The sequence below is a fragment of the Labrys neptuniae genome (assembly GCF_040797145.1).
Taxonomy (GTDB): domain Bacteria; phylum Pseudomonadota; class Alphaproteobacteria; order Rhizobiales; family Labraceae; genus Labrys; species Labrys neptuniae.
On record NZ_JBFNQD010000001.1, the window covers coordinates 606,841 to 660,699 of the forward strand.

Sequence of the window (53,859 nt, forward strand, 5' to 3'; positions counted from 1 at the left end):
TGATGATGCGTTCGGCCGCCAAGCTCTCCTACCAGCAGGCCCAGCGCGCCATCAACGGCGATACCGACGAAGTCACGGGCCCGTTGCTCGCTCCTGTGCTCCAGCCCTTGTGGGCCGCCTATGCCTGCCTCCGGACGGAGCGTGACGGCCGCGGGCCGCTTGATCTCGATCTGCCGGAGCGCAAGATCCTCTTGAAGCCCAACGGCATGGTCGACCGGGTCGTCGTTCCCGAGCGCCTCGACGCCCACCGGCTGATCGAGGAGTTCATGATCCTTGCCAATGTGGCGGCCGCCGAGACGCTGGAAGCCAAGAAGACGCCGCTGGTCTACCGCGTGCATGACGAGCCTTCGATGGAGAAGATCATCGCCCTGCGCGAGTTCCTCCACACGCTCGACATCCCGCTCTCCAAGCAGGGAGCGCTCAGGCCGAGCCAGTTCAACACCATCCTGGGAAGAGTCGCAGGCACCGATAACGCTCATCTCGTCAACGACGTGGTGCTGCGCTCGCAGAGCCAGGCCGAATATTCAGCCGACAATATCGGGCATTTCGGCCTGAACCTGCGCCGATATGCGCATTTCACCTCGCCGATCCGCCGCTATTCGGACCTGATCGTGCATCGCGCCCTGATCCGGGCCCTGCATCTGGGCGATGACGGCCTGCCGACGGAAATGACGCCTGCCATGCTGAGCGAGATCGCCGGCAGGATCTCGGCCTGCGAGCGACGCGCCATGACGGCCGAGCGCGAGACCATCGACCGCCTGATCGCCCATTTCCTTGCCGACCATGTCGGCGAGATCTTCCAGGGACGTGTCTCCGGGGTGATCAAGTCGGGCCTGTTCGTCAAGCTCGCCGAAACCGGCGCCGACGGCTTCGTGCCCGCCGCGACGATCGGTCACGACTATTATCGCTTCGAAGAGAACGCGCATCAGCTTATCGGTGCAGCCACGGGTGAATCCTTCCAGCTTGGCGACACGGTGTCGGTGAAGCTGGTGGAGGCAGCGCCCTTTGCCGGTGCGCTACGCTTCGAGATCGTCTCGGATGGCCAGCGGCGCCGCGCGCCCGGCCGAAAGGTCGGCGTGGTCAAGCGGCCGCGGATCACCGATCGCAAGGGCAATGCGGCCAAACGCAAGGCCAAGGCGCTCAAAGGCAAGCGCGCCGGGAAGGGAAGTCGGCGATGAACGAATATCGGCCCGAGCAGCGCGATGCGGCCCTCGCCATGCGGCGGGGCGCCTTCGGGCGTTGCCCCAATTGCGGCAAGGGCAAGATCTTCACCTCCTATCTCAAGGTCGCTCCTCGCTGCAGTGTCTGCGGGGAGGATCTGTCGCATCACCGTGCCGACGACGCTCCGCCCTATTTCACCATGCTGATCGTCGGCCACATCGTGGTTGCAGGCATCCTCACCTGCGTGATCGAGACGGAGATGCCGCTCTGGTCGCTCGGCGTGATCTTCGGTACGCTGACCATCGTGCTGTCGCTGGTCCTGCTGCCGATGATCAAGGGCGCCATCATCGGGCTGCAATGGGCGAATCGCATGCATGGTTTTTCCGGCAAGCCGGATCCCGATACGCTTTCTCCGTACTGAGCCATTTCCTTCTTGCTGAACCGATGTCCGAAATCCCGTCCTCGCCCTCCAAACCCCGTCCCGTCCACCCCCGCGATGCCGCTTCGCTGATCCTGCTCGATCGCACCGGCAAGACGCCGCGCGTCCTGATGGGAAGGCGGCATGCCGGTCATGCCTTCATGCCCGGCGTGATGGTGTTTCCCGGCGGGCGCGTCGAACCGGCCGATCGCAGCATGAGCGCCTATGGCACGCTGGCCGCCCATACCGAACGCGGCTTGCTCACGCGTGTCGTCAGCCCTTCCCCGGCCAAGGCCAGGGCACTGGCCCTGTGCGCGATCCGGGAAACCTTCGAGGAAACCGGCATCCTGCTCGGCGAAAAAGGGCTCGGTGCTCCCGCCACCAGCAGCGAGCACTGGCGCGCCTTTGCCGAACACGAGGTGTTCCCCTCGCCCGAAAGCCTGCATTTCGTCGCCCGCGCCATCACGCCGCCGGCGATGAAGCGCCGATTCGACACGCGCTTCTTCGTGGCCGATGCGAACTCCATCGCGCACCGGACCGAAGGCGTCGTGGGGCCCGACTCGGAGCTGATCGAGACGAAATGGCTCTCCTTCGACGAAGCCCGGGCGGAAGATCTGGTCTGGATCACCCGCACCATTCTCGAGGAAGTCGCCAAGAGACTGGAAATCGGCCTGGAGAAGGATGTCCCCGTGCCCTTCTATCGTGAGCAACGGGGGGTGCGGAGCCGGGAGGAGATCTAGGAGAGGCACGAATGGCCATCATGGCCGCACAATTCCAGCCGGCATGCGCTTCTTTTGGTTGACTTCGGCTCTTCCATGAGTAGTGTGCGCCAAGATTCAAAAGGGCCGCGCCATTGCGCGGCTTTGCTGCCTTAGCCGATACGGTCCGGTAGCAATATTCGGAGCATCACCATGGCCAAGGCCGCCACCATCAAGATCAAGCTGCTTTCGACGGCAGACACGGGCTACTTCTATGTCACCAAGAAGAACACCCGTACCAAGACCGAAAAGCTCGCAATGAAGAAGTACGACCCCGTCGCGCGCAAGCACGTCGAGTTCAAGGAAACCAAGATCAAGTAAGATCGGTTTCCGGATCGGAATCAAGGGCGCCTTCGGGGCGCCCTTTGTTTTTGCAAGGTTCGTGGGAGGCTACAGATGTCGATATCCGGCGAAACTCGCGGGCCCTCGCGCGGTTTGCAGTTCTTCATCCTCGCCTGCACCCTCCTGGTCGTCGGCTTCGGTTCCGGCGCCGCCACGGTCAGCCTCTCGGCCATCCTTCAGGAATTCGCGCTCTCCTACGCGCTCATAGGCGCCGTCACCTCCGGCGTTTTCCTGTTCCTCATCGTATTCCTCGCACTGGGCGGACGCCTGCGGGCGGTGGTCGGTGACAAACCCTTCTTGTTGACCGCAACGTCCGTCTTCGTGATTGGCGAAACGCTGGGGGGACTTGCTCCCGATTTTTCCGTCTGGACCATCGGCCGCCTGCTTCAGGGAGCCGCGACCGGCAGCCTTCTTTCCGTCAGCCTTGCTTTTGCGGCCGACAATGCGCGACGCCAGTGGCGGAGCGATGCCATAAGCATCTTGCTCGCCCTCTATTTCCTCGGCGCCGCCGTGGGTCCCGGCGTGGCAGGCTATGTCACGGCGTTCTATAGCTGGCGCGACATTGCCTTCGCTTCGGCAGCTCTCGGCGTGATCGTGCTCATCCTGCAGGCTGCGTTCGTCACCACGCCCAGGCGGGCGGAAATCGAGACCGTTTTTGACTGAGCCGCATCCTGCCGCTACGCCGCCTTGCGGACATGGTCTTCCGCTGCTTCGCGGATGGCCGCGATATTGCCGGCATAATTTGCAGCCCCGCCCCGGAACACGGCCGATCCCGCCACGAGGGTATCGGCGCCGGCCGCGGCTACCAGGGCTGCCGTCTCGGGGTTGACGCCGCCATCGACCTCGAGACGGATCGGCCTGGTCCCGATCATCGCCCGGATGCGCCGGATCTTGTCGAGCTGCGAGGTGATGAAGGCCTGCCCTCCAAAACCCGGATTGACCGTCATCACCAGGATGAGGTCGAGACGGTCGAGCACATAATCCAGCACGCTTTCCGGCGTCGCCGGGCAGATCGTCGCCCCCGCCTTGCAGCCCAGCGAGCGGATCGCCTGCAGCGAGCGATCGAGATGAGGGCCGGATTCGGCATGCACGGTGATGATGTCGGCACCAGCCTTGGCAAAGGCTTCCAGATAGGGATCGGCCGGCTTGATCATCAGATGCACGTCGAAGGGCTTCTTCGTGTAGGGCCTGACGGCCTTGATGACATCGGGCCCGAAGGTGATGTTGGGCACGAAATGCCCGTCCATCACATCGCAATGGATCCAGTCCGCCCCGCTCTCGTCGATAGCCTTGATCTCCTCGCCCAGCCGCGCGAAATCGGCCGAGAGGATGGAGGGCGCGATCACGATCGGTTCTGCCATGATGATCTTCCTTTCCCTTGCAATCTTGGTCAGGCGCCTCCGCCATCGGGCTGTGCGCCCTTGGCGAAGACGCGGCTCGCCAGAACATCGGCCGCTTCGATGGTCATGATGTCGTCCGCGGTCAGCCTGCGGTCGAGGTCGTCGACAAGCCGGCTCGCCTGGCGCAGGCGGATGCGGTCGAGGGCATTGCGGATGGAGCGCGCATTGGAGAACAAGGGCTGGGTCTTGCGCAACTCGATGTAGCGGATGAACGCCGCCCGCGCCTGCGCATCGAAGCGGTAATTGCGCTCCTGCAGCATCAGCTCGGCAATCGACAGCAGTTCGCCTTCCTCATAATCGGGAAAATCGATGTGATGGGCGACCCGCGAGCGGAAGCCGGGATTGCTGGCGAAGAATTTCTGCATCCGATCTTCGTAACCGGCCAGGATCACCACCAGATCGTCGCGCTGCGTCTCCATCACCTGCAGCAGGATCTCGATGGATTCCTGGCCGTAGTCGCGCTCATTCTCGGGGCGGTAGAGGTAATAGGCCTCATCGATGAACAGCACGCCGCCCATCGCCTTCTTGAGGATCTCCTTGGTCTTCGGTGCGGTGTGACCGATATACTGGCCGACGAGATCGTCCCGCGTCACCGAAACCAGATGTCCACGCCGCACGAAGCCGAGGCGATGCAGGATGTCGGCCATGCGCAGGGCTACCGTGGTCTTGCCGGTACCGGGATTGCCGGTGAAGGACATGTGCAGGGTCGGCGGATCATTCGCCAGGCCGATCTTCTGCCGGATGCGCTCGATCATGAGAAGCGAAGCGATCTCGCGGATGCGCGTCTTCACCGGCTTGAGGCCGACCAGTTCGCGATCGAGCTGGGCGAAGACATCGGCAATGCCGACCGCCTCGAACTCCTGCCTGAGATCGATGGCCTGCGCCACCGGCGTTCCGGCTTGGCCGGCCTCTTTCGCGCTGTTTGCATCAAGCATGGTGCTTCTCCCGAAAGGCTCCGCCGCCCGGCCGGCGGCGGAGCAAGTTGTCCAGTTGGTCGCCAGGGACGGGAGGCACTGCCGTCACCAACCGGACCAAAGCGTTTTGCGATGGGGCGGAATCACGCAGAATCGCAAAGACGCGTCGAAAACAGGAGCTCGAGCGAACAAGCGTTCAGCCATGAAAGCGCTTTGCTCGAGGACATGTTAGCCGTAGCGCTGGCCTTCCGGCCGGTCCGCGGCATAGCTGTGGGTGGTGTAGCGGATGTTGCGTCCGACGCTTTCCTGACGTTCGAGGCGGAAGCCGGGCTCGTCCTTCGGGCGATTGACGATGAAGGAGATACGCACCGACTCCCAGCCATGCGTGGAATCGAAGCCCGAGATGCGGATATAACGATCGCCATAGACGCGCCGGCATTCGGCCAGTTCCATCATCACGCCCGCCGCATCGCGCAAGTCGAACATCGGCAGGCCCCACATCTCCCAATAGGTGTTGCGGGGATGGGGATCGTCGGTGAACTCGATGTTCACCGCCCAACCCTGCTCCAGGCAATATTGCACTTGCCGGCCGATCTGCTCGTCGGTGAGATCGGGCAGGAAGGAAAAACACCCTTGTGTGATACGCATCGTCTTTCTCCCTTCAGGCGGTGACGGCGACGGTGGGCACGAAGTCCGGCGTGTCGGTGGATTCGTAGTTGAAGGTGACGTCCTTCCACACCTCGAGCGCCTGCTTGAGCGGGGTACAGCTATTGGCCGCCCTGGCCAGGATTTCCGGGCCCTCATGCAGGTAGTCGCGCCCTTCGTTGCGGGCGAGGATCATTGCTTCCAGCGCCACGCGGTTGGCCGTGGCGCCGGCGGCGATCCCCTGAGGGTGGCCGATGGTGCCGCCGCCGAATTGCAGCACCACGTCTTCGCCGAGCAGGTGCAGAAGCTGGTGCATCTGACCGGCATGGATGCCGCCGGACGCCACCGGCATCAGCTTGTTGAGGCTGGCCCAATGCTGATCGAAGAAGACACCATGTTCGAGGTTGGTCGGATTGAAGTCCTCGCGGCAGATATCGTAATAGCCGCGCGTGGTATTCGGGTCGCCTTCGAGCTTGCCGACCACGGTGCCGGCATGGATGTGGTCGACACCGGCGAGCCGCATCCATTTGGCGATGACGCGGAACGACACACCATGGCTCTTCTGGCGTGTATAGGTGCTGTGGCCGGCCCGGTGCAGATGCAGGATCATGTCGTTGCGGCGCGCCCAGGCCGCCATCGACTGGATCGCGGTATAGCCGATCACCAGGTCGATCATCACGATGTTGGAGCCGATCTCCCGGGCGAAATCGGCCCGCTCATACATCTGCTCCATCGTGCCGGCGGTGACGTTGAGATAGGTCCCCTTGATCTCGCCGGACGCAGCCTGTGCCTTGTTCACGGCCTCCATGCAATAGAGGAAGCGCTCGCGCCAATGCATGAAGGGCTGCGAGTTGATGTTCTCGTCATCCTTGGTGAAATCGAGCCCCCCCTTCAGCGCCTCGTAGACGACGCGTCCATAGTTGCGGCCCGACAGGCCGAGCTTGGGCTTGACGGTGGCCCCGAGCAGCGGCCGGCCGAACTTGTCGAGCCGCTCGCGCTCGACCACGATGCCGGTCGCCGGTCCCTGGAAGGTCTTCACATAGGCCACGGGGAAGCGCATGTCCTCCAGGCGCAGCGCCTTCAAGGGCTTGAAGCCGAAGACATTGCCGATGATCGAGGCCGAGAGATTGGCGATCGAACCCGGCTCGAACAAATCGAGGTCGTAGGCGATATAGGCGAAGTACTGGCCGGGCGCGTTCGGCACCGGATCGACCCTGTAGCACTTGGCCCGGTATTTTTCCGCTGCCGTCAGCCGGTCCGTCCACACCACCGTCCAGGTGGCGGTGGAGGATTCACCTGCCACGGCCGCCGAGGCCTCGATGGGATCGACACCGTCCTGGGGGGTTACCCGAAACAGTGCGATGACGTCCGTGTCCTTGGGTTCGTAGTCAGGCTCCCAATAGCCCATCTTCTTGTATTCCATCGTGCCGGACCGGTAGCGATCCTTGCCGCGGACGGTTTGCGTATTCACATTCATCTCGTCCTCCTTGATTGGATGGATTGCGCCAGTTCCTGGTCTCGACGCGTCCTTGCGAGCTTGATGAGCCCTTGCATCGCAAAGCGCCTCAGGCCGCGGCCGCCAGGCCTTCAACTTTCGGTTCCAGGCTGCCGGCGCGATAGCGCCGGGCCATTTCGGGCAGCGGAACGACCTTGATCCGCGAGGCGTGTCCCGCCGTGCCAAACGCCTCGAAACGTTCGCGGCAGAGGGTTTTCAGCCCTTCCATGGCAGGCTTGAGGAATTTGCGTGGATCGAACTCGCTGCGGTTCTCGCTGGCGACCTTGCGGAAGGCTGCGGTCATGGCGAGCCGGCAATCGGTATCGATATTGACCTTGCGCACGCCATGCCGAATGCCCCGGACGATCTCCTCGACCGGCACGCCCCAGGTCTGCGGCATCTCCCCGCCAAAGGCGTTGAACATGTCCTGCAACTCCTGCGGCACCGAGGAGGAACCGTGCATGACCAGATGCACACCGGGCATGCGACGATGGATTTCCTCGATCACATGCATGGCCAGGATGTCGCCATCGGGCTTGCGGCTGAATTTGTAGGCACCATGCGAGGTACCCATCGCGATAGCCAGGGCATCGACCCTGGTGGCCCGCACGAAATCCACCGCCTGATCGGGATCGGTGAGCAACTGGTCGTGGCTGACTTCGCCGATGACGCCGTGGCCATCCTCCTGCTCACCTCCGCCCTGCTCGAGCGAACCGAGCACACCGAGTTCCCCCTCGACGGAAGCACCGACCCAATGGGCGAGATCGACGACACGGCGGGTGATCGCGACATTGTAGTCGTAACTTGCCGGTGTCTTGGCGTCGGCCTCGAGCGAGCCATCCATCATCACGGAGGTGAAACCGTAGCGCAGCGCCGTCGCGCAGGTCGCCTCCTCATTGCCGTGGTCGAGATGCAGGCAAAGGGGAATCTGCGGATACATCTCCTCCAGGGCCTCGACCATCTTCGCCAGCATGATGTCGTTGGCATAGGAGCGCGCACCTCGAGAGGCCTGCAGGATCACGGGCGCATCGACGGCTGCCGCAGCCTCCATGATGCCCAGGGCCTGCTCCATATTGTTGATGTTGAAGGCTGGCACGCCATAGCCATGCTCGGCGGCGTCATCCAGCAATTGCCTGAGGGTGATACGGGCCATGCTGCCCTCCGTTTCAAATGCGACTTTTGAAATTTACAGACTGACAAACTATTCGGCTGGCTTGGATACGAGCCGGCGCGCGACCTCTGTGATGACGGTGGCGGTGATGCCGAACTCCCGGTAGAGGTCGCCGGCCGGCGCCGAGGCGCCGAAGCCTGTCATGCCGATGAAGACGCCGTCCGCCCCGAGCAGGCGCGGCCAATCACCTTCGACCGCCGCCTCCACGCCGATGCGCGGAGCCGTTCCCAAGACCGCCTGGCGATAGATCGGCCCCTGCCGTCGGAAGAGCTCGAAGCAGGGTGCCGACACCACGGCGGCTCGAATGCCCTCCTTCGCCAGGAGTTCGGCCGCCTCCACGGCGATCGAAACCTCCGAGCCCGTGGCGATCAAGGTAACGTCACGCACCCCTGGCGGCTCGACCAGGACATAGGCGCCGAGCGCGACCCCATTCACGCCGCAGTCGGAACGCAGCGTCGGCAGCGCCTGGCGCGACAGGCAGAGCACGGAAGGCTGCCTTTCGGCCGTCAACGCGCACTCCCAGGCCTCGGCGGTCTCGACGGCATCTGCCGGCCGGAACACCAGAAGGTTGGGAATGGCCCGCAGCGCCGCCAGATGCTCCACGGGCTGGTGGGTCGGGCCGTCCTCGCCGAGACCGATGGAATCATGCGTCATCACGTGGATCACGCGCAGCCCCATCAGGGCCGCCAGCCGGATCGCCGGTCGCGAATAGTCGGCAAAGGCCAGGAAGGTACCGCCAAAGGGGATGAAGCCGCCATGCAGGGCGATGCCGTTCATCGCCGCGGCCATGCCGAACTCGCGCACGCCGTAATGGATGTAGCCGCCGGAGAAATCCTCGGCCTGGACCGGTTGCAATCCCTTTGCCTGGGTGAGGTTGGAATGGGTGAGGTCGGCTGAGCCTCCCAGGAGATTGGGCTGAGCGGCAACGATCGCATTGATGACCTGCTGGGAAGCCTGCCGCGTGGCGATCGTCGGGCATTCGCTGGCAAAGCGCTGACGGATATCGGCCAAGGCACGCTTCAGTTCAGCACCCACTTTGCCTTTGAGGGCTTCGTCGAACTGCCGCCTCTCGGCCTCGCCGACATCGTGCAGCCTCTGCTGCCAGGCTTCGTGCTCAGCCTTGCCGCGGGCACCCACGGCCAGCCAGGCCTCGCGGATCTCGGACGGAACCTCGAAGGGCTCGTATGGCCAGCCGAGGGCCTCGCGCGCCGCCTGGTTCTCCTCGGCACCGAGCGGCGCACCATGCACCTTTTCGGTGCCCTGCCGGTTGGGCGCACCGAAGCCGATGATGGTCCGGCAGGCGATGAGCGAGGGCCGTTCCGTCGCCCGTTCCTCAGCGATCGCCTTGGCCACGGCCTCGCGGTCATGGCCGTCGACCCGGCGCGCCGACCAGCCGGAAGCCGCAAAGCGCGCGAGTTGGTCGTCCGAGCAGGAGAGCGAGGTGGCCCCGTCGATCGAGATCTCGTTGTCGTCGAACAGCACGATCAGCTTGCCGAGCTTGAGATGGCCGGCCAGCGAAATCGCCTCGTGACTGATCCCTTCCATCAGGCAGCCATCGCCGGCGATGACATAGGTATGGTGGTCGACGAGATCGTCTCCGAAGCGGGCGTTGGCGAGGCGCTCGGCCAAGGCCATGCCGACGGCCGTCGCCAATCCCTGCCCGAGCGGGCCCGTCGTGGTCTCCACGCCTTGCGTGTGGCCATATTCGGGATGTCCCGGCGTCCTGGAGCCCCATTGCCGGAAGGACTTCAGCTCCTCCAGCGTGAGTTCGGGGTAGCCGGTGAGATGCAGGAGGCCATAGAGCAACATCGAGCCATGTCCAGCCGAGAGCACGAAGCGGTCCCGATCCGGCCAGGCCGCGTCCGACGGATCGAACTTCAGGAAGCGGGAGAACAGCACGGTGGCGACGTCGGCCATGCCCATGGGCATGCCGGGATGGCCGGACTTGGCCTTCTCCACGGCATCAATGGCCAGGAAGCGCAGGGCATTGGCCATGTCGCGATGCGGCACCGAGGTCTCGAAAGTGGCTGATGGCGTCGAGATATTCACGGGCATGTCCTCCCATTCCGCTGCCCTGGGCAGACGGTGGTGTGGTTCACGGAAAGGCTCTGTGTCTTGTGGGCGCGCTGTCAGGCAGCGCGTTTCTTGCGTTCGACCAGCTGCAGGATCAGCGGCGTCAGGATGAGCTGCATGGCCAGATCCAGCTTGGAGCCGTGGATGACGATGGAGTTGGCCCGCGACATGAAACTGTTGGGGATCATCGACAGCAGATAGGGAAAATCGATCCCCCGCGGCACCTGAAAGCGGATCACCACCATCGACTCATCCGGCGTCGGGATCCAGCGCGCGATGAAGGGGTTGGAGGTATCCACCGTCGGCACGCGCTGGAAATTGATGTCGGTATGGGTGAATTGCGGGCAGATATAATTCACATAGTCCGGCATGCGCCGCAGGATGGTGTCGGTCACCGCTTCGGTCGAATAACCCCGCGTGCTGCGGTCGCGATGCAGCTTCTGGATCCACTCGAGATTGATCACCGGCACGACGCCGATCTTGAGATCGGCATATTTGGCAACGTCGACCTCGTCGGTCACCACCGCTCCATGCAGCCCTTCATAGAAGAGCAGGTCGGTGCCTGAGGGCAGCGGCTTCCAGGGCGTGAACGTGCCGGGCGGGGCCCCGTAGAGAATCTCCTCCTCGTCATCATGGACATAGTGGCGCGTGGTGCCGGTTCCATGGTTGCCATAGTCGCGGAACAGTGCCTCCAGCTCCGCGAACAGATTGGTTTCCGGGCTGAAATGGCTGAAATGCTTGTTACCCTTGGCCGCCTCATCCGCCATGTGGGCCCGCATCTCTGCCCTGTCATAGCGATGAAAGGAATCGCCCTCGACATAGGCCGCCTCGATGTTCTCCCGGCGGAAGATCTGCTCGAAGGTCCGCTTGACCGAGGTCGTGCCGGCGCCGGACGAGCCGGTAATGGAAATGATCGGATGCTTGATCGACATGGTATTCCCCGAGCTCAAACGCGGAAGAGGCCGCGATTGGCGAACAAGGGCGCCGAGGTCGGCGGCCACAAGCCCGGCCTGTTATGCAGCGTTTCCAAACGGGCGACCTTGTTGGTGGCCCCGAGGATCAGCGGTACACGCTGATGCAGCGAGGTCGCGCGAATATCGAGAATACGGATACGGCCATTCGACCCCGCCCCTCCCGCCCTCTCCATCAGGAAAGCCATGGGATAGGCTTCGTAGATCAGTCGCAGGCGCCCCTGCCCGTAGCCGCTCCTGGCGTCGGCCGGGTAGAGATAGATGCCGCCTCGGGTGAGAGCCCGGAACGTGTCGGCCACCAGTGCCCCGTGCCAGCGCATGTTGTGGTCGCGCCCTGACGGACCATCGGCGCCAGCCTGGCATTCGTCGATGAAAGCCCGCACCGGCTCCTCCCAATGCCGGTAATTGGAGGCATTGATCGAATATTCCGGCTGGTCCTGGTCCGGCAGGCGGACATTGGCCTGGGTCAGGCGGAAGTGGCCGCTGCGGCGGTCGAGCGTGAAAATGTCCACCTCCTCGCCGAGCGAAAGCACCAAGGTCGTCTGCGGGCCGTAGATGACGAAGCCCGCGGCAAGCTGGCTGGTGCCTGCCGGCCAGACCAGGGTGCGGTCGGCCGCCGACGCCAGCACGAATTCATCCGGTGTCGGCATGATGGAAAAGATCGTGCCCACGGGCATGTTGAGATCGAGATTGCCGGAGCCATCGACCGGATCGATGGCGACACAGAGAGGCTGGCTCGCATCCCAGATCTCAAGTTCGTCGACCTCCTCCGAGGCGAAGGCCGCAATCGCGCAAGCCTTCAGCGCTTCCCGGAACTGGCGGTCGGCCCAGACATCCATATCCTTCTGTTCGTCTCCGCCGGCGTTGTGGCCACGGGCCTCCTCGACGATCTCGGCAAGGGCACCCAGCGACACGGCCTCCGACACGCGGATGGCCGCCGCGGCGAGGCTGGCGACGACTTCGGCAACCGCAACCCTGAGCATGTCACTGCCAGCGTGGCGGGTGAGATAGGCGTCCAGAGTCGGCTTGTCGGTCATCGGCATTCTCCCCCGGATGACGCCTCCTGCGAGGCATCGTCATTTCGCGATCTTTCGAGGAGCTTGACCGAAAATAGAAAATAATCGAAATTTTGTTTTCTTCGCCTTTGCAAAAGTTTTCCTTATATGGCCGTTCGCCTGCGAGACATCACCCGTCGGCAGCTGCGTGCCCTCGCCGCCATCGCGTCGAGCGGTTCGGTGACGTCGGCCGCCAAGGCCCTGCACCTCACCCAACCGGCGGTGACATTGCAGCTGCGCAATCTGCAGGACCTTGCCGACCTGCCCTTGCTGCAACGGACCGGCGACGGCATGATCCTCACCGATGCCGGCGTCGAGATGCTGCAATTGCACAGCCGTATCGAGGCAGCCATTGCCGATTGCGAAGCGACACTGGGCATCATCTCCGGGAAAACTGCCGGACGTGTCTCGATCGGGGCCGTCAGTACCGCCAAGTACTTCGTCCCCTTCATCATCGCGGCCTTCTCGCGCGCGCATCCTCGGATCGAAGTGACATTGTCGATCGGCAATCGCGCTGAAATCATGCAGGCCTTACGCGACTACAAGCTCGACGTCGCCATCACCGGCCGCCCGCCGCCCGACATCGAGGTCGAGAAGCATCTGATCGGCCAGAACCCGCATGTCATCATCGCATCGCACACTCACTGGCTGGCCAAGGAGAGAGGCCTTGCCGCAGTCGATTTGTCGCATGAGACCTTCCTCACACGCGAGCCCGGATCGGGCACGCGCATGCTGATGGAACGCCTGTTCGAGCAGACGGAACTTGCGCCCCATATCGGCATGGAGTTCGATTCGAACGAGACGATCAAGCAAAGCGTGATCGCCGATCTCGGCATCGCCTTCCTTTCGGCCCATACGGTCGCGACCGAACTGGAAGACGGACGCCTGGTGACCTTGGACGTGGCAGGCCTGCCGGTGACGCGGCAATGGTTCGTGGTACGCCGGGTCGACAAGGTGCTGCTCCCCCCGGCCCAGGAAGCGCTCGATTTCATTGCCAGGGAGGCGTCTCAATACCTGCCGCGCCCGCCCCTCAGCCACGACTGACACAACGAGAACTTCTGGGATCCAGGCATCCCTCGATGCCCCTCAAGATCGCTACTCTCCCAGGAAACCGCGCACCGTTTCCAGGAACTTCGCCACCGAGATCGGCTTCGACAGATAGGCCTCGCACCCGCCCTGGCGGATGCGTTCCTCGTCGCCCTTCATGGCGAAAGCGGTGATGGCGACCACCGGGATCGATTTCAGCTCATCGTCATCCTTGAGCCATCGTGTCACCTCGAGGCCCGAAACCTCCGGCAGCTGGATATCCATCAGAATCAGGTCGGGACGATGCTCGCGCGCCAGGTTCATCACATTGATGCCACTGCGGGTTTCCACGATGTCGTAGCCGTTGGCTTCCAACAGATCATGGAAGAGCTTCATGTTGAGCTCGTTATCTTCCACGATCAGGACTTTCTTGGCCATGAAGACCCTCGTCTGCGCCAAAGCATCCTTCGATCCGGCACAATCGCCGGGAATCGCAAAGACGCGTCAATACAAAGAGTTAGAACAAGGAAGCGTTTTCAGCAAAACGCACTTTGCTCTAGAATGAACCGCGGATATCGGGGCTGCGAATCTGTTTTCAACCACGCCCGCTTACCGGCATGTTGTTAGCAGTCAGTCCTTACCAAACGGGAAATCAAATGTTCAGGCAAACCGCCGGGCAGGCAGCTCAAAAGCAACGTGCCGAAGAAATCGCGACGGCGGCTCTCGGCTTCATTGCTGCCAATGAAGATCGACTCAATGGTTTCTTCATGGCAACCGGCCTGTCACCCGATGAGATTCGCAGTGCCGCAGCCAAGCCCGGATTTCTAGCTTCGGTGCTGCAGCACGTCCTCTCGGATGAAGAGAGTGCTGCCGGCTTTGCCGCGGAAAATGGCCTCTCCCCCGAAGACCTGCAACGGGCGGCGTTCCAGCTCGGCATTCGTTGGGATTGATGAGCGCGCTCTGCCGAGACTGTCTTGGCGAGGCTGGCGAGGCGGATCGCTGCCCTGCCTGCCGCTCGCCCCGCATCATCCGGCATCGGCAACTCGAGCGCCTCACGATCGCCCATGTCGACTGCGATGCCTTCTACGCCACCATCGAGAAGCGCGACGATCCTTCGCTGGCCGACAAGCCGGTCATCGTCGGCGGCGCCAAGCGCGGCGTAGTCTCAACCGCCTGCTACATCGCCCGCACCTATGGGGTCCGTTCGGCCATGCCGATGTTCCAGGCACTCAAGCTCTGCCCGGACGCGGTGGTCGTCAGGCCTAATATGGAGAAATATGTCGAGGTCGGCCGCCAGGTCCGCGACATGATGCTGGCGCTGACGCCGCTGGTCGAGCCGCTTTCGATCGACGAAGCCTTTCTCGACCTCAGCGGCACTGACCGCCTGCACCATGCCAGCCCGGCTCGCACGCTGCTGCGCTTTGCCAACCAGGTCGAGAAGGAACTGAGGATCACCGTCTCCATCGGGCTCTCCGCCAACAAATTCCTGGCCAAGACGGCCTCCGATCTGGAAAAGCCTCGCGGCTTTGCCGTGCTCTCGCCCGAGGAGGCACCGGACTTTCTCGCCCCGCGCCCGATCTCCTTCATCTGGGGCGTCGGCAAGGCCGGGGCGGCCCGTTACGAAAAGGACGGGCTTCGCACGATCGCCGATCTGCAGAAGGCCGGAGAACTGCCTCTGATGCGGCGCTATGGCGTCGAAGGACAGCGGCTTGCCCGCCTCGCCTTTGGCCGCGATGCCCGCAGGGTCGACCCAGAGGGCGACCGCAAATCCGTCTCGGCCGAGACCACCTTCGAGCATGATCTTGCCAGCGGTGAAAGCCTGCTGCCGATTCTCTGGCAATTGTCGGAAAAGGTGTCGTCCCGGCTGAAGAAATCCGCCATTGCCGGCTCGACCGTAACGTTGAAGCTGAAATCGGCCGATTTTCGTCTCCGCACTCGCGCCCAGAGCCTGCATGAACCGACACGCCTGGCTACCCGCATCTTCGAAACCGGCAAGAAACTGTTGGCGAAGGAGACCGATGGCACCCAATATCGCCTGATCGGCATCGGGGTCACCGGCCTCGCCGATCTGGCCGATGCCGATCACGGCGATCTCGCCGACCCCAACGCCAAACGCCTGGTCGCGACCGAAAACGCCATCGATGCCGTCCGGGCCAAGTTCGGCAAGACCGCCATGCAAAAGGGCATCGCCTTCAAGCCCGACAAAAGCGAGACCTAGAGCATCGTACCGAAAAGTGGGCGCCGCCTTTCGGCAAAAGCGATGCGACAACAATGACCTACAGCCGCAGGCAACGCTATGGGCTGCGATAGACGCCGATATCCAGCTTCTTGCCGCCGTTGATGTTGATTCCCGCAACCCTGGAAACCAGGTCGGTCTTGATCCCGTTCGCGGCGAGGCGGGCCAGAAACGCCGGCTCGAAACGCTTGTCGACAAAGGCGACCCGGCAGGCGCCCTGCCCCAGGAAATCCGCTGCGCCTTCCGGGCTGGGCATATCCAGATCCGTCCCGGCCAGGAAGACTAGGCTGGGCTCGCGGAAGCCCACGCTCGCGGCTGCGACATGCGGGCATTGCGACGTCTGTGCCGCCGCGGCCAGGCGCGGGCTGATGGCCATGGCCTGCAGTTTGGGAATGGCACCGGCATAGATGCCCCAATAGAGCAACAGGCTGGTGGCGAGACAGGCCAGAACGGCCTCGGCGCCTCTGTCCTCTCCCAGCCGCCGCCAGGCCAACCATGCCGCCACTATCGCCAGGATGGCAAAGGGCAGTGTCAGCCAGGCAATCTCCCGCTGATAGAACCACACCGCGCCGACCGCGACGACGGCCAACACCAGCGCCAGGAAGGGAATGAGCCCCGCCACGATGCGAGCCCACAGGCTTCGCGAAAGTCCATCGTCGCAAACAGCCGCAGCGATCAGGATGGCGATCGCCGGATAGACCGGCAGGACGTAGTGCGGCAGCTTGGTGGGGAAGAATTCGAAGACGAGCCAGAACGGCACCAACCAGGCCAGCAGGAAGATCACCGATGCGGTTCGGCGCTGCCGCCAGACCCATGGCGCTGCCAGAGCGGCCAGCGGCGCGAAGGGCCAGAACGTGCCCCAGAAGACGGCGAGATAGGTCCCGGGCCAGCCGCCATGGGATTCCTGGGCACCCGCCACCTTGTTCAGCATGTCCTTCCCGACCGATTCCTGCAGGAAGGCACCCTTGGTCTGGATCATGATGGCGATGAACCAGGGCGACACCAGGACGAGAGTGAAGAGGATGCCCCAAAGCCAGCGCAGGTTTCCGAGCCAGCGCCAGTCACGCGTGGCAGCCACCGTACCGGCAATGGTCAAGGCCACGAGAAGGGCTCCGATCGGCCCCTTGATCAGAATGGACGCCGCCATGCCGATCCAGAACACGGCCGGCAGGCTCAAGCCCACCGGCAAGGGATCGCCACGCCGGGAGGCCATGAAGAAGCGGGCCAGCACGCCCACCATCGCCATCACCGTCAAAAGCTGGGTCGCATCCGTCTTGGCTAGGCGCGCTTCGACGCCAAGCAGCAGGCAGCCGGCCATCATCAGTCCTGCCAGCAGGGCCGCTCGGCGGCCCACGAGCGGAATGGCGGTCCACCAGGTCAGCAGCACCGCACCGATCGCGGCAATCAGCGAGGGAATGCGATAGAGCCAGATCGTGGTGCGCGCCTCGGGAACTCCAAGGCTCTCCCCCAGGCTGACGGCAGCCGTCTGCAGCCAGTAAATGCCGACCGGCTTCTTGAGCCTGGCCTCGTCCTGGAAGCGGATACTGACGAAATCGCCGCTCTCCAGCATCTGCTTGGAGGCCTGTGCGAAGCGAGGCTCGTCCCGATCCATCGGCGGCAGACCGGTGAAGCCGGGTGCGAGGGCCAGGAAGGTTACGAGCAGGAGCGTTGCAAGCGCGAGCAGGTTGGAACCAGCCAGCCGATCGACCATACGAACCGGCCCGTGGGCGGCGGCAGGTGCTTCGGATAAGGCGGCCATGCTAACCTCCACCGGTCTCGCCGGTCTTCGATAAGGAACGAAGACCGCCGTGCGCTGCCTATTGCCCAGGCCCATGGCCGGTTGTCCAGCGGGATGGCGACCCCAGCAGGGCTCGAACCTGCGACCTAGCGCTTAGAAGGCGCTCGCTCTATCCAGCTGAGCTATGGGGCCAGTCCAAAGCCGGACGCAAACGCTCAATGGGTCCACTGACCGATGCGCGAAACCTTGAAGTTGTCCGAATAGGATACGATCTTCGTCGTCGCCTCTTGCGGCTCGAAGATCTGATAGGCGATGCCGTTGCGGGTGGCGTAGGCGATGGCCTCTTCCTTGGTCGCGAAACGCAGCTTGACCTGCTGCTTCATGTCGCCCGAGGAGGTCCAGCCCATCAGCGGCTCGACCGAGCGCGGCTCCTCCGGCTCGAACTCCAAGAGCCAGTCCTTCGTCTTCGCCGAACCGGACTGCATGGCCGTACGTGCCGGCTTGTAGATTCTCGCTGTCATCGTTCGCCGTCCGCCTTTCGTCTCATCCGTCGCTGGTCGGGGCAGCAGGATTCGAACCTGCGACCTATAGTACCCAAAACTATCGCGCTACCAGGCTGCGCCATACCCCGTTCAGGACGAATGTGAGCTTACTAAGGGGCCTCGCAGAGAACCGCAAGGGTCTGGGCGCTCCGATTTCAAAAAGTTGTATGACCGCGTCAGCTCGTCAAGGCTTGAAGATCGGATAGCTCACCTTGTCGCCGGGCTTGATGCCCAGCTTGTCCGCCGTTCCGGCCACCACTTCCAAAACCGCCAGCACCGGTGCGCCGGACATGATCGTCCGCGTCGACAAGGGCTCGGCACGTTTCTCGATGCGCTGGATCGTACCGTCCCCGCGAATGAAGATCATGTCGAGCGAGACATAGGTATTCTCCATCCAGAACGAAGCGATGCGCTCCGCCGTGAATGGAAAGAGCATGCCCTTGTCCGGCTCCAGGCTGCGCCTGAACATCATGCCGCGCCGCTGCTCGTCCTCGGTCCGCATGACTTCGACCTGGAAGTCGCGCTGACCACCCGCGGTGGCAATCGACAAGGGTTCGAACACGCCGTCCTCGGCCGGTGAGGCCGAAAGACCGGCAACGCTCACAAACAACGCGAGGACAGCAGTATAAACTATTGAAAGAAGAGGGTTCTTGCGCATTCTCGTCAATGGGACTGAGGACCAGACGGACCATCCGCAAGCTTGAGCTCGGCAGCCATCAGCCCTTTGGGTCCCGTGCCGAAGCGTACCATCAGGATCTGACCGGGCTTGAGGTCCATGATGCCGAACCGCCGCAAGGTCTCCATATGGACGAAGATATCCGGCGTGCCGTCTCCCCGCGAGACGAAACCGAAACCGCGCAGGCGGTTGAACCATTTCACCGTCGTCGGCTCGAAACCGCCGGTCGGCGTTACCTGCACATGGGTGCGCGCTGGCGGGAGCTGGGCGGGATGGACAGCGGTGGATTCGTCCATCGACAGGATGCGGAACACCTGCAGGCCCTTGGCGCGCTGCGTGGCCTCGACGACGACACGCGAGCCTTCAAAGGCCGCCTGGTAGCCGTCCCGACGCAAGACACTGACATGAAGCAGGATATCCTGGCCGCCATTGTCCGGAACGATGAACCCATAGCCCTTGGCAATGTCGAACCACTTGATGGTGCCGGCGACCTCCAGCAAGCCTGCCGGCCTCTCGTCCGGATGTCCCCCGGAGTCGCGAACTGGCTCGAACCTCGCTTCAAAATCGTTCGTACCCATCTACGCCATCCAACACATTGCCCACGGACTGGGCCGCCGCACGATTCTTGATGCTGCTACGATAACACCCCCAGGCTCAACGGAAAGCCCGAATTAACATTTTTGTGCCTCATCTTCATACAATCGCAAAACGTCCCTAAAATCGACGAACTCTCGATAAACCGGCCACATTTACAGGGTGAACCCCTCGAGCAAATCGCCGATCTCTCCCCGCAGCAGCAACTGGGCATAAGGGTCGCTCGGCGTCTCCTCCCGGTTGACGATCACCACGCGTGCGCCCTGGCGATGGGCAAGACGCGGCAGATTGGCAGCCGGATAGACGACCAAGGACGAGCCTACGACCACGAAAAGATCGCAGGTCTTGGCGAGTTCCGTAGCCCGTCGCATCGCCGCCTCCGGCATGGGCTGCCCGAAAGATATCGTCGCCGTCTTGATGAAACCGCCGCAATCATCGCAGCGCGGCGCCTGCCCGCTCGCCAGGAACGGTCCCCGCAAGGCTGCAATCTCATAGCGCCTGGCGCAGTCGAGGCATGTCGCATAGGTGGTGTTGCCGTGCACTTCCACCACGGCATCGGCAGGAATGCCCGAATCCTGGTGCAGATTGTCGATATTCTGCGTGATCACCGCCGGGCATTTGCCCGCCTGCACCCAGGAAGCGATCGTCTGATGGCCCCGCGTCGGTCGTGCCAGGCGGATCTCGTCATCCATGTCGAAACGCCGGCGCCAACTCTCGCGCCGGGCCTCGTCGTCGGCCAGGAACTCAGCGAAGGGAATCGGCTTCATCCGGCTCCAGCGGCCGCCGGGCGAACGGAAGTCCGGAATGCCGGCCTCGGTCGACAGCCCGGCGCCGGTAAAGGCGACGACGCGATCGGCTCGCGCCAGCATCTGCGCAAAGCGAAGAAGTTTTTCGCGATGCACGGCGTCCTTGTCGGCGGCGGCAATCGGCATTAGGCCTTACCTCCCCAATTGCGATGAGGATCCAATGAAATATTTGCACACCATGGTTCGCGTGCGCGACCTCGATGCCTCGCTCAAATTCTACGTCGACATCTTCGGCCTGGTCGAGGGCCGTCGCTATGAAAACGAGAAGGGTCGCTTCACCCTGGTCTTCCTGGTCGCCTCCGAGGATCTCGAAGCCTTCAGGGCCGGCAAGGCCCCTGCCCTCGAGCTGACCTACAACTGGGATACCGAAGACTACGGCAGCGCGCGCAATTTCGGCCACCTCGCCTATGAGGTCGACGACATCTATGCCTTCTGCGCCAAGCTGCAGCAGGCCGGCATCACCATCAATCGCCCGCCTCGTGACGGCCACATGGCCTTCGTGCGCTCCCCGGATCTGATCTCGATCGAGATCCTGCAGAAGGGCGATTCTCTGCCGCCGGCCGAGCCCTGGTCCTCGATGGCCAACACCGGCGTGTGGTGAAACGGGGCATTTTTGCCCCAAGACCGGCACCTAAAGCGCTCGGCACAACTAATTTCACAAAGGCGGCATATTCCTCTTGCCGCCTGCGATTCCCCCCTCTATATGTCCGCCCCGCCGCGCCCTTCGTCTATCGGTCAGGACGCCACCCTTTCACGGTGGAGAGAGGGGTTCGATTCCCCTAGGGCGCGCCACATTTTCGAACCCAAGCATCGATATCAACCAAATATCTCGCGAATTCGATGCTTTGGTTTCCGCACGTCTCCCATGACAATCGCTGACATCTCCCAGCCCATCATCGCCTTCGTTCGCGCGCATGAAGGCTGGGGTACTCTCGTCGTGCTGCTGCTGGCCTTCGGGGAATCGCTCGCCTTCGTCTCACTCCTGCTGCCGGCAACCGTCATCCTGCTCGGGATCGGCTTCCTGATCGGCGAAAGCGGCATGTCGCTCTGGCCCTTCTGGGCGGCGGCGGCGCTAGGAGCCTTTCTCGGCGATTGGCTGTCCTATTGGATCGGCCTGAAGCTCGAGCATCGCGTGGCCCATTATTGGCCGCTCACACGCTATCCGGACCTGCTGCCGCGCGGCCATCGCTTCTTCGAGAAATGGGGGGCGCTCGGCGTCTTCTTCGGCCGCTTCCTCGGGCCGCTCAGGGCCTCGGTGCCGCTGGTGGCCGGCATCTGCGAAATGCCGGCGCTGAGCTTCCAGCTCGTGAATGCCGCCTCGGCCGTGATCTGGGCCTTCGGCGTGCTGGCGCCCGGTGCCTTGGGGCTCAACTGGCTGCAAACGCTGTTCTGATCGGGTTCGGATGCTCCGACATCTTCGGAACCCGATCTGGAAAGCTCACACCATCAGCCGAACCGGCGCCTCCAATTCTCCCTTCACCGTCTTGATGAAGGCGGCGGCATCGAAGCCGTCGACGATGCGGTGATCGAAGGAGGACGACAGGTTCATCAGCTTGGCGACGACGATCTGCCCGTCCTTCACCACGGGTCGCTCGACGATCTTGTTGACGCCGACGATGGCGACCTCGGGCGGATTGATGATCGGCGTCGCGGCGATGCCGCCGAGCGCTCCGAGGCTCGACACCGTGATGGTCGAGCCGGTCAGCACCTCGCGGCTCGCCTTGCCGGCCCTGGCGAGTTCGCTGAGCTTGGCGATCTCGGCGGCGAGTTGGTGCAGGGTCAGCAATTCGGCATGGCGGATCACCGGCACCACCAGGCCACGCGGCGTCTGCGTCGCCACGCCGATATGCACGGCATTGTAGCGGTGGATTACCGCGGCGTCGGCATCGTAGCGGGCATTGACGATGGGATGCTGGGCGATGCCGCGCACCATGGCCTTGATCAGGAAGGGCAGCAGGGTCAGCTTCGGCCAGCCGACGGCTGCGGTGTTGATCTCGGCGCGCGCCGCTTCGAGGGCGGTGACGTCGATCTCCTCCACATAGGTGAAATGCGGCACGCTGCGCTTGGCTTCCAGCATGCGTTCGGCGATCTGGCGGCGCAGGCCGATCACCTTGATATCCTCGATGCCCTCATCGCCGGCCGCGGGCGGGGGCGGCACAGGCGGGCGGGCCGTCGGAGCCGGGGGCACAGCCTGGGACTGGGGCTGGCTGCGGGTCAGATAGTCGTCGAGATCGGCATGCTCGATGCGCCCCTCGGGACCACTGCCGCGGATCGTGCTGCCGTCAAGCCCTAGGGCGGCCAATCGGGCGCGCACGGCGGGCGCCGCCAGCACCTTGCCCGACCCAACCGGGGCGGCCGCCGAGGGCGACACGACAACCGGAGCGGCGACCCGCGCCGGAGCCGGAGCAGCCTTGGCCGGCGCCTTGGCTGGCTTGGCCGGCGCTGATGTTGGAACAGGTGCCGGTTCGGCGGCGGGAGCCTCGGGCTTGCCGCCGGTATCGATCACCACCAATTCGCTGCCGATCGACGCCATCACGCCGACCTCGGCATGACGCGAGAGGATGCGCCCCGAAACGGGCGAGGTGATCTCAACCGTCGCCTTGTCGGTCATCACATCGACGAGCGGATCGTCCTCCTGGATCTCCTGGCCGATCTCCGCGTGCCAGGCGACGATCTCGGCCTGGGCGATGCCTTCGCCGACGTCCGGCAATTTGAACACGAAATTGCTCATGATCGTTTCCCTCAGCCTGCCATCACTTTGCGCATGCCTTCCCCGACCCGCTTCGGCCCCGGGAAATATTGCCATTCGAACGTATGCGGATAGGGCGTGTCCCAGCCGGTGACGCGCTCGATCGGCGCTTCGAGATGGTGGAAGCAGCGTTCCTGCACCAGTGCCGACAATTCTGCACCGAAACCGCCCGTCCGTGTCGCCTCATGCACGATCAGGCAGCGGCCGGTCTTCTTCACCGATTCCTCGATCGTCTCGATGTCGACAGGCAGGATCGTCCTGAGATCGATGATCTCGGCATCGATGCCGGTCTCCTGCGTCGCCGTGAGCGCGACATGCACCATGGTGCCATAGGCCAGGATGGTAAGTTCGCTGCCCTCCCGTGCGATCGCAGCCTTGCCGAGCGGTACCTTGTAGTGTCCCGCCGGCACGTCGGCCCCGGCCTGGTCGGTCCAGGGCTTCAGCGGGCGGTCGTGATGGCCATCGAAGGGACCGTTGTAGAGGCGCTTGGGCTCGAAGAACAAGACCGGGTCGTCATCCTCGACCGCGCTGATCAAGAGCCCCTTGGCGTCATAGGGGTTGGACGGGATCACCGTCTTGATGCCGCAGACATGGCTGAACAGGCCTTCCGGGCTCTGGCTATGGGTCTGGCCGCCGAAAATGCCGCCGCCATAGGGCGAGCGGATGGTGATCGGCGAGGTGAACTCTCCGCCCGAGCGGTAGCGCAGGCGCGCCGCTTCCGAGACGATCTGGTCGAAGCCGGGATAGATGTAATCGGCGAACTGGCACTCGACGATCGGCCTGAGGCCATAGGCGCCCATGCCGATGGCGATGGCGATCAAGCCCCCCTCGGCGATGGGGGCATCGAAGACGCGCTGCGAACTGTAGCGCTGCTGCAGGCCGTCGGTGCAGCGGAACACGCCGCCGAAGAAGCCGACATCCTCGCCGAAGATCAGCACGTTGGGATCGTTCCTGAGCAGGACGTCCATGGCCGAATTCAGGGCCTGCACCATATTCATGGCGGGCATTATTCGCCCTCCTTCTTATGAGCGGCGTCTTTGGTGGCTTCGAAACGGTTGAGTTCCGCCAGCTGTTCCTTGAGATGCCAGGGCATTTCCTTGAAGACGTCCTCGAACATGGTTTCGGTGCCGTGATGCGGCCCGTCGCTGAGAATGCCGTGGCGCTGGGCCTCGGCATTGGCGGCCTTGACTTCGGCCTGCAATTCCTTGGCCTGCGCCTGGTGGCGCTCCTCGTTCCATTCGCCCAGCCCGATGAGATGACGCTTCAATCGCTCGACCGGATCGCCGAAGGGCCAGTATTTCTCCTCGTCGCCCGGGCGGTAGCGGCCGGGATCGTCGCTGGTGGAATGGGCGGCGACGCGATAGGTGAAGAGCTCGATCAGGGTTGGGCCATGGTTGGAGCGGGCCCGTTCGGCAGCCCAGCGCGTAACGGCATAGACGGCGAGCAGATCGTTGCCGTCGACCCGGATGCCCGGCATGCCGAAACCGATGGCACGCGAGGCGAAAGTCGCCTCCTCGCCGCCGGCGACACCCTGGCTGGACGAGATCGCCCATTGATTGTTGACGAGATTGATCAGCACCGGCGCGTGATAGACGGAGGCGAACACCATGCCGTGATGGAAATCGCCCTCGGCGGAGGAGCCGTCGCCGATCCAGGCCGCGGCGATGCGGCGATCGCGCTTATAGGCCGAAGCCATGGCCCAGCCGACGGCCTGCGGCACCTGGGTGGCGAGATTGCCGGAGATGGAGAAGAAGCCGGCCTCCTTGGCCGAATAGAGTACCGGCAATTGACGGCCCTTCAACCGGTCCTGCCCATTGGAATAGATCTGGGACATCATGTCGGTCAACGGCCAGTTGCGCGCCACCAGGAGGCCCTGCTGGCGGTAGGTCGGGAAGCACATGTCGCCGGCTTCCAGCGCCAACGCCTGGCCGACCGCCACCGCCTCCTCGCCCGTGCATTTCATGTAGAAGGAGGTCTTGCCCTGGCGCTGGGCCTTGAACATCTGATCGTCGAAATAGCGCGTCAGCATCATGGCACGCAGGGCCCTGCGCAAGGTGTCGGCGTCGAGCTTGGGGTCCCAGGGGCCGACAGCCTTGCCCTCGTCGTCGAGCACCCGGACAAGGCCGAAGGCGAGGTCCCGGGTTTCGGAGGCGACCGCAGTCACCGGCGGGCGCTGGGCCTCGCCCGCCCCCGGCAGGTTGAGATAGCTGAAATCAGGCGTATCGCCCGGCCGGAAGCGGGCTTCCGGAATGTGCAGGCTAAGCGTGGTCTTCTTGGTCATCGAGCGGGCGCTCCCAGGACTTGTTGCTGTCCGGCTGGCGTGAGGTTGCGTCTGGTCGGGTCAAAACTCGGCGATGGCTGGCTTCCTGGTCATTCCGTGCGCGATGCGGCATGAAATGCTGCCTCGCAGACCCGGGATCGCTCTGAGAATGAGCCAAAATCGGCTTGCGATCCCCGGACCAAACCTTTGGTTTGGTCTGACTGCAGCGCATCATTGCGTGCTGCGATGCGTCCGGGATGACCCCGTGTCCGGCGCTGTCAGCTCGTCTCGCGGAATATCTCGCGGCCGATCAGCATGCGCCGGATCTCGGAGGTGCCGGCGCCAATCTCGTAGAGCTTGGCGTCACGAAGAAGGCGTCCGGCCGGAAAATCATTGATGTAGCCATTGCCGCCCAGGGCCTGGATCGCCTCGAGCGCGACCTTGGTGGCATTTTCGGCCGAATAGAGGATGCAGCCGGCGGCATCCTTACGCGCGACCTCGCCGCGGTCGCAGGCGGCGGCCACCGCATAGGTATAGGCACGCGAGGCATTGTAGAGGGTGTACATGTCCGCGAGCTTGCCCTGCATCAGCTGGAAGGTGCCGATGGCTTCGCCGAACTGCTTGCGCTCATGCACATAAGGCACGACGAGGTCGAGAGAGGCGGCCATCAGCCCGATCGGTCCGCCCGACAATACCACCCTCTCGAAATCGAGGCCGGACATCAGGATGCGCACGCCATCGCCGACCTTGCCGAGCAGGTTGGCTGCAGGCACGAAGCAATCCTCGAACACCAGCTCGCAGGTACTGGAGCCGCGCATGCCGAGCTTGTCGAGCTTGGGCGAGGTGCGGAAGCCGGCAAAACCGCGTTCGACGATGAAGGTGGAGATACCCTTCGGCCCGGCGGCCGGATCGGTCTTGGCATAGACGACCAGCACGTCGGCGTCCGGGCCATTGGTGATCCACATCTTGGTACCGTTGAGGACAAAACCGCCTTCACGGGCCTCGGCCTTGAGGCTCATCGACACCACATCCGAGCCGGAACCGGCCTCCGACATCGCCAGCGAGCCGACATGCTCGCCCGAGATCAGCTTGGGCAGATAGCGCTGCTTCTGGTTCCGATTGGCATGGCGGGTGAGCTGGTTGACGCACAGATTGGAATGGGCGCCGTAGGAAAGTCCCACCGAGCCCGAGGCCCGGCTGATTTCCTCCATGGCGACGCAATGGGCGAGATAGCCCATGCCCGAGCCGCCATAGTCGGATTCGGCGGTGATGCCGAGCAGGCCGAGGGCACCGAGTTCGGGCCACAAATCGCGCGGAAAGGCATTGTCGCGATCGATGGCGGCGGCCCGCGGCGCGATCCTCTCCGCTGCGAAGCGCTGCACCATGCGGCGCAATTCCTCGACGTCCTCACCGAGATTGAAGTTCAGGCCGCCATCATACATGAGCCCTCTCCCTGCTATTTTATCTTGGCCGCCAAGGCCTGCCCTGCGCGCGAGCGCGGGGCCGAGCCGAGCGCTGTGCAGACAGCCCTGCCGGCAGCCGCGACCCTATCGAGATCGACCCCGGTTTCGACGCCCAGGCCATCAAGCATGTAAACGAGATCCTCGGTCGCCAGGTTTCCGCTCGCCCCCGGCGCATAGGGACAACCGCCGAGGCCGGCGACGGAGGAATCCACCACGGTGACGCCGAGTTCCAGGCAGGCCAGGACATTGGCGAGCGCCTGGCCATAGGTGTCGTGGAAGTGCACGGCGACGCGCTCGATGCCGATCTCGCGCGCCACGGCCGCCGTCATCGCCCGCGCCGCATCGGGCGTACCGACGCCGATGGTGTCGCCGAGCGAAATCTCTTCGCACCCCATCGCGGCCAGGGCCGTCGCCACCGAAACCACGGCGGAGACAGCCACCCGTCCCTCATAGGGGCAGCCCAGCACGCAGCTGACATAGCCCCGCACCGTCAGGCCCTTGGCCCGGGCCTCGGTCACGATCGGCCGGTATTCGTCGAGGCTCTCTTCGATGCTGCGATTGATGTTGCGGCGGCTGAAGCTCTCGGAGGCGGCGGCAAACACGGCGATATGCCGGGCCTTGGCCGCGAGTGCATCGGCAAAACCACGGGCATTGGGCACCAGCACGGGTAGATCGACCTGTCCCGCCAAGGAGGACAGCCCGGCCAGCACGTCGGCCGTCTGCGCCATCTGCGGCAGGTTCCTGGGCGAGACGAAGCTGCCGGCCTCCACCGTGCGCAGCCCGGCTGTCGCCAGGTCGCGGATGAGGGCGATACGGGTCTCGACCGGCAACACCCGGCTTTCGTTCTGGAGGCCGTCGCGGGGACCGACCTCGAAAATCTCGACGCGTTCGGCCCGGCTCACGGCTCGATCTCCAGCACTACCAGTTCGGCGCCGGCGACGACCTGATCGCCCACCGCGACATCGACCATCTTGACGACGCCGGCGCGCGGAGCGGAAACGGTGTGTTCCATCTTCATGGCTTCGATCACCACCAGGGCCTGCCCCTTCTCCACCGCGGTACCCACCGCCGCGCTAACCGACAGCACCAGGCCAGGCATGGGCGACATGATACGGCCGGCCCCCTCGCTTTCGACGCCGCGCGGCTTGCGGGGATCGCGCAGGCCGAAGGCATAGGATCGGCCGTCCACGAAAAGGGTCAGGGTTTCGCCGGACAGGACCGCACGGGCCTTGAGCACGCCCTCGCCGATGCGCAACCTCGCCGTTCCCTGGGCATCGAGGTTGCCCTCGACAATGACGGCCCGATCGGCGAGATGCAGTTCATAGCCCCCTGCCCGCCAGACGGCATCGACGCCGATCGGCGTGTCGCCCCAGGCCAGATCCAGCTTGCGGCGAGCCGAACCGGACAGGCGCCAGCCGTCTGTCTCGCCCCAGGGAGAATGGAGATCGGCCGGATCGGCCGCCTTGGCCAGGCGCTCGGAGGCCCGCAGGGCGACGAAGGCCGCCGCTGCGACCACCTCGTCTGACGGATGCCGGGCTGGTGCCAGCAGATCGGCCTGATGATGCTCGATGAAACGTGTGTCGACCCCGCCTTCGGCAAAAGCCGGATGGCGGATGATGGCGGCAAGGAAATCCCGATTGGTATGGGGCCCGACCACTTCGACGGCATCGAGGCCCGCTCCGAGCCGGGCGATGGCTTCGGCGCGGTCGACGCCGGCGGCGATCACCTTGGCGAGCAGGGAATCGTAATGCATCGAGATGGTGTCACCACTGCGAAAGCCGCTGTCGATCCGCAGGCCGGCGAGGCCCTCTGGCAAGGCCAGATGCTCGATCCGGCCGATGCTCGGCAGGAAGCCGCCGGCCGGATCCTCGGCACACAGACGCGCCTCCAGGGCATGGCCCGCGCAGGTGATCGCCTCCTGCGCCAGCGGCAGCGGCGCGCCGCCTGCCACCCGCAACTGCCAGGACACGAGATCGAGGCCGGTGACCGCTTCCGTCACCGGATGCTCGACCTGAAGCCTCGTATTCATCTCCATGAAATAGAAATGGTCGTCGGCAACCAGGAACTCAACGGTGCCGGCGCCTACATAATCGACCGATCGCGCACAGGTGATCGCCGCCTGATGCAGGCCCGCCCGCAAGGCCGGTGGCAGGTCCGGTGCCGGCGCCTCCTCGATCACTTTCTGATGGCGACGCTGCACCGAGCAGTCGCGGTCGAACAGATGCACCGTATGGCCGTGGTGGTCGGCGAAGACCTGCACCTCGACATGACGCGCGACCTGCAGATAGCGCTCGATCACCATGCGATCGTCGCCGAAAGCGGAGCGCGCCTCGCGTTGGGCCGCCTGCAGCTCTGTTGGCAGATCCTCGACCCTGGCAACGATATGCATGCCCTTGCCGCCGCCACCGGCCGATGGCTTCAGCAATACCGGAAAGCCGATGGCCTCCGCCGCACGCGTCAATGTGTCGAGGCTCTGGTCCTCGCCCTCATAGCCCTTCAGCACCGGCACGCCAGCTGCGGCCATGCGGGCGCGGGCCTGCGCCTTGTCACCCATGGCCAGGATGGTTTCGGCCGACGGCCCGACGAAGGTGATGCCCTCGGCCGCGCAGGCCCGGGCGAACTCGGCATTCTCGGCCAGGAAGCCATAACCGGGATGGATGGCATCGGCACCGCTGGCCTTGGCAGCGGCGATCAGCTTGTCGATCGACAGATAGCTTTCGCGCGAAGGCGCGGGGCCGAGACGCAACGCCCGGTCCGCCAGCGACACCGCAAGGCTGTCGGCATCGGCATCCGAATAGACGGCGACAGTGCGGATGCCCATGGCGCGGGCCGTGCGAATGATGCGTACGGCGATCTCGCCGCGATTGGCGATCAGGAGCACGCGAACGGGTCTGGGCTGATGAGCGGTCATGGCATCCATCCCGGCTTGCGCTTGGCAAAAAAGGCAGCGAGGCCCTCGCGCGCCTCGGGCGAAGAGCGGATCGTGGCGATGCGCCGAGCGCTCTCCTCGATGCGCTCTGCCGTGATGGGCCCAGCCATGTCATCAGCCAGTTTCTTGGCGGCGGCGATGGCCTCCGGACCGCCGGCGAAGATGTCCGAAAGGCAGCGTTGCACTGCTTCGTCCAGCGTTTCGGGGGCCGCTATTTCATGGATCAGCCCGTATCTCAATGCATCTTCGGCCGAGAAGCGTTCGGCGGTGAGGAAGAGGCGGCGCGCGGCGCGCTGGCCGATCGCCCTGACCACATAGGGACTGATCGCGCCAGGGATCAGGCCGAGGCGCACCTCGCTGAGGGCGAATCGCGCCTGCGGCACGGCAATGGCGATGTCGCAGCAGGCCACCAGCCCCACGGCGCCGCCGAAGGCCGCCCCCTGCACCTTTGCCAGCGTCGGCTTGGGGCAGGTGTCGACCACCCGCATCAGCTCGGCGAGCTGCCGGGCATCGGCGAGATTGTCCTCCGGCAAGGCATCGGCGGCACGGCGCATCCAGGCAAGATCCGCCCCGGCCGAGAAGGCCTTGCCCTCTGCCTGCAGCAGCACCGCCCGCACCGTTGCGTCGGTGCCCGCCTCGGCAAAGGCCCGTGTCAATTCGGCGATGAGGCCGTCGTCGAAGGCGTTCAGCACCTCGGGACGGTCCAGCGTCAGGACCGCGACCATCCCGTCCCGCTCCACCCGCAGGCTCACATCCGGAACACGCCGAAGCGTGTCTCCCTGGCTGGGGCATTCCGCGACGCCGACAGGGCCAGCGCCAGCACCATGCGGGTTTCGGCAGGATCGATGATGCCGTCGTCCCATAGCCGCGCCGTCGAGTAATAGGGGTTGCCCTGCTCCTCATACTGGGCTCGGATCGGCGCTTTGAAGGCCTCCTCGGCCTCAGCATCGATTTTGGACTCATCGGTTCCGGCCGCATCCCGCCGCACCTGCGCCAAGACATTGGCGGCCTGCTCGCCCCCCATCACGGAAATGCGGGCATTGGGCCACATCCACAGGAAGCGCGGATCATAGGCACGGCCGCACATGGCGTAATTGCCGGCGCCGAAGCTGTTGCCGATCACCACGGTGAATTTCGGCACGTTCGCTGCCGCCACCGCCGCCACCAGCTTGGCGCCATCCTTGGCGATGCCGCCCGCCTCATAGTCCCGGCCGACCATGAAGCCGGTGATGTTCTGCAGGAAGAGCAAGGGAATGCCGCGCTGGCAGGCAAGCTCGATGAAATGAGCCCCCTTCAGCGCCGACTCCGAAAAGAGAATGCCGTTATTGGCGATGATGCCGACGGGATAGCCCCAGATCCGGGCAAAGCCTGTGACCAGCGTATTGCCGAAATCGGCCTTGAACTCGTCGAACTCCGAGCCATCGACCAGCCGGGCGATGACCTGCCTGACATCATAGGGCTTGCGCGGATCGGCGGAGACGATGCCGTAGATCTCGCTAGGATCGTAAAGGGGCGGCTTCGGCGCCTCGACGTCACCGACATCATGCTTGCGCCGGTTGAGATTGCCGACGATCTCCCGCGCAATGCCGAGGGCATGCGCATCGTTCTCGGCAGCATAGTCAGCCACGCCCGAGGTTCGGGTGTGAGTATCGGTGCCGCCCAGCACCTCTGCACTGACTGTCTCGCCGGTAGCCGCCTTCACCAACGGTGGCCCTCCGAGGAAAATCGTGGCCTGGTTGCGCACCATCACGACCTGATCGGCCATGGCCGGCACATAGGCGCCGCCCGCGGTGGAACTGCCCATCACCACGGCGATCTGCGGGATGCCGGCCGCCGACAGGCGCGCCTGGTTGAAGAAGATGCGGCCGAAATGCTCGCGGTCGGGAAAGACCTCGTCCTGCTTGGGCAGGAAGGCCCCACCCGAATCAACCAGATAGACGCAGGGCAGATGATTTTCGGCAGCGATGGACTGCGCCCGCAAATGCTTCTTCACCGTCATCGGGAAATAAGTGCCGCCTTTCACCGTGGCATCGTTGGCGACGACCATGCATTCCTGGCCCGAGATGCGGCCGATACCGGTGATCAACCCGGCGGCTGGTACTTCGTCGCGATAGAGGCCGAAGGCGGCAAGCTGGGAAAGCTCCAGGAACGGGGCCCCGGTGTCGAGCAGCAACTCGATGCGGTCGCGCGGCAACAGCTTGCCACGCTTGAGATGCTTTTCACGGGCGGAAGCCGAACCGCCGCCACCGGCGCGCTGATTGCGCTCCCTCAGTTCAGCGGCGAGCGCAGCCAGTGCGTCGTGATTGCGCTGGAACGTCTCCGACCGCCGATCGACGGCACTCCCTATGACCGGCATGCAGATCGCCTTGCCTGTTGCAAGCCGCTTGCGGGGCGGCTTTTATTGGATCATAAACGAACGGACGTTTGTTTCTATAATCGGGAGCGGGTTTCTCCGCAAGTGGTTTGAGATGGCACGCAGGGCAGGAGCGGATGGCAGCAAGACGGCGGAGGCGATCCGCACCGCGGGCCTGCGCCTGATCTTCCAGCACGGCTATGAAGGCATGAGCCTGCGGGACCTTGCCCAGAGCGTCGGGATCCAGCCGGGGTCGCTCTATAATCACATCTCCACCAAGCAGGCACTGTTGTTCGACTTCCTGGTCGAGCACATGACGAGGCTGACCGAAGCGCTCGACGCGGCACTGGCCGGCATCGAGAGCCCCCTCGCCCGCCTCGACACCTTCATCGAATTCCACCTGCGCTACCATCTGACCCGGCGGATGGAAGTCTTCGTCAACAATTCAGAACTGCGCAGCCTGGAGCCGCAGAACAGGGCTGTGGTGACCGGCTTGCGGCGTGACTACGAGCGACGCCTGGAACAGATCCTGGCCGAAGGAACCAGGAGCGGCGCCCTGGCGGTGCCGGATGTGACCGTTGCCACCTTCGCGATCATCGCCCAGCTCACCGGCGTGGTCGGCTGGTACGACCCCAAGGGGCGCCTCGGCGAGGACGAGATCATCGCCATCCATCGGCAGCTGGTCGTAAAGGGCCTCTTGCCGCAACTCCCGTAGCCCGGAGATTTTTCTTCACCAAAGGCTGGTCTTTGCCCGCCGTCGGAATATCATCCGACAATTGGCTCGACCTGAGGTCGTTGTCAGGAGGCCAATCGAATTTCGTTTCAACACCAGCGCATGTTTTGAATGCCGGCGATCGGGATTGTCGCGAGCCGGCTTCGTTCCGTAGATGAGGAATATCCATGGAATATCGTCAGTTAGGCGGCTCGGGCTTCAAGGTGCCGGCGCTCAGCCTGGGCACTGGAACTTTTGGCGGCGGCGGTGACTTCTTCAAGGCCTGGGGCACGACCGATTCGGAAGGCGCACGCCGCCTGCTCGACATCTGTATCGACGCCGGCGTTACCATGTTCGACAGCGCCGATATCTATTCCTCAGGTCTCGCGGAGGAAATTCTCGGCAAGGCGATCGCCGGGCGCCGCGACCAGGTGATCATCTCGACCAAGGCGACCTTCCGCTCCGGTCCTGGGCCGAATGATGTCGGCTCTTCCCGATTCCATCTCACCGATGCTGTCGACAAGGCGCTGAAGCGGCTCGGCACCGACTATATCGACCTGTTCCAACTGCACGGTTTCGACGCGCTCACGCCGGTCGAGGAAGTACTGCAGACCTTCGACGACCTGATCCGCGCCGGAAAGATCCGCTATATCGGCGTCTCCAACTTCTCCGGTTGGCATCTGGCGAAGTCCCTGGCGGCCTCGGACCGTTACGGGCTGCCGCGCTATGTCGCCCACCAGGCCTATTATTCCCTGGTCGGCCGCGACTATGAATGGGAGCTGATGCCGCTCGGCCTCGACCAGAAGGTCGGTGCCGTGGTGTGGAGCCCGCTCGGCTGGGGGCGCCTGACTGGAAAGCTGCGCCGCGGTGCGGCATTGCCGGAGCGCAGCCGTCTGCACCAGACCGCGGCCGATGGTCCGCCGGTAGCCGATGAGCTGCTCTATCGTGTCGTCGACGCCATCGACGCCATCGCCGGCGAAACCGGCAAGAGCGTACCCCAGATCGCTCTCAACTGGCTGCTGCAGCGTCCCACCGTCGCCAGCGTGATCATCGGTGCACGCGACGAGGCACAATTGCACGAAAATCTCGGTGCCGTCGGCTGGAAGCTCACACCGGAGCAGATCGCAAAGCTGGACGAGGCCAGCACCGTGACCCTGCCCTATCCTTATTGGCACCAGCGTGGCTTCACCGAGCGCAATCCGCCACCGGTGTGAACAGACAGAACTGCTCTCCTGTCAGCCATTGGCGGGCGCCGCGTCGATTACCCGCAATTGCACGCGCTCGCGCCCGCCATAGCGATCGACGCTCAAGGTGCCTGCGACATGCACGGCCTTGCCACGATGGCCGACAAGGCCGTCGCCCAGGGGTTGCCCGACCGACCGGAAGGCGATGGCGTCGAGCATCGTGCCATCATGCGCCTTGAGGCGCAGGCGCAAATGCGCCTCGCCGACGGTATCGACGAAGGCGAGCTGGTGGCCCGGCAGCGCCAGCACCGGCTCGGGATTGCCCTGACCGAACGGGCCGGCCTTTTCGAGCATCTCGATCAGGCCGGTGGTCGCGCCGCCGGCGGCAAGCGCGCCATCGATCTCCAGGGCCGCATCTGCCCGCGCCGTCTCGACAGCCGATGCGAGTTCCGCCTCCAGATACGCTCGGAAGGCACCGAGCTGGTCCTGCCCCAAGGTGATGCCCGCGGCCATGGCGTGGCCGCCGCCCTTGACGATGAGATCGCGCTCTACCGCCTGCCTTACAGCCTTGCCCAGATCGACGCCGCCGATCGAGCGCCCGGATCCGGTGCCGACCCCATCCTTGTTGAAGGCGATCGCAAAGGCAGGCCGGCCGAAGCGTTCCTTCAGGCGGGCAGCCACCAGGCCCACGACACCGGGGTGCCAATTTCGCGAGGCCGTCACCACCGTCGCACCCGTCTCCTCGAGGCCGAGGGCCGCGACGGCCTCCGCCAACGCCTCCTCGAGCATGGCGGCTTCGACCGTCTGGCGCTCCCGGTTGAGCCGGTCCAATGTCGCGGCGATCGAAGCCGCCTCCTCGCCGTCCTCGCTCATCAACAGCCTCGCTCCGAGAGCGGCATCGCCGATACGCCCGCCCGCATTGATGCGCGGCCCGAGCAGGAAGCCGAGATGATAGGGACGCGGCGGCCCGTCCAGGCGGGCCATGTCCATCAGCGCGCGCAGGCCGGCCCGCTGGCGCTGGCGCATGACGGCCAGGCCCCGCGCCACGAAGGCCCGATTGAGGCCCTTGAGCGGCACCACATCCGCCACCGTTCCCAAGGCGACCAGATCGAGGCGCGCCATCAGGTCCGGCTCGGGGCGCTCCCGCCACCAGCCACGCTTGCGCAAGCTCCGGCTCGCGGCGACGAGAAGCATGAAGGTGACGCCGCAGGCACATAGATGCCCTTGCCCGGAGAGATCGTCGAGGCGATTGGGATTGACCACCGCCACCGCCGGCGGCAGCGCCTCGCCGGCCTGGTGATGGTCGACGACCAGGGTCTCGAAGCCGACCTCAGCGGCCTTGCCGAGGACATCGACGCTGGTCGTGCCGCAGTCCACCGTCACCAGCAGGCTGGCGCCTTCGGCCCGCAACAGCCGAATCGCCTCCTCGTTTGGACCGTAGCCTTCATAGATTCGATCGGGAATGTGGATTCGCGCCAGCACGCCGACCTCGCGCAGCCAGCCCGCAAGCAGCGCCGAGGAGGTGGCGCCGTCGACATCGTAGTCACCGAAAATGGCAATGCTTTCGCGCGCCATCACGGCGTCGGCCAGCCGTTCGGCCGCCTTGTCCATATCGGTCAGGCGTGAAGGATCCGGCATGTAGTGGCGCAGGGTGGGAGCCAGATAGGCGTCGGCCTCCTCGACCGTCACGCCCCTGCCGGCGAGGATGCGCGCCAGCAGGTCGGGCTGGCCGGAGCGCTGGGCCAGGGTCATGGCCTGCATCTGCCCTTGCGCATCCAGCCTTTCCCGCCAGGCCTTGCCGGTGAAGGAGGATTGCACGCCGAGAAAATAACGAGGGGGAGAAACGGATGACTGCATGGGCGGACCATATCGGCGAAGCCCTAGCCAACACAAATGCTTCGTTAGCTCCGCATAACACCTTCGGCATCCTTGACCACGTGCGACAATCTGCCATCAATCGCATATTTCCCGAACGCTCACGGGGCGATGGTGATGACGACTGCGGCGGGCGCTAACGGATCTCGTTTTTCACCTGGACTGGCCTTGGCGGCGCTCGGCGTCGTCTATGGAGACATCGGCACCAGCCCGCTCTACGCCTTCGCACAGGCCATCAGCGCCAGCGGCGATGGCGGCGCCGGACAGGCCTGGATCGTGACAGGTGTCGTCTCGGTGATCTTCTGGGCCCTGATCCTGATCGTCTCCCTGAAATATGCGATCCTGATCCTGCGCGCCGACAACAAGGGCGAAGGCGGCATTGTCGCCCTGCTCGCCATTCTGGGGGGCAGTGGCCGCCGCGAAGGCCGTCGCCATGTCATCTTCCTGATCATCGGCCTGGTGGGCGCCGCGCTGCTCTATGGCGACGGCGCCATCACGCCAGCCATCTCGGTGCTCAGCGCCATCGAGGGACTGGAAGTCGCCACGCCGTCCCTGGTCCATATCGTGGTGCCGCTGACCGTCGCGATCCTCCTGGTCCTGTTCATGGTCCAACGCTATGGCACCGGCATGATCGGCCGCTTCTTCGGCCCGGTCATGCTGGCCTGGTTCGTCCTCATCGGCCTGCTGGGCGCGGCGAGCATCGTGCAGAACCCTGCCATCCTCGCCGCCCTCAATCCGTTCGTGGCGCTGCATTTCCTGGTCACGGCCAATCCGACCGTCAGTTTTGCCATCCTGGGAGCGGCCTTCCTCGCCGTCACCGGCGGCGAGGCGATGTATGCCGATATGGGGCATTTCGGCCGAAACCCCATCCGCGTGGCCTGGTTCACGATCGCCCTGCCCGCCCTGGTCCTCAATTATTTCGGCCAGGGTGCCCTGCTGCTCGGCAATCCTGCCGCCGCCTCCAATCCGTTCTACAACCTGGTACCCGACTGGCTGCATTTCCCGGTCATCATTTTTGCGACGGTAGCCACCGTCATCGCCAGCCAGGCCATCATATCGGGGGCCTTTTCGCTGGCGCGCCAGTCCATACAACTTGGTCTGCTCCCGCGCCTCACCATCAAGCAGACCGACAATCGGGAATTCGGCCAGATCTACGTCCCCCTGGTCAACTGGCTGCTGTGCATCGCCACGCTCGGCGCCGTGCTCGGCTTCGGCTCGTCTGCGGCGCTGGCGGGCGCCTATGGCGTCGCCGTTTCCCTGCTGATGGCGATCACCACGCTGCTGGCGGCCCTGGTGGCCCGGCATTGGGGTTACAATCTCTTCCTCGTCATCCTGGTCAACGGCGCCTTCTTCGTCGTCGACCTGATCTTCGTCTCCGCCAATGGCGTCAAGCTCTTCGAGGGCGGCTGGTATCCGCTGTTGTTGGCCATCTTCGTCGCCATGCTGATGCTGACCTGGCGCCGCGGCCAGATCCTGGCCGAACAGGCCCGCAAGCATCTGCGCGTGGAGGAGACCACCTTCTTCGCGGCGATGAAAACCCAGCGCCCCACGAGGCTGCCGGGCACGGCTGCCTTCCTGAGCTCGGCCGCCGTCGGCATGCCCCTCTCGCTGAGTATTTTCTTGCGCCACACCGGCGCCATTCCCGAACGCGTGCTGCTGGTCACCGTGCAGGGCGCGGAAATCCCTCGCGTCAAGGACAGGGACCGCGTGACGGTGACCTCCCTTCGCCCCGGTTTCGAGCGCATCATCCTGCGCTTCGGCTTCATGGAGGAACCCGACGTGCTCAAGGGCATGCGGCTGGCCATCTCGCAAGGCCTGATCTCGGGCTTCGACCTCGCCGAGATCTCCTTCTATATCGGGAGCGAGACGATCATTCCCTCCAAGAGGATCGCGGGCATGGCCTTCTGGCGCGAGGTGCTCTACGCCATGCTCCAACGCAATGCCGAGCGCTCGGCCTCCTATTTCCGCATCCCGGCGCCGCAGGTGGTGCAGTTCGGAACTGAGATCGAGATCTGAACGGGCTCAGGAGCCGATCAGTCCCTTGAATATGAAGAAGTCGCCGGCACAGATCAGGCCGAGGTCGGTGGAATTTTCAGGAAGGAGCGGCAAGTTTCTCGAGCTTGTCGCGCAGCAGATCTTCATTCAGCACGAAGGCCTGATCGTAGTCGCCCGGCTCGCCGATGAGCCAGCCATAGTCGAGGCCAAGGCGCTTGCTGAGCCATAGATAGGTGCTCTTGGTGAAATTCCCGGGAAAAAGCTCGATGACTTGCGTTCCGGGGCGGCAGAACGCCAGATTGCCGAGCCCGGCGCCATGCACGCCAACAACCACATCGGCCTGGGAGAACAGCCGAACCTGTTCGGCATGATTGTCGCCCCTGGCCTCGAAGCGTTCGAAACCATGAGCCTTTGCAATGTCCCAGAGCGCCTCTTCGTTGAGCAGGCGCCGGATCTTGCTGCCTCCCCGCGAAAAGAAGATGCGCCGCCCGCCACCGGGCTCCACCCGGTAATGTGCCCGGAAGAGCTCGGCCAGCCGCCGTACCGGAGCGGCATCGGCAAAGCTCCATTCGGCGTTGCCGGCATCGAAGGAAAGCCACAGCGCCTCCTCGACCGCCACCTTGGCATCGTCCGGCATGGCGACCACGCGCACGCCCGGATAGGCCTGCTCGAGCAAGGCGCAGCCGAGATTCAGGCTTTCCAGGCGCGAAGGCGGTAGCAGCAAGGTGAGCGGCATGTCCCTGGGATGAAAGCGCTCGAGATAGTCGACCACCGGCACCAGATCCTCGAAGAGCGCATGGTAGTAGTTGTCCGTGCGGGCCAGCAGATGACAACGCCCGGAAAGGGCGGGTAGGGCCCGGAGCCGCTTGGCCCTGGCGAAGTTCCAATTGACCCATTGCACGTCGCGGATCACCACGCCCTGCTGGCGAGGTGCGAAAATGCGGCTGACATGGCCGAGCAGCTCGGCCGGTTTCACCGTCACGGCCAGCTCTTGCACTGGAACCGTGATACCGCCCGTCCACTGGCGCGCCAATGTGTCATAGGGCCAGCACCGGTCCCGCACGAAGGTGCTTTCCTCCGGCGTGAATGCGGTCGCCATCTCGGTTTTGCGGTCTTCGATGACCAGCGCGGCGGCGATCCCGGGATCGACCCCGCGTGGATAGAAGGAAAAACGCCGCCGCAGCGGGCCGATCCGGCCAATGGTCGCCCGCGCCAGCAGCCAGCGCCAGTAGCGGATATTGAAGCGCTTTCGAAATCCGGATTTGACGCGGGCCATTTCTGCCGTTTGATTGCCATTGAACAGCCAAGCGGCTATAGCCGCGCCACCACCCTCTGTCTATCGGATCAGACCTTGAAAGCAATCATTCTCGCCGGCGGCATGGGCACGCGCATTTCCGAAGAATCGCATCTGCGCCCCAAACCGATGATCGAGATCGGAGGCCGGCCGATCCTCTGGCACATCATGAAGATCTACAGCCATTACGGCATCAACGATTTCGTGATCTGCCTGGGCTACAAGGGCTATATGATCAAGGAGTATTTCTCCAATTACTTCCTGCACAATGCGGATGTGACGATCGACGCCGAGAAGAACGAGGTCATCTATCACAATCAGAAGGCCGAACCCTGGCGCGTCACCATGGTGGATACCGGCGAGACAAGCATGACGGGCGGCCGGCTCAGGCGGGTTGCGCCCTTCTTGACGCCGGGCGAATCCTTCTGCTTCACCTATGGCGATGGCGTCGCCGATGTCGACATCGGCGCCCTCATCGCCTTCCACAAGAAGCACGGCAAGCGCGCCACGCTGACCGGTGTGATCCCTCCCGGCCGCTACGGCTCCCTGTCGCTCGAGGGCGACAAGGTCACGCGCTTCATTGAAAAGCCTCCGGGCGACAATGCGCTGATCAATGGCGGCTTCTTCGTGCTGGAGCCGAGCGTGGTCGATCTGATCGAGACGGACCAGACCTCCTGGGAAGGCGACCCGCTCGAGGCCCTGGCCGCCTCCGGCGACTTGATGGCCTACCGTCATGGCGGCTTCTGGCAACCCATGGATACCCTGCGCGACAAGAACCATCTCGAGCAATTGTGGGCACAGGGCAAGGCGCCCTGGAAGGTCTGGCCGTGAGCGAGGCACTCGCCGCAGGCGCATTGCCTTCACCCGCCTTCTGGCGGGGCAAGAAGGTGCTTCTAACTGGCCATACCGGCTTCAAGGGAAGCTGGATGGCCCTCTGGCTGCATCGGCTGGGGGCCGAAGTCACCGGCTTTGCACTGCCGCCGGCGGCCGACCAGCCGCTGTTCGCCGCAGCCGGCGTGAACAGTGCCATTCGCTCGGTCCTGGGCGATCTGCGCGACGCCGAGGCTGTGCGCGAGGCTGTTGAGGCGGCACAGCCGCAGATCGTATTGCATCTCGCCGCCCAGGCCTTGGTGAGGCGCTCCCTCGCCGATCCGATCGAGACCTTCGGATCCAATGTGATGGGCACCGTCCATCTGCTCGAGGCCCTGCGTTCACGCCCCGGCCTTGCCTGCATTCTCGCGGTGACCTCGGACAAGGTCTATCTCAACCAGGAAGAGGGATCGGCTTTCCGCGAGGACGACAAGCTCGGCGGCAAGGACCCCTATTCCGCCTCCAAGGCGGCGGCCGAGATCGTCACCTATGCCTATGCCCGCTCCTTTTTCGACAAGGCAGCGGTGCCGGTCGCTACCGCACGTGGCGGCAACGTCATCGGCGGCGGCGACCATTCGGCCGACAGGCTCGTCCCCGACATCGTACGCGCCGTGCGCAGCGGCCGGCCGCTCGAACTGCGCCATCCTGAAGCGACGCGCCCCTGGCAGCATGTGCTGGACTGCGTCAACGGCTATCTGATCTATGCCGAGCGGCTCGCCTCGGTCGCCGACACGCCGCGCGCGCTCAATTTCGGCCCCGATCCGTCCCGCCCCCTGCCCGTCTCGGCCGTGGCAGATGCCGTCTTCCAGGCACTCGGCCGCAAGCCGGATTGGGTGCACAAGCCGGTACCCGGGTCCATCGAGATGAAAGCCTTGACGGTCAACTCGGACCTTGCCCGCCGACTGCTCGGCTGGCAGGACCGCCTCGCCGGCCCGTCCAGCCTGGAATGGACGGCGCAATGGTATGCTGCCGAGGCAGCCGGCCAGGACATGCATGCCTTCACCCTCGACCAGATCTCCCGTTTCTCGACGCCCTGAGACCGCTGCCATGACCGCTGCCACGTCCACGCTTCCCCATTGCCGGTTCTGCGCCACGCCGCTGACGACCACTTTGTGCGATCTCGGCTCGATGCCGCTCGCCAATGACTACCGCCTGCCCGACGACAGCAATCCCGAGCGCAGCTTTCCACTGCATGCGCGCGTCTGCCCGAGCTGTCTGCTGGTTCAGGTCGACGATTCCGTGCCGCCGGACGCCATCTTCTCCGACTATGCCTATTTCTCTTCCTATTCGGACAGCTGGGTCGCGCATGCCAAGCGCTATGCGGACGCAATGATCGAGCGTTTCAAACTCGGCGCTGACGCCCTGGTGGTCGAGGTCGCCTCCAATGACGGCTACCTCCTTCAACATTTCAAGGCCGCGGGTGTGCCCGTGCTCGGCGTCGAGCCAGCCGCCAACGTCGCCGAAACGGCCCGGGCCAAGGGCATCGATACCGAGGTCGCTTTCTTCGGTGTCGAAACCGCCAGCCGACTGGTCGGCCAAGGCAAGCGCGCCGACCTCATGGCTGCCAACAATGTGCTCGCCCATGTCCCCGACATCCGCGACTTCGTCGGCGGCTTCGCCACCTTGCTGAAGCCCGAAGGTGTCGTCACCTTCGAATTCCCGCATGTACTCAATCTGATCGAGAAGGTGCAGTTCGACACCATCTATCACGAGCACTTTTCCTACCTCTCGCTGGTGACGGTGGAGAAGGTGTTCGCCGCCGTGGGCCTCAAGGCGATCGATGTGGAGGAACTGCCGACGCATGGCGGTTCCCTGCGCCTGTTCGCGGCGCCGATTGCTTCCAGCCACCAGCCCTCGGCGCGGCTCGACGCCCTGCGCGCCAAGGAGCACGCCGCCAGTCTCGACACCCTGGCGGGTTATGAAGGCTTTGCCGCCAAGGTCGCCGAGGTCAAGCGTGGCTTCCTCGCTTTCCTGGCCGAGGCCAAGGCGGCCGGCAAGACCATTGCCGCCTACGGCGCCGCCGCCAAGGGCAACACTTTCCTGAACTTCTGTGGCGTCGGCCCTGCCGATATCGTGGCGGTCTTCGATCGGTCCCTGGCCAAGCAGGGCCGCCTGCTGCCCGGCAGCCAGATTCCGATCCTCTCGCCCGATAAGATCAGCGAGATAGCGCCGGATTATCTCGTCATCCTGCCCTGGAACATCGCCGAAGAGGTGATGGAGCAGACGCGCCCCTTGATGCCATCGGGCAGTTCCTTCGTGACGGCCGTGCCCAGCATCAGGCTCACGCCGTGATCTTCAGCGAAACGCGGATCCCAGGCTGCTTCCTGATCAAGCCGGAACCGCGGCGTGATGATCGCGGCTTCTTCGCCAGGACCTATTGCCCGGACGAGTTCGCCGCAGCCGGCATCGCCTTCACGCCTGTGCAGACCAATCTGTCGCGCAACGACAAGGCCTTCACCCTGCGCGGCATGCACTTCCAGGACCCGCCTCACGCCGAGGCCAAGCTCGTCCAGGTGGCACGGGGGGCGATCCATGATGTCGTGGTCGATCTCAGGCCCGACAGCCCGGCCTTTCGCGAATGGATCGGCGCAGATCTGAGCGCCGACAACCTTCACCAGCTCTATATCCCAGAGGGCTGTGCCCACGGCTTCCTGACGCTCGAAGCAGGAACGGACGTGCTGTATGGCATGGGCCGCAAATATGTTCCGGGCCATGCCCGCGGCTATCGCTATGACGATCCTGCCTTCACCATCGAATGGCCCCGTCCGCCGGCGGTGATCGCGCCGGCGGACGAAGCCTGGCCACCTTTCGGAGCTTGAAGGACCGCCCGCTGCGCCTCTGTCGCAGCGGGCCGATTCCCTATTTTGCCTCGAAAGCCGGGTGATAGGCCACGTTTCCGTGCGGCGTATCGGCCCCGAAGGGCAGGCACTGGAAATAGACCTGTGGCAGGCCGGGAAAGCAAAGCTGCGCTTCATTCTTGAAACCGAAGCGGCCGTAATAGGCGGGATTCCCCACTACGACGCAGCCTTCTGCCTTTTGCCGACGAAGATGGGCCAGCCCTGCCTCGATCAGCGCCCGGCCGATACCATCCTTCTGGCGATCCGGCCGCACCGATACTGGCCCCAGCCCATACCACTGCCGGAAAGCTCCCTCGATGGTGACGGGCGAGAAGGCCACATGACCGACAACCTCGCCTTCTTCCTCCGCCACCAGCGACAAGGTCAAGGCTCCCGCCGCTCGCAAGGCGTCGATGATCGCCGCCTCCGTCTGGCTGCTATATGGCTTTCCTTCGAAGGCCGCCTTGGTAATCGCGCGGATGGCATCGATGTCATCGGCACGTTCCGGTCGGATCTGCATGGTTTTTCCCTTGTTCAACGATTATCGGCCTGCGCGCGCACGCTCTCCCGCCCCTTGCGCGAAATGCGGTAAGGACCGGAGGCATGGGACTCGATCAGCCTCTTGCGGTGGAGTTTGCCGAAGGTCTCCAGCGTGCAATCGGCCAGACGATGGCCGTCGCGGGTGAAGCAGTCGACATGGTGGATGCGGCCATTATCGCCGCGGTGATGACGGATATGCCCGCCCTGGGCCAGCACGTGCAGCACACGCTGCTCGCCCCGTGAGATATTCATGATGGTGGAGCCTGTCGCAGAAACCATGACAAGCATCGCCCGCGCACGCAGTCGATCCGACCGCAGTGCCTCGCAATGCTTTCTCATGTCTCGTCAAATCGAGACGGTCAGCGGTTTCCCACAAGCTCTGACATAAAACCTTCCGCTCAAATCAGCAGGCCGTGATCGCTTAGTTCGGCATCGGTCCGATGTCAATCCGATCCGGCCACGCCGGTCATCCGAGCCCGCCAAGACATCGGGCCCGCCCGTAAGTCGGCTTCGACAAGGGACGCCCCCCGCGGGAGGAACTGCAGCCTTTCTGGCACCAATGGAGGCGACGGCCTGAAACGGCTTCGTCGTGGAACCCCACGCCTCCGTGCGCATTTCATTTGGGAAGCGACTGTTCGGGAACACTCAAATGACCCAGTTCGTCATCATGAAACGCCGCGGCGCCCACGTCGAGCCGCTGTCGGAGGCACCGATTTTCGACGACCTTGTCGAGGCGGAGATTTGGGCGGCCACCTATCTGGAAGGTGATCCGGCCCTGTTCGATCAAAGCCTCGATTCGATCGAAGTACACAGGCAGCAGCCGCAACTGGCAACACGCCAAGTAGCATCGGGCAAGCGCTAAATAAAAACGCTCGCGCAGAGACTGTTCCAACTGACTGAGTTCATTGGTGGGCGGTGACGGGCTCGAACCGCCGACCCTCTCGGTGTAAACGGTGAGGCCTCGCCTTTTGAGCCATGATTTCCGCTTCAGAGCGTCGAAATCACCCCGATTCGTGCATGTTCGTTGCCGAGGTTTATGGTGCATTATTGGTGCAGGGTCCACCCCTGCGATCAATACGACCCTACCGCATCCACGACATCGCGAAGGAAATCGGGATGGTGGTGGCCGTAGACATCGCGGACAATCTTCTCCGAGGTTCCCATCGCGCCGGCGACGAGCGGGATCGGCTGGCCGCTCTGCATCGCCCAGGTCGCGAAGGTATGACGGAGAACGTGAGGGGTCACATCGTCCGATAGGCCTGCCCTCTGAACGGCCGATACCCAAGACCGCTTGACGTTCGCGACTGGCGCTCCCTCGAACTCGATGACATGGGTGGTGCTGAATCGCTTCCACCTCTTGAGATGCGGCAGCAGCCGTCCGCTGATTGGAACCGGTGTCTGCTTCTTGTTGGTCTGGGCCTGGCGCTGCGCCTTCCGATAGATCAGCCGGCGCTCCAGATCGACGCGTCCGCTCACCGTGTTCGGGAGCCATTGCAGGCCAAGCGTCGCGCTCTTGCGGGTGCCGGTGTAGAGGGCGCAAAGGATGAAACGGGCGAGATGGCGGCTCATGTATTTGAGCTCCCTCCAGTTCTCATCCTTCATGTTCGTTGGCTTCGTCTGCCCCCAGCAAGGCTTCCAGGCCGCCCATAGCAGGCGCGCGGCCTCATCCCTGGTCAGCCAGCGCTCGACCGCCGGCGCCTTGTCGGGAAGATGCACGACCGGCACCCGATTCAGTTTGTTTTCGCCGACCGCATAGCCGAGCGCAGATCTCAGGTCCTCGAGCTCGCGCCTAGCGGTCTGGTCGCTGATCCGCGGCGCCTTCTCCGGATCCTTGTAGCGGCTGTCGGGCTGGGCCGTCCGCCAGGTCACATAGTCCTTGCAGGTCTTCTTCGTAATCTGGGCGACCGTCATGCCGGCCCAGAACTCGCCGAGGCTCTCGACCGATCCGAGGATGACGTCGGGCCGCTCCACTGTCGGCGCATGCTCGGCCGCATAGAGCGTTAGCGCATCGACGATGCTCACTTCAGACGGATCACCGCCGCCGAAGTCCGGTTGGTGTTTTTCGGCGAGGTAGTCTTTGAGCTTTCTCTCAGCCGCTGCACGGTCCTGCTTAAGGCAGCCAGTTCCTCGCTCCTTTTGTCCGTCCCGGATGAACCAGAGGCCGCGGTTCTCACGGAAGACGAGGCGGGCGCCTTTTGTTGGACGAGGCATGACTCTCTCATTCTCTTGATCGCACCGAGCGTCGTGTACTCTCGATTGGCGACACGTTCGACGGCGAGAGTCCCCCGATCTCGCTCTTTTCGCAAGCCACTTACCGACATTGATCCATCGGGATATGCGAGTTGTGCAGCGATATGAAGCTGCAGCGGTGTGTCATCGTTGATCAGCGACGGGTCCGGAAGACGGGGCGTGCGTGTCATGCCGCCTCCTTCATCGCGTCGATATTCTGCTTATGACGTTTTTTGGGGCGCACAGGTTCAGTTAATGCACGCTCTATCGGCCAGCCGTAGCGACGTATGCGGTTCTTCACGATATCTTGCGGCAAGCCATATTCGGCTGCGAGGTCGGGAATCAGCACATATCGACCGTTGAACAACAGGGGCCGATTGCGGCCATAGTTCCTATTCTGCTCTGCATAGGTTGCCCACCTGCAATTCGCTGGCTCATAGTGGCCGTCATTATTCTTTCGATCAATGGTCAGATCTTCCTGATAGCCATTTGCGAGGGCCCACGCCCGGAAGGCGGCGAAGTCTGAAATCCATTCTCCGCAGACCCGGATACCTCGGGCACCATACCGCGCGAAAGAAGCCTCCTTGGGATTCAGACAGCGAGCCTTCATCGCGCACCAGATAGTGTACAGGCGAGATCGTCTGCCGCCATGGGTGCGCTGGTTACCTTTGCTCGGGCTGCACTTGATGCAGCCAAGTGTCTTGCCGCTCCTCAGGCTACCACCGTCGACCGCCTTTTCTGTTCCGCAGTTGCACTGGCAGTGCCAACGACGATTTCCGGCAAAATGAGACACGGTCCAGCGACCAAATCGCCGACCAGTCATGTCAATCCTGGCGCTCATTGGTCACCTTTGATCTGGTCAATATTCTGGTGAATAGGTCTAAAGGAAATTACGGCCACAAACGGGTTTGCCTCCCAGGATCCGGAGCCGTTGATCTCAGTCCACAGCGATGCATAGGAAGCGATCGGGCTATCGACGTAGCCGTTCCAACCGCCATCCCGGTATCGCTTCCAGTGGTTGCCATAGGGCATGAAGTCGAGCACAGGCTCGATCCCCTCCGCAATGGCATCCTCCTCGCTGATGTCCAGCAGCCGCTCGACCCTGACGCCGGTCATTACCAGCGTGAGGCGCGATGCCCAGCGGGGCATGAACATCGACGGCCGACGCTGCTCTCCCCAAGGATTGCCCCAGGTCGACGCCTGCCCGTTATCGCTCGCCTCATAGAAGATCGGCAGCCCAGGCAGTTCGAAAATAGGGAGATCGCGTGGACGTATGCCATCAAAGGCGCGTTCGGTCCGCCACGCCTCCCGTGCCCACAGACGATCCCCAGTGAAGACCTTCGTATAGATCGGGCGCCACTCTCCCGACGGCAGATATTCCCAAGTGCCATATGGCGGCTTCAATATCCGCCGCGTCTGGGTCTTCGTGCCAGCGAGCAGGGCGCGGATCATCGGAGCGCTGAACAAAATCGGGCGATCGGTCACTTGCTGATTTCCTTCAAAGCTTCGTCGCGGGCAGCATTCAGCTCCGCCATTTCCTCTGCGGTGCCTCCTGGAGCGTCGGGATGTGCGGCTTTCGCTTTCGAGCGATACCGTTCATTGAGGGAGGCTACGGTGATCGGTTCGCTGTGGCCGAACCCAAAGACCTCTCGCCATGCTCGCTTGGAGCCGGGGGCCGGCAGCGCGGCGAACCCTGCGAAGGCGCGCTCCATCATGATGCCGCCGCCATGGCGTTCGAGCTGGCGCATCGCGTCGATTGCGAGCGCGAGCGAGCGCATGTTGCCTTCGGCGTCATGAAATCGGTCGCAGGCCATGGCGAAGGGCTTCCCCTTGCGCATGAAGTAGATCGCGATGCCGGTGTCTTGCGGGGTACGTTTCGCCTCGACGGCAACCCCGCCCCGACCGATCGGATAGTTGGACGATATCACCGGATATGTGACGCCGAGCCGGGCAAGCTCTTCCAGGAGAGCGTCACGCGCCGCGGCAAAGGTCCATGGCTCCTGCCATCCTCTTGATCCGGGACGCTTGAATCGGATCCGACCATCTTCGCGGCGACCGCTGGGAGTGCGGGGCCAACCCTCGGGCCATTGAAGGGGAAATGCTTGCGTCATCAAATCCCCCCAGCCGCTTCGATGGCGGCGGCTTTGCAACGGTCCCAGGCGTCGTAGCTTTGCTGGTACGCGCGGGTCAGTGCGGCGCAATATTTGAGATAGCGGCCGGTGCTCTCGATGCGTTCCTGACCGCGGCGGTTGCCGTCCCACATGCGCTTAAGCTTGGCGACCCGGCGCAGCGCCTGCCGACGGCGAGCTTTCACGGCGCGCGGCATGAGCCTCCAATGCTTCTGGCATATCCCCTCGGTGTGCTTGGGATCGCTCGGCACTAGGGTGCAGCGGCAGAACGGGACGAGACAGGTGATACGGGTCATTCGGCAGCATCCAGCAATGGCATGTAGGCGGGTTCTGGGCGGCGCTTGACGGCGCGCGGCTGATAGTTCGCCGCCACCAGCACGCGGGCCATGCCAGGGCAAACCGAATTGCCGCACATCCGTCCTTGCTGCTCGAGGGTGAACTCGACGCGGCTGCCGTCTTCATCCTCGCCATGATCGATGATGTAGCCAGGGCCGAACCCTTGGGCGCTGAAGCGCTCGCGCGGCGTCAGCATGCGCATGCCGATATCCGTGATGGCGTAGGGCTCACCCTCGATCGAAACAGTCACAAGGCCATGCCGAGGCTTGGCCGTCACGGTATGCAGAGGATCGTCGGCCGCCTGCACAGGCTCGCCGGCGCCGTAGTATTTGGCGAGGAAGGCCGCGACCAAGCTGGCATGGTTGCCCTGAGCGCTCACGGTCTGAAGCGGATAGTCGGCCGGCGCGTCTCGCCGATCCGAACCCCGCAGGTTCAGCATATGGGCGGCGATAAGGTTCTGATTGATGCCCTTGGCTACGATCGTCGACAGAGGCTTATCGACGTCATGCCCGATCATGTCGGTATTGTGCTGGGCGAGGAAGGCGGCAACGACGGCCGACTTGCCAGCGCCGCCGGCCGTGACAGTTGGGGCAGGTTCGTCGACTGGAGCGCCGACCGATGCGCCGAACTGACGGGACAGATGCACAGCAGCGAGCACGCCCTCGTTTCCGCCTGGGACGATGGTCGCAGAAGGCTCCTCGACCGACCTTGTGCGCGGCTCCTGCCCTGGGCGCTCCTGATACCGCGGCACCAGGTAGGGTGCGACCAGCGAGAGGCCAGCACCGCCAGCTGTGATTGTATGCACCGGCTGATCTGCCCCATTGAACGGCTTCTGCGCATTGCGCATCGTCATCAGGTGCGGAGCCACCAAGCCGAGCGGTGCCGCCCCACCCCCGTGGGTGTCACTAGCGTGCGATGTCACGGTTGCAAGCGGTTCGTCGACAGCGTGGCCGGTGCTGCCAGAATTGAACTTCGTGACGAACGGCGTGATCAGGGTGTTCTGATCCTTCTCCGATGCAGTGATCGTGTGGAGCGGTTCCGCGATATCGCGGTTGCGGCCACCCTGCTGGGCATAGCTGACGAAGGGCGTAACGAGCGCCTCGCCGCGTTTGGCGGTCAGCGTGGTCAGAGGCTCATCAACCGGTCGATCGCGCATGGTGCCGTCGGCATGGTTGATGCTGACCAGGAACGGCTTTGGCGAGTTCACGACATAGCGCATCGTGCCTTTGGCGACCCGGGCAAGGGTGTTGTCCGCAAGCGGCCGGTTGGCGCGGATGCCGAGCTTTTCCTTGATCTCGGCGCTGGTCTCGAAAATCGACGGACAAGGCAGCGAGAAATCGATGATCTCGGCCGCGGTGCGCCATGGCTTCAGCACGCCGGCAGCGATCAGCGCGGCATCGTTCTTATCCTTCGGGTTGCCATGGGTTCGTTCAGGCCAGACGATCGGTTCGCCATCGCGCCGCATGAGCACGAACAGGCGCTTTCGGATCGTCGGGTCGCCATAATCACATGCCCGTAGCTCGCGCCACTCAACGACATAGCCCATGGAACGATAGGCGTTGATATAGGCCTCGAACGTCTTTCCCTTATGGACTGGGCATGGTTTTCCGTCGGCCAGCAGCGGGCCCCAGTCCTGGAACTCCTCGACGTTCTCCAGAGCGATCACGCGCGGGCGCTGGCGTTTCGGCAGGGACTTTACCCAGCGCAGCCCGACCCAGGCCAGCCCACGAATATCCTTGTTCCTCGGCTTGCCGCCCTTGGCCTTGCTGAAGTGCTTGCAGTCGGGTGACATCCAGAGCAGGCCAATCGGAGCACCGTCACACATACTCTGGGCGTCGACATGCCAGACGTCTTCCACCATGTGCCGGGTGCCAGGATGGTTCACACGGTGCATGGCGAGTGCGAGCGCGTCGTGATTGATCGCGATATCAGGATCGTAGCCGATCGCGGCCTTGATCCCTTCAGACGTGCCGCCACCGCCGGCGAAGCTGTCGATAACCAGTTCACGCATGTGCACGCCCCAACGGCAGGTGATTGAAACAGCGCAGAGACTCGGCCCAACGTCGTGAGATCAGGCGGGGGGCAAGGCGATGCAGAAGGCGCGAAAAGATGCTGGCGACGGCGGAGCGATTGCAGCCGGCTTGATCCTTTTGGCTCTGATTGTTTGCGGCATGGCTTGGTGGCTGGTGCGCGACGACCTTTGTTCCGCCAAGACGATCATGAAAGACAACGATGGCCTGTGCTTCGAGTTCTGGCTGAACCGATATCAAACGTTGCTTGTGGGCCTGGTTGCCGCCGCGTTGGCTGTATATGGCGCCCGGTCGGCCTGGAACGCAGTTCGGCTGCAGATTGGTACCATCGACGAGCAGGCCTGGCAGTTGTCCAGGGGGATTATCGAACTCAAATTGTCCGAGTTGAGAGAAGTCAGCCGCCAACTTTTGGCAACGCAAGACAGAGAAAACCCCTATGGCAGCATAAGAATGGTCTTGGGGATGTACGAAATAGAAGCAGGCGATCTTTCGGTCGCCGAGCTTCGAAAAAACGCCGCCGCCTGCAATCCACTCATGCGCCAAAAAATTGAATCTATTGCGAGCCGCTTGGAGGCGATTTCCGTGGTGATGTCGGGCTTTATTGTTGAAAAAACCTACGAAAATAATCCGATATTCGCAAAAACCTTCGCAAAATCCCTGCAGAGATCCGTGGATACAATTGAGCAACTTACGAGAGAGAATTAGGCACCCGATACCGTTCGCGAGGTGCTCGCGCATCCTCCCCGAAACCCGGATGCCAGAGCAGCGTTCTAGGTCGGAGGCACATTCATGCACATCCACCTTTGGACGCAGCCGGTCGAATTGCGCACCTATCTCGGCGACCTGCGTAGGATCACGTCGACCGAGGAAGCGGCGAAGTTTCTGATTATGAACTGGCCACTGACTGCCCGCGGGCACCCCATGGGCGCGCAACAGCGCTTCGTCATGGCGATTAGAAACGCCATTTCTGTCGAAGACGCCCGATCTATCTTCATCGAGGCATGTATGAGCATCGGAATGCAGGTTATCGAAGACGATTAATTCTGAGGTCGCATCACCCGGAACCAGATCGCCTTTCCGACGTTCGTAGGGCGGAGGCGATCTATGGACGTCAGACCCTGGAGCTCCCCGGTGAGAATCGAGATGGCTCCTGGGCGAATTCGGATCATCGGCTCGACTATCGAGGCCGCTACCTTCCTGCTGAAGGACTGGCCTCCTGGCGAGGAAAGCAAAGCCGTCTGGGCGTATCGCGTCTGTCGCGAAGCCCAGGCCGGAACACGTACTGATGACGACGCGAGATCGGCTTTCTTCCTTGCTTGTTGGGATGCGGGACTCCGCACCGTCCCGTAACGTTCGGAGTAAGGCCCAATGGACGTCAAAATCTGGAGCATGCCGGTCAGGTTCGAAACCGGCGCCGGCCAGTACCGGATCATCGCCAGCACCGAGGAGGCAGCTCGGTTCCTGCTGCACCAATGGCCGATGGAAAACGGTGTTGCCTACGATGCCGCGCGCCAAGCGTGTCTCGATGCTATGGAGGGCGAAGTTCCGGCCGACCTGGCCCGACAGGCCTTCATTGAAGCCTGCGATGAGGCCGGCATGTATGTGATGCAGTGAGGTCATGCCGGCACCTCGGGGAAACCGTTGTGCTCTGCACTGTCGAAGAGGCGGCCGGCGCGCTTCTTTCCGAGGCGAACCATGTAATTCTCTGCATCACTCCAGATCGCAGGATCGTCGGACCAGGTCGAGCCAGTCCATCCACGGACCTCGAGCGAGGTGGGATGGTGCTCATACCAATCGCCGCCTGGCGCCCACTCGCCCCACTGCTTACCGAGGTACGCGACGCCGGCTTCCAGGCATTGGAGGCGGATCGACCTTTCCCAGTCCGCATGCATCGGCCGGGCATTGGGGCCGCTCTCGCCGCCACTGATCCACCACGCAATGCCAGGTATCTGCGCGATCCCATCTGCCCCAATCCGAAAGCCTTCTCTCCACCGCTCGCCGGGATAGAGATGCTGGGGATATGGATTGCCCTTCATCCACGGAGAGAGGTCGCCGAGATTTTCGAGAAGCGGTTCGCAGGAGGCGAACAGGAATCGGGGACGAAGGCCGGCTGCGACAATCAGATGTCCAAGGCGCTGCTCAACTGCCTTCCGGTCCTCGACGGTCGTACCGAAGGCGATGTTCGCCGGCATGAAACCGATAGCCTTGACCATCTTGACGATGTTCTGAGGCCGTTTGGTCAGAAGAAGCCATTCGAGTTTCGGCGTGTCTCGGATAAGCGCCCAGAGATCAGCGCGCCAATCGGCGGGCACCTGGTTGTCAAACACGTCGGCAAGAGACGAGCAAAAGACGCGGTAGCGAGTGCCTTCGGCCTCGGCGTGACGGTTCCATTTCAGGGGCTGGCGCCAGTTCGATTCGGCAGTGCGTCTGCGATCTCCCTGCCATAGTGCAGCTTGCCCGGTTCGCTTCGCCCAGCCTTCTGCATAGCAATTGTCGCAGGCGGAACTGACCTTCGTGCAGCCGACCCAGGGATTGAAGGTATGGTGCGCCCATTCGATCTTGGTGTTTTCACCCATTGGACGCGCCCTCCCCGGCCTTCATCTGGTCGCAATAGGACTTGGCTACCTCGCGACTGGCGAAGCGCTGACAGTCGTCTCCTTCGATGTTTCCCTCCACGTCGCCGATCGGGAATCTAACGATCCATTCGATGTGTGGTGCGATGTTGGAATGGACGGCGATCGGCGTGTAGAAATCCACGACCAACGCGTCTTCGGGCAACTCCGGCACCGGATCTGGATTAGTTTCGGTCCAGAACAGACGAGTAGCCGACGGGAATTTGGCCCCCTCCCCGTTCCAGAGCTCAAAACCCCAACTTTCGACCCAGGCGGTCGTAACTCTGCCGAATGCCGAGAATGTCGCGACCCGCATGTCTGCTTTGGACGGCGACGTGGCGCCTGCAGGGTCTCCGAAGCCGGCACTTGGCTTGTAATCCAGCGGCGGGGGGCCAAGCTCGAGCACAAGATTAAGATGTCCTGAGCTGCGGCCATCATATTCAGGGCGACATACAACCAGATCACCGGCTTGAAAGGGCCATCTCGCGGCGAAACGAGTGTAGTAGTCACGGAGCGTGGCGGCTTCTTTGACACGCTTTCGATGAACAGTATCTTCGTCGTCGAACACGCTAATACTCATGCCGCGACTCCATCCGCCTGCTTCGCCGCAGCCTCAAGCACTGGCAGCGCCTCCTGGATCTCGTCGAACTCCTTCTGGGTGAGCTTGCCCTTCCACGATTTGAAGGCCCTGGAGCCCTCTAGCGCCTTCGCGCGGGCGCGATCCAGCAGCGTATCTTCGGCCGGCAGGTCGTCGTCGTTGTGCTCGGCGCCGTCCAGGTCGGTTGATGGATCAGCCTGATTGTCGGCTTCGGTTGCGGGTGCCTCATCGACAGGCCCCTGCTCCAGCACCTCGCCCGTCTCGGCGTCGACGTGTTCCTGAGAAAAACCTTCGGCGTCGGCGGGCACAGACTTCAACCGTGAAGCCAGCGACGGCCTGGGCGTGACGTCGCGGGCACGGTCAGGACCGAAATTCCCGGCATCCTCGATCTCATCCTTGGCATAGACGCCGAGCAACACGTCGGGGAAATGACGGCGGCAGAACGCGCGCGAAGCGTTGTAGAAATGCTGCTGGTCGGGGTCCGTCTTCCACAGGGGCGAGTTTTTGGGCAGGATCTTGTCGAACTCCGGCGACAGATACTCGACGACCTCGCCCGTATCCTGCAGTTCCGCCCAGACCCGGCATCGACGCCGACCGCCCTCCCCGAGATATTCGACCTTTAGCCGCCCCTTGATCGGCGCCCGCTGGAGGATCACGGCATGGATAAGTTGTGCCTCGTAGGCCATCCGGTCATTGACGGAATAGCTTTTGTTCGCCACGGCGAAGGGAGACATGCGCCATTCGATCGCCTGGATGCAAACCGCGATGCACGCGCCCGGATTGCCCCTGAGATGCTTCGGCACCGCCACCTGCGAGATCGCCATGAGTTTGGCAACCTCCATG

The 53,859-nt window shown here is 63.5% G+C and carries 59 protein-coding genes and 3 tRNA genes (2 of these 62 cut by a window edge); 24 read left to right on the forward strand and 38 right to left on the reverse strand.

Going from position 1 to position 53,859, the window contains the following annotated elements; translation table 11 throughout:
- From rnr to ABXS05_RS02790, 5 genes are all read left to right on the forward strand, one after another.
- Positions 1–1,178: the 3' portion of a ribonuclease R gene (gene rnr, locus ABXS05_RS02770; protein WP_311934826.1), read on the forward strand. The gene continues 1,138 nt to the left of window position 1, outside the view; the window shows 1,178 of its 2,316 coding nt (coding positions 1,139–2,316); its start codon lies off the left edge, out of view; the stop codon is at positions 1,176–1,178.
- Positions 1,175–1,582, forward strand: a complete 408-nt coding sequence (locus ABXS05_RS02775; RefSeq protein ID WP_311934827.1) for a DUF983 domain-containing protein — start codon at positions 1,175–1,177, stop codon at positions 1,580–1,582. Before rnr ends, ABXS05_RS02775 begins: the two co-directional genes overlap by 4 nt.
- A gap of 23 nt (positions 1,583–1,605) precedes the next feature.
- Complete coding sequence (locus tag ABXS05_RS02780) at positions 1,606–2,319, forward strand: NUDIX hydrolase (RefSeq protein ID WP_311934828.1); 714 nt, start codon at positions 1,606–1,608, stop codon at positions 2,317–2,319.
- Positions 2,320–2,490: 171 nt separating this feature from the next.
- The gene (gene rpmG / locus ABXS05_RS02785) at positions 2,491–2,658 is read left to right on the forward strand and encodes a 50S ribosomal protein L33 (protein ID WP_068297055.1); all 168 of its coding nucleotides are present in this window, start codon (positions 2,491–2,493) and stop codon (positions 2,656–2,658) included.
- Positions 2,659–2,733: 75 nt separating this feature from the next.
- Positions 2,734–3,342 (forward strand): MFS transporter, encoded by a 609-nt coding sequence (locus ABXS05_RS02790; RefSeq protein ID WP_367622824.1) that lies wholly within the window; start codon positions 2,734–2,736, stop codon positions 3,340–3,342.
- 14 nt (positions 3,343–3,356) lie between these two features.
- Here the strand turns inward: ABXS05_RS02790 and rpe are convergent, their stop codons facing one another.
- The 8 genes from rpe to ABXS05_RS02830 form a co-directional block, all read right to left on the reverse strand.
- Positions 3,357–4,040 (reverse strand): ribulose-phosphate 3-epimerase, encoded by a 684-nt coding sequence (gene rpe / locus ABXS05_RS02795; protein WP_311934830.1) that lies wholly within the window; start codon positions 4,038–4,040, stop codon positions 3,357–3,359.
- 29 nt (positions 4,041–4,069) lie between these two features.
- A complete protein-coding gene (gene cbbX / locus ABXS05_RS02800) occupies positions 4,070–5,014 on the reverse strand; it encodes a CbbX protein (protein ID WP_367622825.1) in 945 nt (314 codons plus the stop codon).
- Between the two features lie 207 nt (positions 5,015–5,221).
- Entirely contained in the window at positions 5,222–5,641 is a 420-nt protein-coding gene (locus ABXS05_RS02805; protein WP_367622826.1) for a ribulose bisphosphate carboxylase small subunit, read from the reverse strand.
- Between the two features lie 13 nt (positions 5,642–5,654).
- Positions 5,655–7,115 (reverse strand): form I ribulose bisphosphate carboxylase large subunit, encoded by a 1,461-nt coding sequence (locus ABXS05_RS02810; protein ID WP_311934833.1) that lies wholly within the window; start codon positions 7,113–7,115, stop codon positions 5,655–5,657.
- An 88-nt stretch (positions 7,116–7,203) separates the two neighbouring features.
- Positions 7,204–8,286 (reverse strand): class II fructose-bisphosphate aldolase, encoded by a 1,083-nt coding sequence (fba, locus tag ABXS05_RS02815; RefSeq protein ID WP_311934834.1) that lies wholly within the window; start codon positions 8,284–8,286, stop codon positions 7,204–7,206.
- 48 nt (positions 8,287–8,334) lie between these two features.
- Complete coding sequence (gene tkt / locus ABXS05_RS02820) at positions 8,335–10,359, reverse strand: transketolase (protein ID WP_367622827.1); 2,025 nt, start codon at positions 10,357–10,359, stop codon at positions 8,335–8,337.
- A 74-nt stretch (positions 10,360–10,433) separates the two neighbouring features.
- Positions 10,434–11,309, reverse strand: coding sequence for a phosphoribulokinase (locus tag ABXS05_RS02825; protein WP_367622828.1), 876 nt, complete (start codon positions 11,307–11,309; stop codon positions 10,434–10,436).
- 14 nt (positions 11,310–11,323) lie between these two features.
- Positions 11,324–12,385 (reverse strand): class 1 fructose-bisphosphatase, encoded by a 1,062-nt coding sequence (locus tag ABXS05_RS02830; RefSeq protein ID WP_367622829.1) that lies wholly within the window; start codon positions 12,383–12,385, stop codon positions 11,324–11,326.
- 126 nt (positions 12,386–12,511) lie between these two features.
- On the opposite strand from ABXS05_RS02830, the gene ABXS05_RS02835 reads away from it, so the two are divergent.
- Entirely contained in the window at positions 12,512–13,447 is a 936-nt protein-coding gene (locus ABXS05_RS02835) for a LysR family transcriptional regulator (RefSeq protein WP_311934838.1), read from the forward strand.
- Between the two features lie 51 nt (positions 13,448–13,498).
- Here ABXS05_RS02835 and ABXS05_RS02840 read toward each other — a convergent pair whose 3' ends face one another.
- Positions 13,499–13,867 carry a response regulator gene (locus ABXS05_RS02840; protein WP_068297025.1) on the reverse strand — a complete coding sequence of 123 codons (369 nt, stop codon included), beginning with the start codon at positions 13,865–13,867 and terminating at the stop codon, positions 13,499–13,501.
- On the opposite strand from ABXS05_RS02840, the gene ABXS05_RS02845 reads away from it, so the two are divergent.
- From ABXS05_RS02845 to ABXS05_RS02855, 3 genes are all read left to right on the forward strand, one after another.
- Positions 13,866–13,994, forward strand: a complete 129-nt coding sequence (locus ABXS05_RS02845; protein ID WP_311934839.1) for a hypothetical protein — start codon at positions 13,866–13,868, stop codon at positions 13,992–13,994. The genes ABXS05_RS02840 and ABXS05_RS02845 overlap by 2 nt on opposite strands.
- A 91-nt stretch (positions 13,995–14,085) precedes the next feature.
- Positions 14,086–14,379 carry a DUF3572 domain-containing protein gene (locus ABXS05_RS02850; RefSeq protein WP_367622830.1) on the forward strand — a complete coding sequence of 98 codons (294 nt, stop codon included), beginning with the start codon at positions 14,086–14,088 and terminating at the stop codon, positions 14,377–14,379.
- Positions 14,379–15,647 (forward strand): DNA polymerase IV, encoded by a 1,269-nt coding sequence (locus ABXS05_RS02855; RefSeq protein ID WP_367622831.1) that lies wholly within the window; start codon positions 14,379–14,381, stop codon positions 15,645–15,647. The genes ABXS05_RS02850 and ABXS05_RS02855 overlap by 1 nt, the downstream gene beginning before the upstream one ends.
- Positions 15,648–15,723: 76 nt before the next feature.
- Here ABXS05_RS02855 and ABXS05_RS02860 read toward each other — a convergent pair whose 3' ends face one another.
- The 7 genes from ABXS05_RS02860 to ABXS05_RS02890 all read right to left on the reverse strand — a co-directional run bounded on the left by ABXS05_RS02860 (position 15,724) and on the right by ABXS05_RS02890 (position 20,147).
- Positions 15,724–17,424: an ArnT family glycosyltransferase gene (locus ABXS05_RS02860; protein WP_367622832.1), complete on the reverse strand. Its 1,701-nt coding sequence runs from the start codon at positions 17,422–17,424 to the stop codon at positions 15,724–15,726.
- A 94-nt stretch (positions 17,425–17,518) separates the two neighbouring features.
- A tRNA-Arg gene (locus ABXS05_RS02865) sits at positions 17,519–17,595 on the reverse strand.
- Positions 17,596–17,618: 23 nt separating this feature from the next.
- Positions 17,619–17,924: an ETC complex I subunit gene (locus tag ABXS05_RS02870; RefSeq protein ID WP_311934843.1), complete on the reverse strand. Its 306-nt coding sequence runs from the start codon at positions 17,922–17,924 to the stop codon at positions 17,619–17,621.
- A 33-nt stretch (positions 17,925–17,957) separates the two neighbouring features.
- Positions 17,958–18,034 (reverse strand) — tRNA-Pro (locus ABXS05_RS02875).
- A 95-nt stretch (positions 18,035–18,129) separates the two neighbouring features.
- The gene (locus ABXS05_RS02880) at positions 18,130–18,549 is read right to left on the reverse strand and encodes a DUF192 domain-containing protein (RefSeq protein WP_367622833.1); all 420 of its coding nucleotides are present in this window, start codon (positions 18,547–18,549) and stop codon (positions 18,130–18,132) included.
- Between the two features lie 59 nt (positions 18,550–18,608).
- A complete protein-coding gene (locus ABXS05_RS02885; protein ID WP_105864580.1) occupies positions 18,609–19,199 on the reverse strand; it encodes a cold-shock protein in 591 nt (196 codons plus the stop codon).
- 171 nt (positions 19,200–19,370) lie between these two features.
- Complete coding sequence (locus ABXS05_RS02890; protein WP_437178624.1) at positions 19,371–20,147, reverse strand: SIR2 family NAD-dependent protein deacylase; 777 nt, start codon at positions 20,145–20,147, stop codon at positions 19,371–19,373.
- A gap of 34 nt (positions 20,148–20,181) precedes the next feature.
- Between ABXS05_RS02890 and ABXS05_RS02895 the strand changes: the two genes are divergently transcribed.
- The 3 genes from ABXS05_RS02895 (at position 20,182) to ABXS05_RS02905 (ending at position 21,414) form a co-directional block, all read left to right on the forward strand.
- Positions 20,182–20,622 (forward strand): VOC family protein, encoded by a 441-nt coding sequence (locus ABXS05_RS02895; RefSeq protein ID WP_367622834.1) that lies wholly within the window; start codon positions 20,182–20,184, stop codon positions 20,620–20,622.
- A 116-nt stretch (positions 20,623–20,738) separates the two neighbouring features.
- Positions 20,739–20,813 (forward strand) — tRNA-Glu (locus tag ABXS05_RS02900).
- Between the two features lie 73 nt (positions 20,814–20,886).
- Positions 20,887–21,414: a DedA family protein gene (locus tag ABXS05_RS02905; protein ID WP_367622835.1), complete on the forward strand. Its 528-nt coding sequence runs from the start codon at positions 20,887–20,889 to the stop codon at positions 21,412–21,414.
- A gap of 45 nt (positions 21,415–21,459) precedes the next feature.
- Here ABXS05_RS02905 and ABXS05_RS02910 read toward each other — a convergent pair whose 3' ends face one another.
- The 8 genes from ABXS05_RS02910 to ABXS05_RS02945 all read right to left on the reverse strand — a co-directional run bounded on the left by ABXS05_RS02910 (position 21,460) and on the right by ABXS05_RS02945 (position 31,778).
- The gene (locus ABXS05_RS02910; protein WP_367622836.1) at positions 21,460–22,752 is read right to left on the reverse strand and encodes a dihydrolipoamide acetyltransferase family protein; all 1,293 of its coding nucleotides are present in this window, start codon (positions 22,750–22,752) and stop codon (positions 21,460–21,462) included.
- A gap of 11 nt (positions 22,753–22,763) precedes the next feature.
- Entirely contained in the window at positions 22,764–23,777 is a 1,014-nt protein-coding gene (locus ABXS05_RS02915) for an alpha-ketoacid dehydrogenase subunit beta (RefSeq protein ID WP_311934848.1), read from the reverse strand.
- Positions 23,777–25,051, reverse strand: a complete 1,275-nt coding sequence (locus tag ABXS05_RS02920; protein WP_367622837.1) for a thiamine pyrophosphate-dependent enzyme — start codon at positions 25,049–25,051, stop codon at positions 23,777–23,779. The genes ABXS05_RS02915 and ABXS05_RS02920 overlap by 1 nt, the downstream gene beginning before the upstream one ends.
- Before the next feature lie 257 nt (positions 25,052–25,308).
- Complete coding sequence (locus ABXS05_RS02925; RefSeq protein ID WP_367622838.1) at positions 25,309–26,472, reverse strand: isovaleryl-CoA dehydrogenase; 1,164 nt, start codon at positions 26,470–26,472, stop codon at positions 25,309–25,311.
- Between the two features lie 14 nt (positions 26,473–26,486).
- On the reverse strand, positions 26,487–27,395 hold the full coding sequence (locus ABXS05_RS02930) for a hydroxymethylglutaryl-CoA lyase (RefSeq protein WP_367622839.1): 909 nt from the start codon (positions 27,393–27,395) through the stop codon (positions 26,487–26,489).
- Positions 27,392–29,404 carry an acetyl/propionyl/methylcrotonyl-CoA carboxylase subunit alpha gene (locus ABXS05_RS02935; RefSeq protein ID WP_367622840.1) on the reverse strand — a complete coding sequence of 671 codons (2,013 nt, stop codon included), beginning with the start codon at positions 29,402–29,404 and terminating at the stop codon, positions 27,392–27,394. The genes ABXS05_RS02930 and ABXS05_RS02935 overlap by 4 nt, the downstream gene beginning before the upstream one ends.
- Complete coding sequence (locus ABXS05_RS02940; protein WP_311934853.1) at positions 29,401–30,147, reverse strand: enoyl-CoA hydratase-related protein; 747 nt, start codon at positions 30,145–30,147, stop codon at positions 29,401–29,403. The genes ABXS05_RS02935 and ABXS05_RS02940 overlap by 4 nt, the downstream gene beginning before the upstream one ends.
- A gap of 23 nt (positions 30,148–30,170) precedes the next feature.
- Positions 30,171–31,778 carry a carboxyl transferase domain-containing protein gene (locus ABXS05_RS02945; RefSeq protein WP_311934854.1) on the reverse strand — a complete coding sequence of 536 codons (1,608 nt, stop codon included), beginning with the start codon at positions 31,776–31,778 and terminating at the stop codon, positions 30,171–30,173.
- Between the two features lie 112 nt (positions 31,779–31,890).
- On the opposite strand from ABXS05_RS02945, the gene ABXS05_RS02950 reads away from it, so the two are divergent.
- Both ABXS05_RS02950 and ABXS05_RS02955 read left to right on the forward strand, forming a co-directional pair.
- Positions 31,891–32,490, forward strand: coding sequence for a TetR/AcrR family transcriptional regulator (locus ABXS05_RS02950; protein ID WP_367622841.1), 600 nt, complete (start codon positions 31,891–31,893; stop codon positions 32,488–32,490).
- Positions 32,491–32,675: 185 nt separating this feature from the next.
- Positions 32,676–33,701 carry an aldo/keto reductase gene (locus tag ABXS05_RS02955; protein WP_367622842.1) on the forward strand — a complete coding sequence of 342 codons (1,026 nt, stop codon included), beginning with the start codon at positions 32,676–32,678 and terminating at the stop codon, positions 33,699–33,701.
- 21 nt (positions 33,702–33,722) lie between these two features.
- On the opposite strand, the gene recJ is transcribed toward ABXS05_RS02955, so the two are convergent.
- Positions 33,723–35,528 (reverse strand): single-stranded-DNA-specific exonuclease RecJ, encoded by a 1,806-nt coding sequence (gene recJ, locus ABXS05_RS02960; protein WP_367622843.1) that lies wholly within the window; start codon positions 35,526–35,528, stop codon positions 33,723–33,725.
- Positions 35,529–35,663: 135 nt separating this feature from the next.
- Between recJ and ABXS05_RS02965 the strand changes: the two genes are divergently transcribed.
- Positions 35,664–37,562 carry a potassium transporter Kup gene (locus tag ABXS05_RS02965; RefSeq protein ID WP_367622844.1) on the forward strand — a complete coding sequence of 633 codons (1,899 nt, stop codon included), beginning with the start codon at positions 35,664–35,666 and terminating at the stop codon, positions 37,560–37,562.
- 76 nt (positions 37,563–37,638) lie between these two features.
- On the opposite strand, the gene ABXS05_RS02970 is transcribed toward ABXS05_RS02965, so the two are convergent.
- Complete coding sequence (locus tag ABXS05_RS02970) at positions 37,639–38,817, reverse strand: glycosyltransferase family 61 protein (RefSeq protein ID WP_367622845.1); 1,179 nt, start codon at positions 38,815–38,817, stop codon at positions 37,639–37,641.
- A gap of 75 nt (positions 38,818–38,892) precedes the next feature.
- On the opposite strand from ABXS05_RS02970, the gene rfbF reads away from it, so the two are divergent.
- Genes rfbF through ABXS05_RS02990 form a run of 4 tightly spaced genes read left to right on the forward strand, consistent with a single transcriptional unit; the run spans position 38,893 to position 42,524 of the window.
- Positions 38,893–39,666, forward strand: a complete 774-nt coding sequence (rfbF, locus tag ABXS05_RS02975) for a glucose-1-phosphate cytidylyltransferase (protein WP_367622846.1) — start codon at positions 38,893–38,895, stop codon at positions 39,664–39,666.
- A complete protein-coding gene (gene rfbG / locus ABXS05_RS02980; RefSeq protein ID WP_367622847.1) occupies positions 39,663–40,742 on the forward strand; it encodes a CDP-glucose 4,6-dehydratase in 1,080 nt (359 codons plus the stop codon). The genes rfbF and rfbG overlap by 4 nt, the downstream gene beginning before the upstream one ends.
- A 10-nt stretch (positions 40,743–40,752) precedes the next feature.
- Positions 40,753–41,997: a methyltransferase domain-containing protein gene (locus tag ABXS05_RS02985; protein ID WP_311934870.1), complete on the forward strand. Its 1,245-nt coding sequence runs from the start codon at positions 40,753–40,755 to the stop codon at positions 41,995–41,997.
- Positions 41,994–42,524, forward strand: coding sequence for a dTDP-4-dehydrorhamnose 3,5-epimerase family protein (locus ABXS05_RS02990; RefSeq protein WP_367622848.1), 531 nt, complete (start codon positions 41,994–41,996; stop codon positions 42,522–42,524). The genes ABXS05_RS02985 and ABXS05_RS02990 overlap by 4 nt, the downstream gene beginning before the upstream one ends.
- A gap of 40 nt (positions 42,525–42,564) precedes the next feature.
- On the opposite strand, the gene ABXS05_RS02995 is transcribed toward ABXS05_RS02990, so the two are convergent.
- Both ABXS05_RS02995 and ABXS05_RS03000 read right to left on the reverse strand, forming a co-directional pair.
- Positions 42,565–43,062 (reverse strand): GNAT family N-acetyltransferase, encoded by a 498-nt coding sequence (locus ABXS05_RS02995; RefSeq protein WP_367622849.1) that lies wholly within the window; start codon positions 43,060–43,062, stop codon positions 42,565–42,567.
- Positions 43,063–43,076: 14 nt separating this feature from the next.
- Positions 43,077–43,334, reverse strand: a complete 258-nt coding sequence (locus tag ABXS05_RS03000) for a YjhX family toxin (RefSeq protein WP_105864712.1) — start codon at positions 43,332–43,334, stop codon at positions 43,077–43,079.
- 397 nt (positions 43,335–43,731) lie between these two features.
- On the opposite strand from ABXS05_RS03000, the gene ABXS05_RS03005 reads away from it, so the two are divergent.
- Positions 43,732–43,944, forward strand: coding sequence for a hypothetical protein (locus ABXS05_RS03005; RefSeq protein ID WP_367622850.1), 213 nt, complete (start codon positions 43,732–43,734; stop codon positions 43,942–43,944).
- A 209-nt stretch (positions 43,945–44,153) separates the two neighbouring features.
- Here ABXS05_RS03005 and ABXS05_RS03010 read toward each other — a convergent pair whose 3' ends face one another.
- The 7 genes from ABXS05_RS03010 to ABXS05_RS03040 are packed head-to-tail and all read right to left on the reverse strand — an operon-like array spanning position 44,154 to position 49,787.
- Positions 44,154–45,104, reverse strand: coding sequence for a tyrosine-type recombinase/integrase (locus ABXS05_RS03010; RefSeq protein WP_367622851.1), 951 nt, complete (start codon positions 45,102–45,104; stop codon positions 44,154–44,156).
- On the reverse strand, positions 45,101–45,502 hold the full coding sequence (locus ABXS05_RS03015) for an excisionase (RefSeq protein WP_367622852.1): 402 nt from the start codon (positions 45,500–45,502) through the stop codon (positions 45,101–45,103). The genes ABXS05_RS03010 and ABXS05_RS03015 overlap by 4 nt, the downstream gene beginning before the upstream one ends.
- The gene (locus ABXS05_RS03020) at positions 45,499–46,152 is read right to left on the reverse strand and encodes a hypothetical protein (protein WP_367622853.1); all 654 of its coding nucleotides are present in this window, start codon (positions 46,150–46,152) and stop codon (positions 45,499–45,501) included. Before ABXS05_RS03020 ends, ABXS05_RS03015 begins: the two co-directional genes overlap by 4 nt.
- On the reverse strand, positions 46,149–46,796 hold the full coding sequence (locus ABXS05_RS03025; RefSeq protein ID WP_367622854.1) for a hypothetical protein: 648 nt from the start codon (positions 46,794–46,796) through the stop codon (positions 46,149–46,151). Before ABXS05_RS03025 ends, ABXS05_RS03020 begins: the two co-directional genes overlap by 4 nt.
- The gene (locus tag ABXS05_RS03030) at positions 46,793–47,422 is read right to left on the reverse strand and encodes a J domain-containing protein (RefSeq protein WP_367622855.1); all 630 of its coding nucleotides are present in this window, start codon (positions 47,420–47,422) and stop codon (positions 46,793–46,795) included. The genes ABXS05_RS03025 and ABXS05_RS03030 overlap by 4 nt, the downstream gene beginning before the upstream one ends.
- Positions 47,422–47,736 (reverse strand): hypothetical protein, encoded by a 315-nt coding sequence (locus ABXS05_RS03035; protein ID WP_367622856.1) that lies wholly within the window; start codon positions 47,734–47,736, stop codon positions 47,422–47,424. Before ABXS05_RS03035 ends, ABXS05_RS03030 begins: the two co-directional genes overlap by 1 nt.
- On the reverse strand, positions 47,733–49,787 hold the full coding sequence (locus ABXS05_RS03040; RefSeq protein ID WP_367622857.1) for a DNA cytosine methyltransferase: 2,055 nt from the start codon (positions 49,785–49,787) through the stop codon (positions 47,733–47,735). Before ABXS05_RS03040 ends, ABXS05_RS03035 begins: the two co-directional genes overlap by 4 nt.
- Before the next feature lie 79 nt (positions 49,788–49,866).
- Here ABXS05_RS03040 and ABXS05_RS03045 point away from each other — a divergent pair, with 79 nt between their 5' ends.
- From ABXS05_RS03045 to ABXS05_RS03060, 4 genes are all read left to right on the forward strand, one after another.
- A complete protein-coding gene (locus tag ABXS05_RS03045) occupies positions 49,867–50,511 on the forward strand; it encodes a hypothetical protein (RefSeq protein WP_367622858.1) in 645 nt (214 codons plus the stop codon).
- Positions 50,512–50,595: 84 nt separating this feature from the next.
- Positions 50,596–50,847 carry a DUF982 domain-containing protein gene (locus tag ABXS05_RS03050; RefSeq protein ID WP_367622859.1) on the forward strand — a complete coding sequence of 84 codons (252 nt, stop codon included), beginning with the start codon at positions 50,596–50,598 and terminating at the stop codon, positions 50,845–50,847.
- A 63-nt stretch (positions 50,848–50,910) separates the two neighbouring features.
- Positions 50,911–51,156, forward strand: coding sequence for a DUF982 domain-containing protein (locus ABXS05_RS03055; protein WP_367622860.1), 246 nt, complete (start codon positions 50,911–50,913; stop codon positions 51,154–51,156).
- A gap of 18 nt (positions 51,157–51,174) precedes the next feature.
- Positions 51,175–51,420, forward strand: coding sequence for a DUF982 domain-containing protein (locus ABXS05_RS03060; RefSeq protein ID WP_367622861.1), 246 nt, complete (start codon positions 51,175–51,177; stop codon positions 51,418–51,420).
- Positions 51,421–51,422: 2 nt separating this feature from the next.
- On the opposite strand, the gene ABXS05_RS03065 is transcribed toward ABXS05_RS03060, so the two are convergent.
- The 3 genes in view from ABXS05_RS03065 to ABXS05_RS03075 are tightly spaced (each overlapping or abutting the next) and all read right to left on the reverse strand, a layout consistent with a single transcriptional unit that may run on beyond the window.
- A complete protein-coding gene (locus ABXS05_RS03065; protein WP_367622862.1) occupies positions 51,423–52,382 on the reverse strand; it encodes a DUF5131 family protein in 960 nt (319 codons plus the stop codon).
- On the reverse strand, positions 52,375–52,998 hold the full coding sequence (locus tag ABXS05_RS03070) for a hypothetical protein (RefSeq protein ID WP_367622863.1): 624 nt from the start codon (positions 52,996–52,998) through the stop codon (positions 52,375–52,377). The genes ABXS05_RS03065 and ABXS05_RS03070 overlap by 8 nt, the downstream gene beginning before the upstream one ends.
- Positions 52,995–53,859 carry the 3' portion of a recombinase RecT gene (locus ABXS05_RS03075; RefSeq protein ID WP_367622864.1) on the reverse strand. The gene runs 131 nt beyond the window's last position, so 865 of the gene's 996 nt are visible here — the last part of the coding sequence; its start codon lies beyond the right edge, outside the window — the gene reads right to left on this strand; it ends in the stop codon at positions 52,995–52,997. The genes ABXS05_RS03070 and ABXS05_RS03075 overlap by 4 nt, the downstream gene beginning before the upstream one ends.

Bases quoted from the DNA above. Each gene is read 5' to 3' on its own strand.
- ABXS05_RS02890 (WP_437178624.1), bottom strand. From the start codon at position 20,147: ATGCCGATTGCCGCCGCCGACAAGGACGCCGTGCATCGCGAAAAACTT.
- ABXS05_RS03015 (WP_367622852.1), bottom strand. From the start codon at position 45,502: ATGACACGCACGCCCCGTCTTCCGGACCCGTCGCTGATCAACGATGAC.
- ABXS05_RS02845 (WP_311934839.1), top strand. From the start codon at position 13,866: ATGAAGACCCTCGTCTGCGCCAAAGCATCCTTCGATCCGGCACAATCG.
- ABXS05_RS02790 (WP_367622824.1), top strand. From the start codon at position 2,734: ATGTCGATATCCGGCGAAACTCGCGGGCCCTCGCGCGGTTTGCAGTTC.
- ABXS05_RS02995 (WP_367622849.1), bottom strand. From the start codon at position 43,062: ATGCAGATCCGACCGGAACGTGCCGATGACATCGATGCCATCCGCGCG.
- ABXS05_RS03050 (WP_367622859.1), top strand. From the start codon at position 50,596: ATGCACATCCACCTTTGGACGCAGCCGGTCGAATTGCGCACCTATCTC.
- ABXS05_RS02915 (WP_311934848.1), bottom strand. From the start codon at position 23,777: ATGCCCGCCATGAATATGGTGCAGGCCCTGAATTCGGCCATGGACGTC.
- ABXS05_RS02775 (WP_311934827.1), top strand. From the start codon at position 1,175: ATGAACGAATATCGGCCCGAGCAGCGCGATGCGGCCCTCGCCATGCGG.
- ABXS05_RS02825 (WP_367622828.1), bottom strand. From the start codon at position 11,309: ATGTCGATCAAGCATCCGATCATTTCCATTACCGGCTCGTCCGGCGCC.
- ABXS05_RS02850 (WP_367622830.1), top strand. From the start codon at position 14,086: ATGTTCAGGCAAACCGCCGGGCAGGCAGCTCAAAAGCAACGTGCCGAA.
- ABXS05_RS02870 (WP_311934843.1), bottom strand. From the start codon at position 17,924: ATGACAGCGAGAATCTACAAGCCGGCACGTACGGCCATGCAGTCCGGT.
- ABXS05_RS02925 (WP_367622838.1), bottom strand. From the start codon at position 26,472: ATGTATGATGGCGGCCTGAACTTCAATCTCGGTGAGGACGTCGAGGAA.
- ABXS05_RS02835 (WP_311934838.1), top strand. From the start codon at position 12,512: ATGGCCGTTCGCCTGCGAGACATCACCCGTCGGCAGCTGCGTGCCCTC.
- fba (WP_311934834.1), bottom strand. From the start codon at position 8,286: ATGGCCCGTATCACCCTCAGGCAATTGCTGGATGACGCCGCCGAGCAT.
- ABXS05_RS02985 (WP_311934870.1), top strand. From the start codon at position 40,753: ATGACCGCTGCCACGTCCACGCTTCCCCATTGCCGGTTCTGCGCCACG.
- ABXS05_RS03055 (WP_367622860.1), top strand. From the start codon at position 50,911: ATGGACGTCAGACCCTGGAGCTCCCCGGTGAGAATCGAGATGGCTCCT.
- ABXS05_RS02935 (WP_367622840.1), bottom strand. From the start codon at position 29,404: ATGACCGCTCATCAGCCCAGACCCGTTCGCGTGCTCCTGATCGCCAAT.
- ABXS05_RS02940 (WP_311934853.1), bottom strand. From the start codon at position 30,147: ATGGTCGCGGTCCTGACGCTGGACCGTCCCGAGGTGCTGAACGCCTTC.
- rpmG (WP_068297055.1), top strand. From the start codon at position 2,491: ATGGCCAAGGCCGCCACCATCAAGATCAAGCTGCTTTCGACGGCAGAC.
- ABXS05_RS02895 (WP_367622834.1), top strand. From the start codon at position 20,182: ATGAAATATTTGCACACCATGGTTCGCGTGCGCGACCTCGATGCCTCG.
- ABXS05_RS02885 (WP_105864580.1), bottom strand. From the start codon at position 19,199: ATGGGTACGAACGATTTTGAAGCGAGGTTCGAGCCAGTTCGCGACTCC.
- ABXS05_RS02805 (WP_367622826.1), bottom strand. From the start codon at position 5,641: ATGCGTATCACACAAGGGTGTTTTTCCTTCCTGCCCGATCTCACCGAC.
- ABXS05_RS02950 (WP_367622841.1), top strand. From the start codon at position 31,891: ATGGCACGCAGGGCAGGAGCGGATGGCAGCAAGACGGCGGAGGCGATC.
- ABXS05_RS03020 (WP_367622853.1), bottom strand. From the start codon at position 46,152: ATGAGCGCCAGGATTGACATGACTGGTCGGCGATTTGGTCGCTGGACC.
- ABXS05_RS03070 (WP_367622863.1), bottom strand. From the start codon at position 52,998: ATGAGTATTAGCGTGTTCGACGACGAAGATACTGTTCATCGAAAGCGT.
- ABXS05_RS03060 (WP_367622861.1), top strand. From the start codon at position 51,175: ATGGACGTCAAAATCTGGAGCATGCCGGTCAGGTTCGAAACCGGCGCC.
- rpe (WP_311934830.1), bottom strand. From the start codon at position 4,040: ATGGCAGAACCGATCGTGATCGCGCCCTCCATCCTCTCGGCCGATTTC.
- ABXS05_RS02920 (WP_367622837.1), bottom strand. From the start codon at position 25,051: ATGACCAAGAAGACCACGCTTAGCCTGCACATTCCGGAAGCCCGCTTC.
- recJ (WP_367622843.1), bottom strand. From the start codon at position 35,528: ATGCAGTCATCCGTTTCTCCCCCTCGTTATTTTCTCGGCGTGCAATCC.
- ABXS05_RS02910 (WP_367622836.1), bottom strand. From the start codon at position 22,752: ATGAGCAATTTCGTGTTCAAATTGCCGGACGTCGGCGAAGGCATCGCC.
- ABXS05_RS03040 (WP_367622857.1), bottom strand. From the start codon at position 49,787: ATGCGTGAACTGGTTATCGACAGCTTCGCCGGCGGTGGCGGCACGTCT.
- ABXS05_RS02860 (WP_367622832.1), bottom strand. From the start codon at position 17,424: ATGGCCGCCTTATCCGAAGCACCTGCCGCCGCCCACGGGCCGGTTCGT.
- ABXS05_RS03005 (WP_367622850.1), top strand. From the start codon at position 43,732: ATGACCCAGTTCGTCATCATGAAACGCCGCGGCGCCCACGTCGAGCCG.
- ABXS05_RS02945 (WP_311934854.1), bottom strand. From the start codon at position 31,778: ATGCCGGTCATAGGGAGTGCCGTCGATCGGCGGTCGGAGACGTTCCAG.
- ABXS05_RS02840 (WP_068297025.1), bottom strand. From the start codon at position 13,867: ATGGCCAAGAAAGTCCTGATCGTGGAAGATAACGAGCTCAACATGAAG.
- ABXS05_RS03045 (WP_367622858.1), top strand. From the start codon at position 49,867: ATGCAGAAGGCGCGAAAAGATGCTGGCGACGGCGGAGCGATTGCAGCC.
- ABXS05_RS02970 (WP_367622845.1), bottom strand. From the start codon at position 38,817: ATGGCCCGCGTCAAATCCGGATTTCGAAAGCGCTTCAATATCCGCTAC.
- ABXS05_RS02955 (WP_367622842.1), top strand. From the start codon at position 32,676: ATGGAATATCGTCAGTTAGGCGGCTCGGGCTTCAAGGTGCCGGCGCTC.
- ABXS05_RS02830 (WP_367622829.1), bottom strand. From the start codon at position 12,385: ATGACCGACAAGCCGACTCTGGACGCCTATCTCACCCGCCACGCTGGC.
- cbbX (WP_367622825.1), bottom strand. From the start codon at position 5,014: ATGCTTGATGCAAACAGCGCGAAAGAGGCCGGCCAAGCCGGAACGCCG.
- ABXS05_RS03000 (WP_105864712.1), bottom strand. From the start codon at position 43,334: ATGAATATCTCACGGGGCGAGCAGCGTGTGCTGCACGTGCTGGCCCAG.
- ABXS05_RS02965 (WP_367622844.1), top strand. From the start codon at position 35,664: ATGACGACTGCGGCGGGCGCTAACGGATCTCGTTTTTCACCTGGACTG.
- ABXS05_RS02810 (WP_311934833.1), bottom strand. From the start codon at position 7,115: ATGAATGTGAATACGCAAACCGTCCGCGGCAAGGATCGCTACCGGTCC.
- ABXS05_RS03065 (WP_367622862.1), bottom strand. From the start codon at position 52,382: ATGGGTGAAAACACCAAGATCGAATGGGCGCACCATACCTTCAATCCC.
- ABXS05_RS02905 (WP_367622835.1), top strand. From the start codon at position 20,887: ATGACAATCGCTGACATCTCCCAGCCCATCATCGCCTTCGTTCGCGCG.
- ABXS05_RS03030 (WP_367622855.1), bottom strand. From the start codon at position 47,422: ATGACGCAAGCATTTCCCCTTCAATGGCCCGAGGGTTGGCCCCGCACT.
- tkt (WP_367622827.1), bottom strand. From the start codon at position 10,359: ATGCCCGTGAATATCTCGACGCCATCAGCCACTTTCGAGACCTCGGTG.
- ABXS05_RS03035 (WP_367622856.1), bottom strand. From the start codon at position 47,736: ATGACCCGTATCACCTGTCTCGTCCCGTTCTGCCGCTGCACCCTAGTG.
- ABXS05_RS02780 (WP_311934828.1), top strand. From the start codon at position 1,606: ATGTCCGAAATCCCGTCCTCGCCCTCCAAACCCCGTCCCGTCCACCCC.
- ABXS05_RS02855 (WP_367622831.1), top strand. From the start codon at position 14,379: ATGAGCGCGCTCTGCCGAGACTGTCTTGGCGAGGCTGGCGAGGCGGAT.